The organism is Enterobacter sp. UCD-UG_FMILLET (genome assembly GCF_000762975.1).
Taxonomy (GTDB): Bacteria; Pseudomonadota; Gammaproteobacteria; order Enterobacterales; family Enterobacteriaceae; genus Enterobacter; species Enterobacter dykesii.
This window is the reverse complement of sequence record NZ_JRJC01000001.1, coordinates 57,672-102,023: the sequence shown is the minus strand read 5'-3', so window position 1 is coordinate 102,023 and position 44,352 is coordinate 57,672. Positions and strand designations below refer to the sequence as shown.

Sequence of the window (44,352 nt, the reverse complement as noted above, 5' to 3'; positions counted from 1 at the left end):
TAAGTTTGATGCTCGTGAATTAAACTTCGTAATGAATTACGTATGTTCACTCAGAGACTTGGTATTCATTTATTGTCCGAAGACATTAAGAATCCATGTCACTTTGAGTGCCCACACAGATTGTCTGATAAATTGTTAAAGAGCAGTGCCGCTTCGCTTTTCGCTGCGGCGCGGGGTGTGCATATTACGCTTTCCCGCTTCAGAGTCAAGTAATTAATTTCGCTTTTCTCTGCTGACCCGGCGGCGTGTGTGCCGTTGTTCCGTGTCAGTGGAGGCGCATTATAGGGAGTTATTCCGACGTGACAAGAGGAAATTTAAAAAAAGTTTCCATCCGCGTTTTTTTTCACCAATAGAGGTGAAATCAAGCTACAAATTGTTCTATTTGATGTATCTGCAACCACAATCACATTCGAGGTGGCATAATTATCAGCATGAATCTTTAAGGAATAAAAGCGATGCCATTAAGCGCACAACAGCTGGCCGCCCAAAAAAACCTGTCGTACGTGCTGGCAGAAAAGCTGGCTCAGCGGATTTTAGCGGGTAAATATGCCCCGGGTAGCATCCTGCCGGGAGAAATGGAGCTGGGTGAGCAGTTTGGGGTGAGCCGTACCGCCGTGCGCGAAGCGGTGAAAACCCTAACGGCAAAAGGTATGGTGCTTCCACGCCCTCGCATTGGCACACGCGTGATGCCACAGAGTAACTGGAATTTCCTCGATCAGGAGCTGCTCTCCTGGTGGATGACGGAAGATAACTTTCACCAGGTCGTCGATCACTTTCTGGTGATGCGCAGCAGCCTTGAACCTCAGGCATGTCTGCTTGCCGCCACGCTAGGAACTGCAGAGCAGAAAGCGCAGCTTAACGCATTGATGGAAGAGATGGTGTTCCTGAAAAAACACTTCAACCGCGAACGCTGGGTTGAGGTCGATATGGCCTGGCATGAACACATCTATATGATGAGCGCCAATCCGTTTCTCACCTCTTTTGCCTCTTTATTTCATTCGGTGTATCACACCTACTTTACCTCTATTACACAAAACGAAGTGGTAAAACTGGATTTGCACCAGGCGATTGTTGATGCCATCCAGGAAAGCGACGGGCAGCGAGCCCTGAGTGCGTGTCAGGCACTGCTGGCCGCGCCAACCCAACAGCAGGTAAACAAATGACAAACAAAAAAGCGCGCAGCATGGCCGGATTGCCGTGGATTGCAGCCATGGCGTTTTTTATGCAGGCACTGGATGCCACCATCCTCAACACAGCGCTTCCTGCTATTGCGCAAAGCCTTAACCGCTCCCCGCTGGCGATGCAGTCCGCTATCATCAGCTACACCCTGACAGTCGCAATGTTAATTCCGGTCAGCGGCTGGCTGGCCGACCGCTTTGGCACCCGCAGAGTTTTCATGCTGGCCGTAACGCTCTTTACGCTCGGATCGCTGGCCTGTGCGCTCTCCTCATCCTTAACGGAGCTGGTTATCTTCCGCGTATTGCAGGGCATTGGCGGCGCGATGATGATGCCGGTGGCGCGTCTTGCCTTGCTGCGAGCCTACCCCAGGAGCGAACTGCTTCCCGTACTCAACTTCGTCACCATGCCGGGCCTGGTTGGCCCGATTCTTGGCCCGGTACTCGGTGGCGTGTTTGTCACCTGGGCTAGCTGGCACTGGATCTTCCTGATTAATATTCCAATTGGCGTTGCGGGGCTACTGTATGCCCGCAAATATATGCCGAACTTCACCACGCCAAGGCGCAGCTTCGATATGGGCGGCTTTTTCCTGTTTGGCCTGAGCCTGGTGTTATTCTCCAGCGGGATGGAGCTGTTTGGCGAGAAGATCGTCGCGACGTGGTTAGCGCTCTCCGTCATCCTCGGCGGTATTCTGTTATTCCTTCTTTATATACGTCACGCGCGCCGTCATCCGACACCGCTGATCTCCCTGGGGCTCTTTAACACCCGAACGTTTTCCGTAGGGATTGCAGGGAACATTGCGTCTCGTCTGGGGACGGGTTGCGTACCGTTCCTGATGCCATTGATGCTGCAGGTGGGTTTCGGCTACCCGGCCCTGATTGCCGGGTGCATGATGGCGCCCACGGCAATGGGCTCGATTCTGGCAAAATCAACCGTGACACAGGTGCTGCGCTGGTTTGGCTATCGCAAAACGCTGGTTGGCGTGACGGTCTTTATCGGCCTGATGATTGCGCAGTTCTCGCTGCAATCCGCCGCGCTACCCGTCTGGATGCTGATCCTGCCGCTGTTTGTGTTGGGCATGGCGATGTCAACGCAGTTCACGTCGATGAACACCATCACCCTCGCCGACCTGACTGACGAGAACGCCAGCAGCGGCAACAGCGTGCTGGCCGTCACACAACAATTATCGATAAGTCTGGGCGTTGCCGTGAGTGCAGCGGTGCTGAGGTTTTATGAGGGTTTTGACAGCGCGAATACCGTTGAGCAGTTCCACTATACCTTTATTACCATGGGCGCACTTACCGTGGTATCGGCGCTGGTCTTTATGCTGTTAAAACCGAAAGACGGCCGAAACCTAATTAAAGAGCGTCACAAAGAGAAAGCTAAACCGAACCGCGTTCCATCAGAACAGGAGTAAGCTGCAGGCGTTGCTGTTGCAGCGTGGGCTGCGCCATACGATGGATCAACACATCGATGGCCAGCTCGCCCAGTTCATCTTTTGGCTGATGGATCGTGGTCAGCGGCGGCGTCATGTAGCTGGCCAGTTCGATATCGTCATAGCCAATCACCGCCATATCATCAGGCACGCGTAGCCCCGCCTGATATAACGCCTGATAGGCACCAAACGCCATGGCGTCGTTGCCGATAAACACCGCCTGCGGACGTTGAGGCTGCGCCAGCAGCGTCTGCATCGCTTCAAAACCACCGTGAAACTCAAAATCACCGGTGATACGGTACCCTTCCGGCACGGAAAGGCCCGCCCGCGCCATGGCGGAGAGATACCCTTCCAGACGCAAACGCGCCGGGGTTTTATCCAGCGGACCGGTAATACAGGCGATGCGGGTATAGCCTTTATCAATCAGATACTGAGTCGCCATATCGCCGCCCAGCAGGGAGTTATCCTGAATGAGATCGCTGGTTCCGTCGAACGGCGCCCAGTCCATCATCACGGTGGGAATCGAAGGATAGCGCTGGATAATCTCTTTCGAGGGCTGGTGCGTTTCGGTGCAGAGCAGCAATAGCCCGTCGACGCGTTTTTGCATCAGCGTTTCCAGGTTACGATTCATGCGCTGCTCGTCACCCTCGGTATTACACAGCACCAGGCTGTAGCCACGCTCGAAGCAGCTGCGCTCCACGCCGCGAACCAGTTCTGAATAAAAGGGGTTGGTACTGGCGGTGATCAGCATACCGATGGTGCGCGTCTGGTTGAGCTTAAGGCTGCGCGCCAGCGCAGACGGCGCATAGTTGAGTTCTTTTACCGCAGCTTCGACTTTCTCCCGAATCGCCTCGCTGACGAAGCGATCGTTGTTTATAACGTGGGAGACCGTCGAGGTAGAAACACCCGCCATGCGGGCGACATCTTTCATTGTGGCCAAGCGTTACCCCTGCTGACTTAAGAATTCATCTATCTCTTTACGCCACGGAACGGAAGGCTGGGCGCCTTTGCGCGTCACCGCAATCGCGGCAGCAGCGTGTGCGAAGCGAATAGCGTCATCCATTCTCTTGCCTTCCAGCAGCGCGGTGACCAGTGCACCGTTGAAGGTATCTCCCGCTGCGATGGTATCAATCGCTTTGACCTTAAAGCCCGGCACGCGACGGCCTTCGCCATTGACGCTTGCCCACACCCCACGGCTGCCAAGGGTGATAATCACGGTACCGATGCCCTTATCATGCAGTGCACGCGCGGCTCGCGAAGCATCGTCATCATTTTCTACGCGAATGCCCGTCAGCTTTTCGGCTTCGGTTTCGTTCGGCGTAATGATGTCCACCAGCGCCAGCAACTCGTCTGATAATACACGGGCCGGGGCCGGGTTAAGTACGACAGTGGTATGATTTTCATGCGCAATTTTCGCGGCGGCCAGCACGCTTTCAACCGGTGATTCCAGCTGCATGAGCAGGGCTTCGGCTCTGCCGATGATTGTACGTTGCGCTTCTACGCGCTCCGTCGTCAGCGCAGCGTTAGCGCCCGCATGAATACCGATGACATTCTCACCTTCAGCATTGACGAAAATCAGCGCCACGCCGGTCGATTCCCCTGCAACAACGCTGACCGGTGCGATATCAATATTGTCGCTCGCCAGCTGCTTACGTACGCGCTCGCCGGTATCGTCATCACCCGTGCAGGCGATAAACGCAATTTTCGCCCCGCTGCGACCCGCAGCGACGGCCTGGTTGGCACCTTTACCGCCAAATGCCACCTGATACTGGTTACCCGTGACGGTTTCGCCCGGTGCAGGGAACGATTCAAGGTTAAGAATGTGATCGGCATTGATACTGCCAAGGACGACGAGGTTGCCTGCGGTTTTCATGGTTGGGTTGTCCATCTGAGAGCGCCACCGGTGTTACCCGGTGGCGTATGCCACACTTTTCTTTATTGGTGTCCCTCAGGCAGCCAGCGACTGCCTGATTCGCCTTTTACTGCTTGATGACCAGCTTCAGGTCAACTGGGTATTTGGCCTGAACTTTTTCGCCCTTCAGCACTTTATCGGCAGTTTCAACGCCAGTGGCGCCAATCTGCTCAGGCAGCTGAGCGATGGTCGCAGCCAGTTTGCCATCGTTTACCGCTTTTTCACTATCCGGCGTGCCGTCAAATCCGACAACCATCACATCAGATTTACCTGCGGTCTGCAGGGCACGCAGCGCGCCCAGCGCCATTTCGTCGTTCTGCGCGAATACCGCCTGCACGTCAGGGTGTGCGGTCAGCAGGTTCTGCATAACGTTCAGACCTTTAGTACGGTCGAAGTCGGCCGGCTGGCTCGCCAGCACGTTGAATTTGTGCGCAGCCACAGCCTGCTGGAAGCCTTCACCACGCTCGCGGGCTGCGGACGTACCGGCAATCCCCTGCAGTTCGATAACTTTCGCCCCTTCGCCGGCTTTCTTCGCGATGTAATCACCCGCGATTTTGCCGCCCAGCACGTTATCAGACGCAATGTGGCTAACAACTTCGCCTTTCGTTGCCTGGCGGTCCAGAGTGATCACCGGAATTTTCGCCTGGTTTGCCATTTTAACGGCGTTACCGACGGCGTCAGAATCGGTTGGGTTGATAAGCAGAATTTTGGTGCCACGAACGGTTAAGTCCTGAACGTTAGCCAGCTCTTTCGCCGGGTTGTTCTGTGAATCCAGTACCACCAGGTTGTAGCCCAGTTTGTCCGCTTCTTTCTGCGCACCGTCCTTCAGGGAGACGAAGAACGGGTTGTTCAGGGTAGAGACAACCAGCGCGATGGTATCTTTCGCCATGGCGTTAGCACTTACGGTTGCGCTCAGCGCGACAGCGGAAACCATGGTAGCCAGTTTTTTCATGTTCATATCTAAGATGTCCTGTAGTGTCGTCAGTTACTGTTTTTTGTTGTCTACCAGTACCGCCAGCAAAATCACCACTGCCTTAACGATCATCTGGTAATAGGAGGAAACACCTAACAAATTCAAACCATTATTCAGGAAACCGAGAATCAGTGCGCCGATCAATGTCCCAACAATGCGACCTTTACCGCCCGCAAGACTCGTACCGCCCAGAACCACTGCTGCGATAGCATCCAGCTCATACCCCGTACCTGCCGTCGGCTGCGCAGAAGAGAGGCGCGCCACTTCGATGATACCTGCCAGCGATGCCAGCAGACCACACAGGGAGTAAACGATAATTTTGACTTTATTAACGCTGATCCCGGACAGGCGCGTTGCCGCTTCGTTACCGCCCAGCGCATAAATATAACGGCCCAGACGGGTGTGGTGCAGCATGTACCACGCCGCCAGGAAGACGATAGCCATTATCCAGACCGGAGTCGGAACACCCAGCGGGCGACCGATACCGAACCAGCCAAACAGATCCGCGTTATCGGTAAAGCCGGTATTAACCGGACTACCGTTGGTGTACACCATGGTCACACCGCGCAGCAGCAGCATCATTACCAGCGTGGCGATAAAGGCCTGAACGCGGCCTTTTGCCACAATCACGCCGGTTACGGCACCAATCGCCGCGCCTGCCGCCAGGGCAGCGGCCACGGCCACCAGCGCGTTGACTTCAATGCCGACAATCGAAGCGGCGATCGCGCCGGTGAGCGCCAGCAGGGAACCGACGGACAGATCGATACCCGAGGTCAAAATCACCAGCGTCATGCCGACCGCCATAATGGCGTTCACAGACGTCTGCTGCAGAATGTTGAACAGGTTATTAACGGTGAAAAAATTCGGGCTCATGGTCGACACAATCGCGATCAGCACCAGCAGGGCAATCAGCGATTTTTGTTCCATCAGCCATGCCTTTGTGAAATAGCGGCGACCAGAAACAGCCTGGGTAGTCATCTTCTTACTCCTGATTCACGCGATTAAGCTTGCCCACAGCGGCAGCCATCAGAACTTCCTGGGTGGCCTGCTCGCGAGTGAATTCACCGCCGAGATGCCCTTCATGCATGACGATAATGCGATCGCTCATGCCTAATACTTCTGGCATCTCGGAAGAGACCAGAATGATGCTCAGACCGTCGGCCTTGAACTGGTTAATCAGCTGATAAATCTCTTTCTTCGCGCCCACGTCTACGCCGCGGGTTGGCTCATCGAGAATCAGCACTTTCGGACGAGTCATCAGCCCGCGCGCAATCGCCACTTTCTGCTGATTACCGCCGGACAACAGGCCAATCGCCTGCTCCATCGACGGGGTTTTGACGTTAAAGAGACGGATAAAATCGCTGACCGCCTGCTGCTCATCTTTATGCTTCAGGCTACCGCCGCTATGACTGAAATAACGCAGCGCGGTCAGGGACATGTTCTCTTTAACCGACATCCCCAGCACCAGGCCGTCGCGTTTGCGGTCTTCGGAGATATAGACGATGCCGTTCGCCAGACCATCCTGCGGAGAGCGGGTGACCACTTCATGACCGTCAAGGGTGACATAACCGCTGGTGCGCGGCAGTGCGCCGTAGAGCACTTTCATCAGCTCGGTACGTCCCGCGCCCATCAGGCCCGCCACGCCCAGGATCTCGCCCTGGCGCAGGGTAAAGGTCACGTCGTTCACACCCGGACCGCAGAGGTTGTCCACCTTCAGGCGGATCTCACCCGGCGCTTTATCCAGATGCGGATACTGATCTTCGAGCTTGCGTCCCACCATCATTTCAATGAGCGTATCTTCGGTCAGCGTGGCGACTTCGCGCTCGGCAATAAACTGCCCGTCGCGGAAGACGGTGACGTCATCACAGATCTCGAAGATCTCTTTCATGCGGTGAGAGATATAGACAATCCCGCGCCCCTGCGACTTCAGCTCGCGGATAACGCGGAACAGGGATTCCGTTTCGGTATCGGTCAGGGCGTCGGTCGGTTCATCCATAATGATGACCTTCGACTCAAAGCTCAGCACCTTCGCGATTTCCACCATCTGCTGATCGCCAATGGACAGATCGCCCACCAGGCGGTCGCTCTTAAAGCGCAGGTTCAGCTTCGCCAGCAGCTTGTCCGCCTCGGCATACATGGTTTTCCAGTCGATTTTGCCGAACCGGTTAACAAACTCGCGGCCGAGGAAGATGTTTTCCGCAATGGTGAGCTGAGGAATGAGGTTCAGCTCCTGGTGAATAATGCCGATACCCGCTTCCTGAGAAGATTTCGGGCCAGTGAAGGTGGTCTCTTTGCCCAGCCAGACGAGTGAACCGGCATCGCGTTGATAGATACCGGTCAGCACTTTCATCATGGTGGATTTGCCGGCACCGTTTTCCCCCACCAGCGCCATCACGCGCCCGGGGTAGACGTTCAGCGCCGCGCCGGAGAGGGCTTTTACGCCCGGGAACGACTTATCGATCCCTTTGAGTTGCAGTAATGCGTCCATGATGGCCTCAGAATGTGACGCCAGCACAGAGAATGATATTCGCATACGGGGAACACTCCCCGCTGCGAATCACCGCCTGACTGTCTGCGGTTTGTTGTTTGAACTGTTCATGCGTCGTGTAACGAATTTCTATGGTGTTTCCCTGGTGTTGTTGCAGTTGCTCAATATGGCTGAGCAACGTTTCGTGGAGTTGCGGATTATGTTGTTTGATTTCCGCCGCGAGAATGGCGGTCTCAACCTGCATCTCCGCCGTCACAACTTCCAGTACCTGCATAAACGAGGGTACACCCTGCGTTAACGCCATATCGATACGGGTTGTGCTGCGCGGAACCGGTAAGCCTGCATCGCAAACCACCAGCGTATCGGTATGCCCAAGACGGGAAATAACCGATGAGATTTCTGAGTTGAGTACCGTGCCTTTCTTCATTTTCTTGCTCCACTAGCGAAACGTTTCGCTAAAAATAGTGTAGCGCCAGAAATGTTCAGAAAACCATCATGACGTAACAGATTTGTGATCGACGTCGAAACGTTTCGCTAAGTGAAATGCAGAGACAATTATTGTGGGTTGGCGAGGAGTTTGGTAGGCCGGGTAAGCGAAGCGCCACCCGGCATTTTCAGAAGGGATTAGATCTCGACCTGTGTTCCCAGCTCAATCACGCGGTTAGGCGGGATCTCAAACTGGTCAGGCGCGCGCAGGGCGTTGCGCTGCAGGATGAGGTATAGCTTGCCGCGCAGGCGCAGATACCACGGGCGTTTGCCGATGATCAGCGACTCGTGCGACATAAAGAACGACGTCTCCATCATCCGGCAGCTCAGCCCTTCCAGACCGCAGCGGTGGAACACCTCTTCCACGTTTGGCGTTTCACGCCAGCCGTAGCTCGCCACCACGCGCCAGAATGTCGGGGAGAGCTGCTCGATTTGCACACGACGCACGTTGTGAACGTAAGGCGCATCTTCGGTGCGCAGCGTCAGCAGGATCACGCGCTCGTGCAGCACTTTGTTGTGCTTGAGGTTATGCATCAGCGCGAACGGAATCACATTCAGCGCGCGAGACATATATACCGCAGTACCCGGCACGCGGACCGGCGGGGATTTCTCCAGCGAAGCGATCATCGCCTCCAGAGAATTGCCGTGCTCATGCATGCGGCGCAGCAGGCGGAAGCGCTCGCTTTTCCAGGTGGTCATGACAATGAACATCACCAGACCCAGCGTCAGCGGCAGCCAGCCACCGGAGACAATTTTATCGAGGTTCGCTGAGAACAGCGGCACGTCGATACACAGGAAGCCCACCAGAATCATCGCCACGAGGAATTTATTCCAGTGCCAGTTTCGGTAAGCCACCGTGGTGGAGAGAAGCGATGTCAGCACCATCGTACCGGTTACCGCAATACCGTACGCCGCAGCCAGGTTACTGGAGTGCTCGAAGCTGACGATAACAATAACAACCGCGAAATAGAGGAGCCAGTTAACGAACGGGATGTAGATCTGGCCCGACTCCATCTCTGAGGTATGGATGATGCGCATCGGTGACAGATACCCCAGACGCACGGCCTGGCGCGTCAGAGAGAACACGCCGGAAATCACCGCCTGGGAGGCAATGACGGTCGCCAGCGTCGCCAGGATCAGCATCGGCACCAGCGCCCAGTCGGGCGCCAGCAGGAAGAACGGGTTCTTGATCGCTTCCGGGTTTTTAAGCAGCAACGCGCCCTGACCGAAGTAGTTCAGCACCAGCGACGGCAGCACCACAATAAACCATGCCACGCGGATAGGCAGTTTCCCGAAGTGGCCCATGTCAGCATACAGCGCTTCCACACCGGTGATGGAGAGCACGACGGCCCCCAGCGCCACGAAGGAAACCACTTTGTATTCGAGGAAGAAATGCACCGCCCAGTAAGGGTTCAGCGCGTGCAGCACTTCCGGGTTCGCGATAATGCTGCGTAAACCAAGCGCCGCCAGGATCAGGAACCAGGCCAGCATAATCGGCGCGAACAGTTTGCCCACCAGCCCTGTACCGTGCTTCTGGATCATGAACAGCAGCGTCAGGACAATGATGGCCAATGGGACCACCCATGAATCGAGCTGGGGAGCGATAATCTCCAGCCCCTCTATCGCCGACAGCACCGAGATAGCCGGCGTTATCACCACTTCTCCGTAGAAGAAACTGCCGCCAATCAGGCCGATAATAACCAGCACGGAGGTCATCCTGGCCGAGGTATTGCGCCCGGCAAGAGACATCAGGGTCAGGATCCCGCCTTCACCCGCGTTGTCAGCGCGCATAACGAAGGAGAGATATTTAACGGAAACCACCAGGATCAGCAGCCAGAAGATGAGGGACAGGAAGCCAAATACGGCATCGCGCTCAACACCAAAGCCAAACTGGCCGGACAGACATTCACGAAGCGTATAAAGCGGGCTGGTGCCGATATCACCGTAGACAACCCCGATCGCCGCAAGCGTTATTGCGGGTAATGATTGCTTATTATCAGTGCTCATAGACTAGTCTTTTCGTTTAAATAACAAATGTGTTCCCGGTCCCTTGGCCCACAAAAAGCGCACAGTATGCACGATTCAATGCAAAATCGTACCCCTAAATGCAACCGCATTAATGTAGCGCAAAGAAAATTGCGCCGCACTTCAGTCTATTACCAGCCCTGACTGAAACGTCTATACTCGCTTCAATTGGCCGCCACGACGGCGAAAGGATGCAAAACTATTATGGCTCACTCACATTTATTAGCAGAAAGAATTTCCCGCCTCAGCAGCGCGCTGGAGAAAGGCCTTTTCGAGCGTAGCCACGCCATCCGCCTCTGTTTACTGGCGGCGTTGAGCGGTGAGAGCGTGTTTTTGCTGGGACCGCCGGGCATAGCCAAAAGCCTGATTGCCCGCAGGCTAAAATTTGCTTTTCAGAACGCCCGCGCCTTCGAATATCTCATGACCCGGTTTTCCACCCCAGAAGAAGTTTTTGGCCCGCTCTCCATCCAGGCATTGAAAGATGAGGGTCGCTATCAGCGTCTGACAGAAGGGTATCTTCCGGAGGCTGAGATTGTTTTTCTCGATGAGATCTGGAAAGCGGGGCCGGCTATTCTGAACACCCTGCTCACGGCGATAAACGAACGTCGGTTCCGTAACGGCGCCAGTGAGGAGAAAATCCCGATGCGCCTGCTGGTGGCCGCGTCAAACGAACTGCCTGAAGCCGACAGCAGTCTGGAAGCGCTGTATGACCGTATGCTGATCCGCCTGTGGCTGGACAAAGTACAGGATAAGTCCAACTTCCGCTCCATGCTGGTCAGCCAGCAGGATGAAAGTGAAAACCCGGTATCCGCTTCGCTGCAGGTGACGGATGATGAGTATCACCAGTGGCAGCAGGACATCGGCAAAATCAAACTGCCAGACGCCGTCTTCGAGCTGATCTATCTGCTGCGCCAGCAGCTTGATCTCATCCCTTCAGCGCCCTATGTCTCCGATCGCCGGTGGAAAAAAGCGATCCGCCTGCTGCAGGCGAGCGCCCTGTTCAGCGGCCGTGATGCCGTCGCGCCAATCGATCTGATCCTGCTGAAAGACTGCCTCTGGCACGATGCAGAAGGTATGAACCTGATGCAGCAGCAGCTTGACGTTTTGATGACCGGACACGCCTGGGGGCAGCAGGCGATGCTCAACCAGCTGGGGGCGATTGCCCAGCGGCGCATCCAGCTTCAGCAGCAGCAAAGCGATAAAACCGCGCTGAAAGTAAATCGCCTTGGGGGCATGTTCGCCCGCAAACCGCACTACGAGCTTCCCGCGGATCTGACCGCAGCAACGCTAACGTTGCTGCTCCAGCAGCCGCTTAAACTGCATGATATGCAGGTGGTGCACATTACGATTGAGCGCGAGGCGCTGGCGCAGTGGCTGGATAAGGGCGGAGAGATCCGGGGAAAACTCAACGGCATTGGTTTCGCGCAGCCGCTGAATATGGAAGTGGACAGCAGCCAGCACCTGGTGATCCGCGACGTCAGCCTCCAGGGATCGCGTCTTGCTCTTCCGGGAACCGCTTCGGATAGCGTGCCGGAAGAGATTAAGCAGCAGCTGGAAGCGCTGGATACCGAATGGCATCAGCAGCACACCCGCTTTAGCGAGCAGCAAAAATGCCTCTTTATTCATAGCGACTGGTTAGGTCGCATCGAAGCCAGCCTGCAGGACGTCAGCGCGCAGATCAAACAGGCGCGTCAATGCTAACCCTGGATACGCTTAACGTCATGCTGGCGGTCAGCGAGGAGGGGTTGATCGAAGAAGTGGTCATTACCCTTCTGGCGTCGCCGCAGCTGGCGGCCTTCTTCGAAAAATTTCCGAAGCTTAAAAAGGCGATGACGGACGATCTGCCCCGCTGGCGAGAAAATTTGCGTCAGCGGTTCAGGGAGACCGAAGTTCCGCCTGAGTTAACGGAAGAGGTGGCCTGCTATCAGCAGTGCCAGCGGCTCTCCACGTCGCAGTTTATCGTCCAGCTCCCGCAAACCCTGACGTTGCTCGATAACGTCCACTCTCCGTTTGCCAGCCAGGCCCGGGTGCTGGTCACGGATAACGCCACCTTTACACCCGCACTGCATACCCTTTTCTTACAGCGCTGGCGCCTCAGCCTGGTGGTGCAGGCCACAACGCTGAACCAGCAGCTGCTGGATGAAGAGCGTGAACAGCTGCTGAGTGAAGTTCAGGAACGTATGACGCTGAGCGGCCAGCTAGAACAGGTGCTGGTGGAGAATGAAAATGCCGCCGGACGTCTGTGGGACATGAGCGCCGGTCAGCTCCGGCGCGGGGATTATCAGCTGATCGTCAAATACGGCGATTTTCTGGCGCAGCAGCCCGAGCTGATGAAGCTTGCAGAACAGCTGGGTCGCTCAAGGGAGGCAAAGTCGGTCCCAAAGAAAGATGCCCCGATGGAAACCTTCCGCACCCTGGTGCGCGAACCGGCTACCGTGCCGGAGCAGGTCGACGGGCTCCAGCAGAGCGATGACATTTTACGCCTGCTGCCAACGGAGCTGAGCACGCTGGGGATGACGGAGCTGGAGTATGAGTTCTATCGTCGGCTGGTGGAAAAACAGCTTCTCACCTACCGACTGCACGGCGAAGCCTGGCGCGAGAAAGTCAGCCAACGGCCGGTCGTCCATCAGGATTTTGATGAACAGCCGCGCGGGCCATTCATTGTTTGCGTGGATACGTCCGGTTCGATGGGCGGGTTTAACGAGCAGTGCGCGAAGGCGTTCTGTCTGGCACTGATGCGCGTGGCGCTCGCCGATCGCCGTCGCTGCTTTATCATGCTCTTCTCCAGCGAGGTGGTGGGCTATGAGCTGACGAACCAGCAGGGTATCGAGCAGGCAATCCGCTTCCTGAGCCAGCGCTTTCGCGGCGGCACGGATCTGGCCAGCTGCTTTCGCAGCATTGTGGAGCGTATGCAGGGCGGCGACTGGTACGACGCTGACGCGGTGGTGATTTCCGATTTTATTGCCCAGCGGCTGCCGGATGACGTGGTGAATAAGGTGAAGGAGTTACAGCGAGTGCATCAGCACCGTTTTCATGCGGTGGCGATGTCAGCCCATGGAAAACCCGGCATCATGCGCATCTTCGATCATATCTGGCGCTTTGATACCGGGTTGCGTAGCCGCCTGCTCAGACGCTGGCAGCGTTAATTACAGAAGAGAACCGACGCTTTCACGTACCTGCTGCGGCCAGACGCCACACTGAACCTGACCGATATGGGGTAATTGCAGCAGCAGCATGGTCAGACGGGACTGGCCGATACCACCGCCGATCGTCTGAGGCATTTCACCGCGCAGCAGCGCCTGGTGCCACTCGAGTTTGAGACGATCTTCATCGCCGGTGACCGCCAGCTGGCGCTTCAGCGCGTCAGCATCCACGCGGATCCCCATAGAAGAGAGCTCGAAGGCGTCTTCTAGTACCGGGTTCCACACCAGAATATCGCCGTTCAGCCCGGCAAATTCGCCTTCACCCGCAGTACTCCAGTCATCATAATCCGGCGCGCGAACGTCGTGGCGTTTGCCATCAGACAGTTTGCCGCCGATTCCGATCAGGAACACAGCGCCTAATTCTTTGGCGATCGCACGCTCGCGGCCTTTAGCATCGAGATCCGGGAAGCGGCTCAGCAGCGCCTGGCTGTGAACAAAGTGGATCGTATCCGGCAGGAACGGTGCCAGACCAAACTCTTTGCTTACGGCCGCTTCGGTTGCTTTGATCCCGGCGTAGATCGCCTCAACGGTGGATTTCAGCGTGCCGACGTGACGTTCACCATCCCCCATCACGCGCTCCCAGTCCCACTGGTCAACGTAAACGGAATGAATCGGTGAAAGGCGATCTTCATCGGGACGAAGGGCTTTCATGTGCGTGTAGAGCCCTTCGCCCGCGCTGAAGTCGTGTTGTCCCAGGGTTTGACGCTTCCACTTCGCCAGGGAATGAACCACTTCGAACTGAGCGTCTGGCAGTGTTTTCACTTTCACCTGTACCGCTTTTTCGCATCCAGAGAGGTTATCCTGCGTCCCGTCACCCACGCGGCTCAGAATCGGCGCCTGAACTTCAATAAGGCCAAGCTTCTCTTCCAGCTGGCGGGAAAAATGGGATTTTACGAAACTGATCTGGCGTTGTTTTGCGATGTAAGCGGTTTTCATTATTTATACTCCTGCGTCCTGTTGATATTGATTAAGCAACAGAAATGGCATCATATTCAATAACTCATCAACAAAAAGCCACCTTCACTTTTGATTCGATAAAATTAAACGCTAGAATAGAATGATTCATTAATCTTCATAAGAAAAAGCTATGGAAAATTATCAGATCGACAATCTCGACCGCGGCATTCTGGAGGCGTTAATGGCCAATGCCCGTACCGCCTACGCCGAACTGGCAAAACAGTTTAGCGTCAGCCCGGGAACCATTCACGTCCGCGTAGAAAAGATGAAGCAGGCGGGGATCATTACCGGCGCACGCATTGACGTCAGTCCTAAACATCTCGGTTACGACGTCTGCTGCTTCATCGGCATCATTCTTAAAAGCGCCAAAGACTACCCTTCCGCTCTGGCGAAGCTGAACGCGCTGGATGAAGTCACCGAGGCGTACTACACCACCGGGCACTACAGCATCTTTATTAAAGTTATGTGCCGATCCATCGACGCCCTCCAGCAGGTACTTATCAACAAGATCCAAACAATCGATGAAATTCAGTCCACCGAGACGCTGATCTCCCTGCAAAACCCGATCATGCGTACCATCCGCCCTTGATCGGGCAAATTCATTCCCACATTTTCCACAGGTAGATCCCAGCTCGTTCACAGCGTACAATGGCCGTCTCTTTATCTGGGCGAGCGATCAATGGCGGACATTACCCTTATCAGCGGCAGCACCCTTGGTGGTGCGGAATACGTAGCGGAACACCTGGCTGAAAAGCTGGAAGATGCGGGCTTTTCTACGGAAACCCTGCACGGTCCCTTGCTTGAAGATCTCCCGACTGACGGGGTCTGGCTGCTGATCACCTCCACGCACGGCGCGGGCGATCTGCCGGATAACCTGCAACCTTTATACGACGAACTGCTGGAACAGCAGCCCGACCTGTCAAACGTCCGTTTTGGCGCGGTGGGGATCGGCAGTCGTGAATATGACACCTTTTGCGGGGCAATAGAGAAAGTTGAAGCCGCTGTCACCTCCTGCGGAGCAAAACAGCTGGGTGAAACGCTCAAGATCAACATCCTCGATCATGACATTCCGGAGGATCCAGCCGAGATCTGGCTCGCGGAATGGAAAAATTTACTCAAAAACGATTAAAGATCGCGCGAACAGATGTGGATAACTCTGGTTAAAAGCTCGTATTAACCCGTAGTTATCCAAAGAACAACTGTTGTGTCGTTTTTGCCCTGTGTATAAAGTCGCGATCTGATCCCAGCTTATACTGTCCAGGATCACCGATCATTCACAGCAAACGATCCTTTCTAACTGCATGATCTTCTTTGTGAGATCGGACTTATCCACACAGGTTCGCGATCCTAATAAGAGATCACAATAGAACAGATCTCTAAATAAAAAGATCTTCTTTTTAATAGCCCAGGATCCCAATGCTTTCTCGAAAGACTAAAGTTGAGTAGAATCCACGGCCCGGGCTTCAATCCATTTTCATACCGCTTTACGCGAGGCAGACCACCATGTTTTATCAGGATCCTTTTGACGTCATCATCATTGGCGGGGGTCACGCAGGCACTGAGGCCGCAATGGCCGCAGCGCGTATGGGTCAGCAGACCCTGCTTTTGACACACAATATCGACACGCTGGGACAAATGTCCTGTAATCCGGCGATTGGCGGCATTGGGAAAGGACACCTGGTAAAAGAAGTGGATGCACTTGGCGGCCTGATGGCGAAAGCGATCGATCGGGCTGGCATCCAGTTTAGGATACTAAACGCGAGTAAAGGTCCCGCTGTGCGTGCGACCCGTGCTCAGGCAGACCGCGTGCTTTACCGTCAGGCAGTGCGTACCGCTCTGGAGAATCAGCCGAACCTGATGATCTTCCAGCAGGCGGTTGAAGATCTTATCGTTGAGAACGATCGCGTCGTGGGCGCCGTGACCCAGATGGGCCTCAAATTCCGCGCGAAAGCCGTGGTGCTGACCGTGGGCACCTTCCTTGACGGTAAAATTCATATCGGTCTGGATAACTACAGCGGTGGCCGTGCCGGCGATCCGCCGTCTATTCCACTGTCTCGCCGTCTGCGTGAACTGCCGCTGCGCGTTAGCCGCCTGAAAACCGGCACGCCGCCGCGTATTGATGCGCGCACCATTGATTTCAGCGTGCTGGCGCAACAGCACGGTGATAACCCCATGCCGGTGTTCTCGTTCATGGGCAATGCGGCTCAGCATCCGCAGCAGGTACCGTGCTACATCACGCATACCAACGAGAAAACTCATGATGTGATCCGCAACAACCTCGATCGCAGCCCCATGTATGCCGGCGTGATCGAAGGGATCGGTCCACGCTACTGCCCGTCGATCGAAGACAAAGTGATGCGCTTTGCCGATCGTAACCAGCACCAGATCTTCCTGGAGCCGGAAGGGCTGACCTCAAACGAAATTTACCCGAACGGCATCTCCACCAGCCTGCCGTTCGATGTGCAGATGCAAATTGTTCGCTCAATGCAGGGAATGGAAAATGCGAAAATCGTCCGCCCCGGCTACGCTATTGAGTACGATTTCTTCGATCCGCGCGACCTGAAGCCAACCCTGGAAAGCAAGTTCATCCACGGTCTGTTCTTCGCGGGGCAGATTAACGGCACCACCGGCTACGAAGAAGCGGCTGCACAGGGCCTGCTTGCCGGTCTGAACGCCGCGCGCTTCTCTGCTGAGAAAGAGGGCTGGGCACCAGGCCGTTCTCAGGCGTATCTGGGCGTGCTGGTTGACGATCTCTGCACGCTGGGTACCAAAGAGCCGTACCGTATGTTTACCTCTCGCGCGGAATATCGCCTGATGCTGCGTGAAGATAACGCCGACCTGCGTCTGACCGAAATGGGCCGCGAGCTGGGTCTGGTTGATGACGAACGCTGGGCGCGCTTCAACGAAAAGCTGGAGCGCATTGAACAGGAACGTCAGCGCCTGAAAACCACCTGGGTGAATCCGCAGGCGGAAACCGCTGCCGAAGTAAACGCTCACTTAACAGCGCCGCTGTCGCGCGAGGCCAGCGGTGAAGATTTACTGCGCCGTCCTGAAGTCACCTACGAGAACCTGGTCAAACTGACCGCGTTCGCGCCGGGCCTGGAAGACGCTGAAGCGGCAGAGCAGGTTGAGATCCAGGTGAAGTACGAAGGTTACATCGCGCGTCAGCAGGATGAGATCGAAAAACAGCAGCGTAACGAAAACACGCTGCTGCCGGAAATGCTGGACTACCGCCAGGTGACGGGCCTCTCCAACGAAGTGATCGCCAAGCTGAACGATCACAAACCGGTATCGATCGGCCAGGCATCCCGTATCTCCGGCGTCACGCCTGCGGCGATTTCCATTCTGCTGGTCTGGCTGAAAAAGCAGGGCATGCTGCGCCGCAGCGCGTAATTGACATTGCTTTTGGCGGGTGGCGCTTCGCTGACCCGCCCTACTTATTCGTAGGCCCGGTAAGCGGCAGCGCCACCGGGCAAAAAAACTCTCAACAGGTATTCACCGTGCTCAACAAACTCTCTCGTCTGCTGGATCAGGCAGGTATTTCGCTCACCGATCACCAGAAAAATCAGCTGGTGGCCTATGTCGATATGCTGAACAAATGGAACAAAGCGTACAACCTGACCTCCGTACGCGACCCCAACGAGATGCTGGTACGCCATATTCTCGATAGCATCGTGGTTGCCCCGTGGCTGAAAGGTGAGCGTTTCATTGATGTGGGGACGGGACCGGGTTTACCGGGCGTTCCGCTGTCGATTGTTCGCCCTGAGAGCCACTTCACATTGCTGGACAGCCTTGGCAAGCGCGTGCGCTTTTTACGTCAGGTACAGCATGAGCTGAAGCTTGAAAACATCACGCCCGTGCAGAGCAGGGTAGAGGAGTTCCCGGCAGAGCCGCCGTTTGACGGTGTTATCAGCCGCGCGTTTGCTTCACTCAATGACATGGTGAGCTGGTGTAAGCACTTGCCTGCAGAGAACGGCCGCTTTTATGCGCTGAAAGGGCAGTTGCCAGGCGATGAGATTGAGCAGCTTCCGGACGGTTTTGCTGTTGAATCTATCGAGAAATTATACATTCCTCAGCTCGATGGGGAGCGTCATCTGGTGATAATTAAGCCAAACAATTTTTAAAAAATTAATAAAAAATGTGGAATTTGTGCTGTTCTTCGCATGTTAAAAAACAGCACAAATACAGAGGATTTACCGGCGGGCTTTTAACCTCTTTTTTACTAAGGTTTTTCTTATGATTAACCTGGCGACTTTTATTCACCGAGAAGATAGTCATCTGTGAAAATATAAGTCTGCTAAAAGTGGAAGGCAGTAACCAGAACGCAATGTTAATTATTTATTAAGAATGTCAATAAAAGGTTTTTATTGTGTACTGGGCTGTTTTGAAAATAGTTACGGCCTTTTGCGTTTAATTTCATAAAGATAAATTTGTGCGATTTGCGCCTTTGATAAATACAACCTTATCGCAAATGTGTGTTTTGTGATCTCGTGCACGCTTTATCGCCAACGTTTTCGCGCTGTTTGCAGTTTTGGTCGAAGGTTGACGCTTTCAGCGAAAGTTAAAAAATAGCGGTGGGGAAAAATATTTAAACATTTATTCACCTTTTCGCTACTTAATGTTTGAAATCACGGGTGCGCACCGTATAATTTGACCGCTTTTTGATGCTTGACTCTGAGCCTTAAAGGACGTTTTATACGACACGCGGCATACCTCGAAGGGAGCAGGAGTAAAAACGTGATGTCTGTGTCGCTCTTGAGTAGAAACGTTGCTCGTAAGCTTCTGTTCATTCAGTTTCTGGCTGTGATAGCAAGTGGACTGCTGTTTAGCCTCAAAGACCCCTTCTGGGGCATCTCCGCCGTGTGCGGGGGTTTGGCGGTTGTGCTGCCAAACGTGTTGTTTATGATTTTTGCCTGGCGTCATCAGGCGCATACACCCGCCAAAGGCCGCGTGGCCTGGTCCTTCGCCCTCGGCGAAGTGTGTAAGGTGTTGCTGACCTTTGCTCTACTGGTGATGGCGCTGGCGGTTTTGAAAGTGGTCTTCATGCCGCTGATAGCAACGTGGGTTTTGGTGCTGGTGGTACAAGTTCTGGCTCCAGCTGTAATCAATAACAAAGGGTAAAAGGCATCATGGCTTCAGAAAATATGACGCCGCAGGATTACATAGGTCACCATCTGAATAACCTTCAGCTGGACCTGCGTACATTCTCGCTGGTGGATCCACATAACCCCCCGGCCACCTTCTGGACGATCAACATCGATTCCATGTTCTTCTCGGTGGTTTTGGGTCTTCTGTTCCTGGCCATGTTCCGCGGTGTTGCTAAACGAGCGACCAGCGGTGTACCAGGGAAATTCCAGACCTTCATCGAAATGATCATCGGCTTCGTCCATGGCAGCGTCAAAGACATGTACCATGGTAAGAGCAAGCTGATTGCTCCGCTGGCCCTGACCGTGTTCGTTTGGGTCTTCCTGATGAACCTGATGGACCTGCTGCCAATCGATCTGCTGCCGTTCATCGGTGAGCACATCTTCGGCCTGCCAGCGCTGCGTGTTGTACCGTCTGCGGACGTGAACATCACCCTGTCGATGGCGCTGGGCGTATTTATCCTGATTCTTTTCTACAGCATCAAAATGAAAGGCGTAAGCGGCTTTGTGAAAGAGCTTACCTTGCAGCCGTTCAACCACTGGGCGTTTATTCCGGTCAACCTGATCCTGGAAGGCGTTAGCCTGCTGTCCAAACCTGTTTCACTGGGTCTGCGACTGTTCGGCAACATGTATGCGGGTGAGCTGATTTTCATTCTGATCGCGGGTCTTCTGCCGTGGTGGTCACAGTGGGTTCTGAATGTGCCGTGGGCCATTTTCCACATCCTGATCATTACGCTGCAAGCCTTTATCTTCATGGTTCTGACGATCGTCTATCTGTCGATGGCGTCTGAAGAGCACTGATTTTTTACCAACACTACTACGTTTTAATTGAAACAAACTGGAGACTGTCATGGAAAACCTGAATATGGATCTGCTGTACATGGCTGCCGCTGTGATGATGGGTCTGGCGGCTATCGGTGCTGCGATCGGTATCGGCATCCTCGGGGGCAAATTCCTGGAAGGCGCAGCGCGTCAACCTGATCTGATTCCTCTGCTGCGTACTCAGTTCTTTATCGTTATGGGTCTGGTGGATGCTATCCCAATGATCGCTGTAGGTCTGGGTCTGTACGTGATGTTTGCTGTCGCGTAGTAGTAGTTTTAAAACCCTAAGCCACAGAAATTAAAGAGGTATTGTGCTGTGAACATGAACGCAACAATCCTCGGCCAGGCCATCGCGTTTATTCTCTTTGTCTGGTTCTGCATGAAGTATGTATGGCCGCCTTTAATGGCTGCCATCGAAAAACGTCAGAAAGAAATTGCTGACGGTCTGGCTTCCGCAGAACGCGCTAAGAAAGATTTGGACCTTGCACAGGCCAACGCGACAGACCAGCTGAAAAAAGCGAAAGCTGAAGCTCAGGTAATCATTGAACAGGCTAACAAACGCCGTTCTCAGATCCTGGACGAAGCCAAAGCTGAAGCAGAACAGGAACGTACTAAGATCGTGACACAGGCTCAGGCAGAAATTGATGCTGAGCGTAAACGTGCTCGTGAAGAACTGCGTAAGCAGGTTGCGATTCTGGCTGTTGCTGGCGCCGAGAAGATCATCGAACGTTCCGTGGATGAAGCTGCTAACAGCGACATCGTGGACAAACTTGTCGCTGAACTGTAAGGAGGGAGGGGCTGATGTCTGAATTTGTTACGGTAGCTCGCCCCTACGCCAAAGCAGCTTTTGACTTTGCTGTCGAACACCAAAATGTCGATCGCTGGCAGGATATGCTGGCGTTTGCCGCTGAGGTGACTAAAAACGAACAAATGGCTGAGTTGCTTTCCGGTGCGTTAGCACCTGAAACTCTCGCCGCGTCGTTTATCGCCGTGTGCGGAGAGCAACTGGATGCCAACGGCCAGAACCTGATTAAGGTGATGGCAGAAAATGGTCGTCTCCGTGTGCTCCCGGATGTTCTCGAGCAGTTTGAGCACTTACGTGCCCTTAGTGAAGCAACCGCTGAAGTCGAAGTGACTTCTGCGACTGAACTGAGTAATGAACAGCTTGCGAAAATCACCGCCGCGATGGAAAAACGTCTGTCACGCAAAGTTAAGCTGAATTGCAAAATCGATAAGTCTGTAATGGCAGGCGTAATCATCCGTTCGGGTGATATGGTCATTGATGGCAGCGTACGCGGCCGTCTTGAACGCCTTGCAGACGTCTTGCAGTCTTAAGGGGACTGGAGCATGCAACTGAATTCCACCGAAATCAGCGAACTGATCAAGCAGCGCATTGCTCAGTTCAGTGTTGTGAGTGAAGCTCACAACGAAGGTACTATTGTTTCTGTAAGTGACGGTGTTATCCGCATCCACGGCCTGGCCGATTGTATGCAGGGTGAGATGATTTCCCTGCCGGGTAACCGTTACGCTATCGCACTGAACCTGGAGCGCGACTCCGTAGGTGCAGTTGTGATGGGTCCATACGCTGACCTCGCCGAAGGCATGAAGGTTAAGTGTACTGGCCGTATTCTGGAAGTGCCGGTTGGCCGTGGCCTGCTGGGTCGCGTTGTTAACACCCTGGGTGCGCCAATCGACGGTAAAGGTCCGGTTGAGCACGATGGCTTCTCCCCAATCGAAGTTATCGCACCGGGCGTTATCGACCGTCAGTCCGTAGATCAGCCTGTTCAGACAGGTTATAAGTCCGTTGATGCCATGATCCCAATCGGTCGTGGTCAGCGTGAACTGATCATCGGTGACCGTCAGACCGGTAAAACCGCGATGGCTATTGACGCCATCATCAACCAGCGTGACTCCGGCATCAAATGTGTGTACGTGGCCATCGGCCAGAAAGCGTCCACCATTTCCAACGTGGTTCGTAAACTGGAAGAGCACGGCGCACTGTCTAACACCATCGTTGTGGTAGCAACTGCGTCTGAATCCGCTGCACTGCAATACCTGGCGCCATATGCCGGTTGCGCAATGGGCGAATACTTCCGTGACCGCGGTGAAGATGCACTGATCGTATACGATGACCTGTCTAAACAGGCTGTTGCTTATCGTCAGGTTTCCCTGCTGCTCCGTCGTCCACCTGGACGTGAAGCGTTCCCTGGCGACGTATTCTACCTCCACTCTCGTCTGCTGGAGCGTGCATCCCGCGTAAACGCGGAATACGTCGAGAACTTCACTAAAGGTGAAGTGAAGGGTAAAACGGGCTCTCTGACCGCTCTGCCGATCATTGAAACCCAGGCGGGTGACGTTTCTGCGTTCGTTCCGACCAACGTAATCTCCATTACCGATGGTCAGATCTTCCTGGAAACCAACCTGTTTAACTCCGGTATTCGTCCGGCGGTTAACCCGGGTATCTCCGTATCCCGTGTTGGTGGTGCTGCTCAGACCAAGATCATCAAGAAACTGTCCGGTGGTATCCGTACCGCGCTGGCACAGTATCGTGAACTGGCTGCGTTCTCTCAGTTCGCATCCGATCTGGACGAAGCAACCCGTAAACAGCTGAGCCACGGTCAGAAAGTGACCGAACTGCTGAAGCAGAAACAGTACGCACCAATGTCTGTTGCTCAGCAGGGCCTGGTACTGTTCGCGGCTGAACGCGGTTACCTCGAAGATGTGGAACTGGCGAAAATCGGTAGCTTCGAAGCCGCTCTGCTGGCTTACGTCGACCGTGATCACGCTCCGCTGATGCAAGAGATCAACCAGACCGGTGGCTATAACGACGAAATCGAAGGCAAGCTGAAAGCTATCCTCGATTCCTTCAAAGCAACCCAATCCTGGTAATCGTCCGGCGGCTTGTCTCAGGACAAGCCGCCTGGCATTGAGGAGAAGCTCATGGCCGGCGCAAAAGAGATACGTAGTAAGATCGCAAGCGTCCAGAACACGCAAAAGATCACTAAAGCGATGGAGATGGTCGCCGCTTCCAAAATGCGTAAATCGCAGGATCGCATGGCGGCCAGCCGTCCTTATGCAGAAACCATGCGCAAAGTGATTGGTCACCTTGCAAACGGTAATCTGGAATATAAGCACCCTTACCTGGAAGAACGCGACGTTAAGCGCGTGGGCTACCTGGTGGTGTCGACCGACCGTGGTCTGTGTGGCGGCTTGAACATTAACCTGTTCAAAAAACTGCTGGCGGATATGAAAGCATGGTCTGAAAAAGGCGTTCAGTGCGATATCGCAATGATCGGCTCTAAAGGCGTCTCTTTCTTTAACTCCGTTGGTGGCAACATTGTCGCTCAGGTGACCGGTATGGGTGATAACCCGTCCCTGTCCGAACTGATCGGCCCGGTTAAAGTGATGTTGCAGGCCTATGATGAAGGCCGTCTGGACAGACTGTACGTTGTCAGCAACAAATTCATTAACACCATGTCTCAGGTTCCAACGCTCACTCAGATGCTGCCGTTACCGGCATCAGAAGATGACGAGCTGAAGCAAAAAGCCTGGGATTACCTGTATGAACCCGATCCGAAACCGCTGCTGGATACCTTGCTGCGTCGTTACGTTGAATCTCAGGTTTATCAGGGCGTTGTAGAAAACCTGGCCAGCGAGCAGGCCGCACGAATGGTGGCGATGAAAGCCGCGACCGATAATGGCGGCAGCCTGATTAAAGAGCTGCAGTTGGTTTACAACAAAGCTCGTCAGGCCAGCATTACTCAGGAACTCACCGAGATCGTCTCGGGGGCCGCCGCGGTTTAACCAGGTTTACGAATTACGTAGAGGATTCAAGATGGCTACTGGAAAGATTGTCCAGGTAATCGGCGCCGTGGTGGACGTCGAGTTCCCTCAGGACGCCGTACCACGCGTGTACGACGCGCTTGAGGTACAGAATGGTAACGAGAGCCTGGTGCTGGAAGTTCAGCAGCAGCTCGGCGGCGGTATCGTGCGTACCATCGCGATGGGTTCTTCCGACGGTCTGCGTCGTGGTCTGGAAGTTAAAGACCTTGAGCACCCGATCGAAGTCCCGGTAGGTAAAGCAACACTGGGTCGTATCATGAACGTATTGGGTCAGCCAATCGACATGAAAGGCGACATCGGTGAAGAAGAGCGTTGGGCTATCCACCGCGCGGCACCTTCCTACGAAGAGCTGTCCAGCTCTCAGGAACTGCTGGAAACCGGTATCAAAGTTATCGACCTGATGTGTCCGTTCGCGAAGGGCGGTAAAGTCGGTCTGTTCGGCGGTGCGGGTGTTGGTAAAACCGTAAACATGATGGAGCTGATCCGTAACATCGCGATCGAGCACTCCGGTTACTCCGTGTTTGCGGGCGTAGGTGAACGTACTCGTGAGGGTAACGACTTCTACCACGAAATGACCGACTCCAACGTTCTGGACAAAGTATCCCTGGTTTACGGCCAGATGAACGAGCCACCTGGAAACCGTCTGCGCGTTGCGCTGACCGGTCTGACGATGGCTGAGAAGTTCCGTGATGAAGGCCGTGACGTTCTGCTGTTCGTTGATAACATCTATCGTTACACCCTGGCCGGTACGGAAGTATCTGCACTGCTGGGTCGTATGCCTTCAGCGGTAGGTTATCAGCCTACGCTGGCGGAAGAGATGGGTGTTCTTCAGGAACGTATCACCTCTACCAAAACCGGTTCTATCACCTCCGTTCAGGCGGTATACGTACCTGCGGATGACTTGACTGACCCATCTCCAGCAACCACCTTTGCGCACTTAGATGCAACCGTGGTACTGAGCCGTCAGATCGCGTCTCTGGGTATCTACCCGGCCGTTGACCCGCTGGACTCCACCAGCCGTCAGCTGGATCCACTGGTTGTTGGTCAGGAACACTACGACACCGCGCGTGGCGTACAGTCCCTGCTGCAGCGTTACCAGGAACTGAAAGACATCATCGCCATCCTGGGTATGGATGAACTGTCTGAAGAAGACAAACTGGTGGTAGCACGTGCGCGTAAGATCCAGCGCTTCCTGTCCCAGCCATTCTTCGTTGCGGAAGTATTCACCGGTTCTCCGGGTAAATACGTTTCCTTGAAAGACACCATCCGTGGCTTTAAAGGCATCATGGAAGGCGAATACGATCACCTGCCTGAGCAGGCGTTCTACATGGTTGGTTCCATCGACGAAGCCGTGGAAAAAGCCAAAAAACTTTAACGCCTTAATCGGAGGGTGATATGGCAATGACTTACCACCTGGACGTCGTCAGCGCAGAGCAACAAATGTTCTCTGGTCTGGTCGAAAAAATCCAGGTAACGGGTAGTGAAGGTGAACTGGGTATTTTCCCGGGTCACGCACCGCTGCTCACCGCCATTAAGCCTGGTATGATCCGCATCGTTAAACAGTTCGGTCACGAAGAGTTTATCTATCTGTCCGGCGGCATTCTTGAAGTGCAGCCTGGCAGTGTGACCGTTCTGGCCGATACCGCTATCCGTGGACAGGATCTCGACGAAGCGCGAGCCCTGGAATCGAAGCGTAAGGCTGAAGAGCACATTAGCAGCTCTCATGGTGACGTGGATTACGCTCAGGCGTCTGCGGAGCTGGCCAAAGCGATCGCGAAACTGCGCGTTATCGAGTTGACCAAAAAAGCGATGTAACACCGGCTTGAAAAGCACAAAAGCCAGTCTGGATACCAGGCTGGCTTTTTTTTTCGGCCTTAATTCATGATGAAAAAGATGTAGAATTTTGAGCATCAAACGTTTTTACTTCACACTCAAACTACCGTCAGGATGCGTATGTCAAACAGTGCGATGAGCGTGGTGATCCTTGCCGCTGGCAAAGGGACCCGCATGTATTCCGATCTGCCAAAGGTGCTCCACACGCTTGCAGGAAAGCCAATGGTGCAGCATGTCATTGATGCAGCCAACGAACTGGGTGCCAGTCAGGTCCACCTGGTCTACGGCCACGGCGGCGATCTGCTTAAAAAGACGCTGAGCGATGACAAGCTCAACTGGGTGCTTCAGGCCGAACAGCTGGGCACAGGCCATGCGATGCAGCAGGCTGCGCCTTTCTTTGCGGATGACGAAGACATTTTGATGCTCTACGGCGATGTCCCGCTGATCTCCGTTGAAACACTGACTCGCCTGCGTGAAGCCAAACCGCAGGGCGGCATCGGTTTATTAACCGTCGTGCTGGACGATCCAAGCGGTTATGGCCGCATCACCCGTGAAAACGGCAACGTCACGGGGATTGTTGAGCATAAAGATGCCAGCGACGAACAGCGCCAGATTCAGGAGATCAACACCGGTATCCTGATTGCCAACGGCGCGGATATGAAGCGCTGGCTGTCGAAGCTCAATAACAACAACGCGCAGGGTGAATACTACATCACCGATATCATTGCGATGGCGTACCACGAAGGGCGTGAAATTGCCGCCGTTCATCCGGCGCGGATCAGCGAAACGGACGGCGTAAACAACCGCCTTCAGCTCTCCCGTCTTGAGCGTATTTATCAGTCCGAGCAGGCCGAAAAACTGCTGCTGGCGGGCGTGATGCTGCGCGATCCGGCGCGTTTCGATCTGCGTGGTTCGTTATCTCACGGTCGTGACGTTGAAATTGATACTAACGTTATCCTCGAAGGTCAGGTCACGCTGGGCAATCGCGTCAAAATTGGTGCCGGCTGCGTGATTAAAAATAGCGTTATCGGTGACGACTGCGAAATTAGCCCGTACAGCGTGGTGGAAGATGCCCGTCTGGACGCGGCCTGTACCATCGGCCCGTTTGCGCGTCTGCGTCCGGGCGCTGAGCTGCTGGAAGGCGCTCACGTGGGTAACTTCGTGGAAATGAAAAAAGCGCGTCTGGGTAAAGGCTCAAAAGCCGGTCATCTAACCTATCTGGGCGACGCGGAAATTGGCAATAACGTGAATATTGGTGCAGGGACCATTACCTGTAACTATGACGGCGCGAATAAGTTTAAAACCATCATCGGTGACGACGTGTTCGTTGGCTCCGATACGCAGCTGGTGGCGCCTGTTACCGTGGGTAACGGAGTGACTATCGCCGCCGGAACAACCCTTACGCGCGATGTGGCCGAGAACGAGCTGGTGTTAAGCCGCGTTCCGCAGGTCAGCAAGCAGGGCTGGAAACGCCCGGTGAAGAAAAAGTAACAACAAGGCGGGTGGCGCTACGCTTACCCGCCCTACAATTGAGTAGGCCTGATAAGGCGTAGCCGTCATCAGGCAAACCCGGGAGAGGAGATAAATATATATCTCCCCCCACAAGCAGTACCCATAAAAATAACCCCACTCTCTACAAGGCTCGGGGCGCCCGGAAAGGGCAAATACAGGTCAGCGACAACGCAGGCATAATGCCTAAATTCGGAATCTAAAATTATGTGTGGAATTGTTGGCGCAGTTGCGCAGCGTGATATTGCTGAAATCCTTCTCGAAGGTTTACGTCGTCTGGAATACCGTGGTTACGACTCAGCCGGTCTGGCTGTCGTCGATGCAGAAGGTCATATGACCCGTCTGCGTCGTCTCGGTAAAGTGCAGATGCTGGCCCAGGCTGCGGAAGAACATCCGCTGCACGGTGGTACCGGTATTGCGCACACCCGCTGGGCGACGCACGGCGAACCGTCTGAAGGTAACGCGCACCCGCATGTGTCTGAACACATCGTGGTCGTGCACAACGGCATTATCGAAAACCACGAACCGCTGCGCGAAGAACTGAAAGCGCGCGGCTACACCTTCGTCTCTGAAACTGACACCGAAGTGATTGCTCACCTGGTGCACTGGGAGCTGGAGCAGGGCGGTACACTGCGTGATGCGGTGCTGCGCGCTATCCCTCAGCTGCGCGGTGCGTACGGTACGGTGATCATGGATTCCCGCGATCCGTCAACGCTGCTGGCCGCGCGTTCCGGTAGCCCGATGGTTATCGGTCTGGGCATGGGCGAAAACTTCATCGCTTCTGACCAGCTGGCGCTCCTGCCGGTTACCCGTCGCTTTATCTTCCTCGAAGAGGGTGATATCGCGGAAGTGACCCGTCGCAGCGTGACCGTCTTTGATACCAAAGGCGAGCAGGTGAAACGTCAGGAGATCGAATCGAATCTGCAGTACGACGCGGGCGACAAAGGCGCTTATCGTCACTACATGCAGAAAGAGATTTACGAGCAGCCAAACGCCATCAAAAACACCCTGACCGGGCGTATCAGCCACGGTGAAGTGGATCTGAGCGAGCTGGGCGCAAACGCGAACGAACTGCTCGGCAAGGTTGAGCATATTCAGATCGTGGCCTGCGGCACCTCCTACAACTCCGGTATGGTTTCTCGCTACTGGTTTGAATCCCTGGCGGGCGTGCCGTGCGATGTGGAAATCGCGTCTGAATTCCGCTATCGCAAATCTGCAGTGCGTCGTAACAGCCTGATGATCACCCTTTCCCAGTCTGGTGAAACGGCGGATACCCTGGCAGCGCTGCGTCTGTCTAAAGAGCTGGGTTACCTGGGCTCTCTGGCCATCTGTAACGTCCCTGGCTCATCGCTGGTGCGTGAGTCCGATCTGGCGCTGATGACCAAAGCGGGTACCGAAATCGGCGTGGCCTCCACCAAAGCGTTTACCACTCAGCTGACCGTTCTGCTGATGCTTGTGGCGAAGCTGGCGCGTCTGAAAGGCGAAGATGCTTCCGTTGAGCACGACATCGTTCACGGCCTGCAGGCGCTGCCGAGCCGTATTGAGCAGATGCTGTCTCAGGACAAACGCATTGAAGCCCTGGCGGAAGATTTCTCTGACAAACATCACGCCCTGTTCCTGGGTCGTGGCGATCAGTATCCGATTGCGCTGGAAGGCGCGCTGAAGCTGAAAGAGATCTCCTACATTCACGCTGAAGCCTATGCGGCTGGCGAGCTGAAGCACGGCCCGCTGGCGCTGATTGACGCGGATATGCCGGTCATCGTTGTGGCACCAAACAACGAACTGCTGGAAAAACTGAAGTCTAATATCGAAGAAGTGCGCGCGCGCGGCGGTGTTCTGTACGTCTTCGCCGACAAAGATGCCGGTTTTGTCAGCAACGACAACATGCACATTATCGAGATGCCGCATGTGGAAGAGGTGATTGCACCAATCTTCTACACCGTTCCGCTGCAGCTGCTGGCCTATCACGTTGCCCTGATCAAAGGCACCGACGTTGACCAGCCGCGTAACCTGGCGAAATCGGTTACCGTAGAATAATCCCTTCAGGCTCCACCTTCTGGTGGAGCTTTTTTATCCCACCCGGCTTGTTTTTAATCAATCCTTTCTCGTTTTTAATAATGACAATCTGTCATCTTCAGCTACTTTTTTCAGTGTCACATAAAGAAAATATTTCTGAAAACGTCTTGTCATAAAACCGGCTAAATTGATGAAAAATAAACTTTCTTTTGCGTAATTTTAAGTGAAATTTACGTTGTCATAAAACTGTCATAATTCGTACATTTATCTGTCACCTGTTTGTCCTATTTTGCTCATCGTAGCCACTAAACAACGATTTACGAAAATCTTGCAGGAGACATTATGAAAGTTATGCGTACCACTGTCGCAACTGTTGTCGCCGCGACCTTATCTCTGAGCGCGTTCTCTGTATTTGCAGAAGCAAGCCTGACTGGCGCTGGTGCAACCTTCCCTGCGCCGGTGTATGCCAAATGGGCGGATACCTACCAGAAAGAAACCGGTAACAAGGTTAACTATCAGGGTATCGGCTCCTCCGGTGGCGTTAAACAAATTACCGCGAACACTGTTGATTTCGGCGCATCAGACGCTCCGCTGTCTGATGACAAGCTGGCTCAGGAAGGCCTGTTCCAGTTCCCGACCGTGATCGGTGGTGTGGTTCTGGCCATCAACCTGCCGGGCGTGAAGTCGGGTGAGCTGGTGCTGGACGGCAAAACGCTGGGTGACATCTACCTTGGCAAAATCAAAAAATGGGATGACGAAGCGATCGCTAAACTCAACCCAGGCCTGAAGCTGCCTTCTCAAAACATCGCCGTGGTTCGCCGCGCGGATGGTTCCGGTACCTCTTTCGTGTTCACCAGCTACCTGGCAAAAGTGAACGAAGAGTGGAAATCTAAAGTCGGCTCCGGCTCTACCGTTAACTGGCCAACCGGTCTGGGCGGTAAGGGTAACGACGGTATCGCCGCGTTCGTACAGCGTCTGCCTGGCTCAATTGGTTACGTAGAGTATGCGTACGCTAAGCAGAACAACCTGTCCTACACCAAACTGGTTTCAGCCGACGGCAAACCGGTTAGCCCGACCGAAGAGAACTTTGCTAACGCGGCGAAAGGCGCTGACTGGAGCAAATCCTTCGCGCAGGATCTGACTAACCAGAAAGGCGAAGGTGCGTGGCCAATCACCTCTACCACCTTCATCCTGGTTCACAAAGAGCAGAAGAAACCTGAGCAGGGCGCCGAAGTGCTGAAGTTCTTCGACTGGGCGTACAAAAACGGCGGCAAACAGGCTAACGCTCTGGATTACGCCACCCTGCCGGACAACGTGGTTGAGCAGATTCGCGCTGCATGGAAAACCAACGTGAAAGACAGCAGCGGTAAAGCATTGTATTAATTTAGCATTCTGACGAAAATGGCGGGTGGCGCTAACGCTAACCCGCCCCTTTCGTAAACGCGTTTAACAGAAGAGTAATTTATGGCTGCAACCAAGCCTGCATTTAACCCTCCGGGTAAAAAAGGTGACATGATTTTCAGCGCGCTGGTCAAACTGGCTGCGCTGATTGTGCTATTGCTGCTGGGCGGCATTATCGTGTCTCTGATTTTCTCCTCCTGGCCGAGCATCCAGAAATTCGGTTTTTCCTTCCTGTGGACCAAAGAGTGGGATGCGCCGAACGACATCTACGGTGCCCTGGTGCCGATTTACGGCACGCTGGTGACCTCGTTCATCGCCCTGCTGATTGCGGTTCCGGTGAGCTTTGGTATTGCCCTGTTCCTGACGGAGCTGGCGCCGGGCTGGCTGCGACGCCCGCTGGGTATTGCCATCGAACTGCTGGCGGCCATTCCAAGTATCGTTTACGGCATGTGGGGTCTGTTCATCTTTGCTCCGCTATTCGCAACGTATTTCCAGGAACCGGTCGGTAACGTGCTTTCCGCCATTCCGTTTGTGGGTGCCCTGTTCTCTGGCCCGGCTTTTGGTATCGGCATTCTGGCGGCAGGTGTGATCCTCGCCATCATGATTATCCCGTACATTGCGGCGGTCATGCGCGATGTCTTCGAACAAACGCCGGTGATGATGAAAGAGTCGGCCTACGGCATCGGCTGTACCACCTGGGAAGTTATCTGGCGCATTGTCCTTCCGTTCACCAAAAATGGGGTGATCGGGGGCGTGATGCTGGGCCTGGGTCGTGCGCTGGGTGAAACCATGGCGGTGACCTTTATTATCGGTAACACCTACCAGCTCGACAGCGCGTCGCTCTTCATGCCGGGTAACAGTATTACCTCGGCGCTGGCGAATGAATTTGCGGAAGCGGAATCCGGGCTGCACGTGGCGGCGCTGATGGAGCTGGGTCTGATTCTGTTCGTTATCACCTTCATTGTTCTGGCGATTTCCAAGCTGATGATTATGCGCCTCGCTAAAAATGAGGGGGCACGCTAATGGCAACTCTCGAAATGCAAGCTACCGCTGAACTGGCTGAATCCCGCCGCAAAATGCAGGCCAGACGCCGCATGAAAAACCGCATTGCCCTGACGCTTTCTATGGCGACAATGGCATTCGGGCTGTTCTGGTTGGTCTGGATCCTCTTCTCAACGGTCGTTCGCGGGATTGACGGGATGTCACTGTCGCTGTTCACCGAAATGACGCCGCCGCCGAACACGGCGGGCGGTGGCCTGGCGAATGCCCTGGCGGGCAGCGGCTTACTGATCCTCTGGGCGACGGTCTTCGGCACGCCGCTGGGCATCATGGCGGGCATCTACCTGGCAGAATACGGTCGTAAATCCTGGCTGGCGGAAGTGATTCGCTTCATCAATGACATTCTGCTGTCAGCCCCGTCTATCGTCGTGGGTCTGTTTGTTTACACCGTGGTGGTGGCGCAAATGGAACACTTCTCCGGCTGGGCGGGTGTGATTGCCCTGGCGCTGCTACAGGTGCCGATTGTTATTCGTACCACCGAGAACATGCTGAAACTGGTGCCGGATAGCCTGCGTGAAGCGGCTTACGCGCTGGGTACGCCGAAATGGAAGATGATCTCCGCAATTACGCTGAAGGCGTCTGTTTCCGGGATCATGACCGGTATTCTGCTGGCGGTTGCGCGTATCGCGGGTGAAACGGCGCCGCTGCTGTTTACGTCTCTCTCCAATCAGTTCTGGAGCACGGACATGATGCAGCCGATCGCCAACCTGCCGGTGACGATCTTTAAATTTGCGATGAGCCCATTCGCGGAATGGCAGCAGCTGGCCTGGGCCGGGGTGCTGATCATTACCCTTTGCGTACTGTTGCTGAACATTCTGGCGCGCGTCATTTTCGCGAAGAAGAAACACGGTTAATTATTTACGGCGCGGCAGCTCGCGGCGCCGAATGAGGAAATGAGTCAATGAGTATGGTTGATACTGCCCCGGGAAAGATTCAGGTTCGTGATTTGAACTTCTACTACGGCAAATTCCATGCCCTGAAGAACATCAACCTGGATATTGCGAAGAACCAGGTCACGGCATTTATCGGTCCGTCCGGCTGCGGAAAATCCACGCTGCTGCGTACCTTTAACAAAATGTATTCGCTCTATCCGGAGCAGCGCGCTGAAGGTGAAATCATCCTGGACGGTGAAAACATTCTAACCCAGGCGCAGGATATCGCCCTGCTGCGCGCCAAAGTGGGGATGGTGTTCCAGAAACCCACGCCTTTCCCGATGTCCATTTATGACAACATCGCCTTTGGCGTTCGCCTGTTTGAAAAACTCTCCCGTGCCGATATGGACGAGCGCGTGCAGTGGGCTTTGACCAAGGCCGCATTATGGAACGAAACCAAAGATAAGTTGCACCAGAGCGGTTACTCTCTCTCCGGCGGGCAGCAGCAGCGTTTGTGCATTGCGCGCGGTATTGCTATTCGCCCGGAAGTGTTGCTGCTGGATGAGCCGTGTTCAGCGCTGGACCCGATCTCAACCGGTCGTATTGAAGAGCTGATCACCGAGCTGAAGCAGGATTACACCGTGGTTATCGTGACCCATAACATGCAGCAGGCTGCGCGTTGTTCCGATCACACGGCGTTTATGTACCTGGGCGAGTTGATTGAGTTCAGCGATACGGACGCGCTGTTCACCAGGCCCGCGAAGAAACAAACCGAAGATTATATTACTGGCCGCTACGGTTGATTTGCCTTAGTGCATGTGGAGAAACCATGGACAACCTCAATCTTAATAAACACATTTCCGGCCAGTTCAACGCAGAGCTGGAAAGCATTCGCACCCAGGTAATGACCATGGGCGGCATGGTCGAGCAGCAGCTTTCTGATGCGATTACGGCAATGCACAACCAGGACAGCGAGCTGGCGAAGCGCGTCATTGAAGGCGACAAAAACGTCAACATGATGGAAGTCGCCATCGACGAGGCCTGCGTGCGCATTATCGCGAAGCGTCAGCCGACGGCGAGCGACCTGCGTCTGGTGATGGCGATCATCAAAACCATCGCCGAGCTGGAGCGTATTGGTGACGTTGCGGATAAAATCTGCCGCACCGCGCTGGAGAAGTTCTCTCAGCAGCACCAGCCGCTGCTGGTGAGCCTGGAGTCGCTGGGCCGCCACACCGTGCAGATGCTGCACGACGTGCTGGATGCTTTTGCGCGTATGGACCTGGACGAAGCGGTGCGTATCTACCGTGAAGACAAAAAGGTCGATCAGGAGTATGAAGGCATCGTGCGTCAGCTGATGACCTACATGATGGAAGATTCCCGTACGATCCCAAGCGTACTGACTGCCCTCTTCTGCGCGCGCTCCATCGAGCGTATCGGCGACCGCTGCCAGAACATTTGCGAATACATTTTCTACTTCGTGAAAGGTCAGGACTTCCGTCACGTGGGCGGCGACGAGCTGGACAAGCTGCTCGCGGGTAAAGACCCGAAAGAATGATGTTTGTGGCGGGTGGCGCTCGCGCTTACCCGCCCTACGTTAGCTTAACGCGTAATATCCCACCCGCGCGCCTTCCACAGCGCTGGCAGCTGCGCCAGATCGGTAAAGGTCGTCACGTTCGGATGATCGATCGGCTTGTTGTGCGGGTCGGCGCAGAAGTAAAACACCTCCATCCCCGCATCAATTCCCGACTGCGCGCCCGCAGACGAGTCATCCACCAGAATGCAGTTCTCTACGTTGACGTTCATCGCTTTTGCCGCATGGAACATCAGCGCCGGGTCCGGCTTCCAGCGCTGGATATCGTAGCCGCTGAACAGTTTTTCCGGGAAATGGTGCAACATCTCAAGCTTGCCCAGCGAGTGCTGCATTTTGCTGACCGGACCGTTAGAGACGACGCAGATGGGCACCGTCATCGCGTCCAGCAACGCGTTAGCCCCGGAGATAACCTCCAGCTCGGAGTCGAACAGGCGTGCGACCTCGGCGCGGTACACCGGTTCCAGATCGGCTTTCGCCAGATCCACACCGTGTTCTTCGTTAATGATGTCGATGATCTCGTAGAGCTTCACGCCCTTAAAGCGTTTAAACACCTCTTCGAGTTCCAGCGTAATGCCAAATTCCTGGAACATAGTGACATACGCGCGGGAACAAATGACCTCACTGTCGACCAGCGTACCGTCACAGTCGAAAAATACCGCTTCAATTCCGGACATGCCTTTCCCTTTTAACAAGTTTAACGTTTACGTACGGCATTTCGCCGGGACGCAATCGTTGCCGTATAAGCAAAATCAATGAAAAAAGTATCACGTAACCGCCACTATTGTCGCATTTTGGTATAGGATAGCGACGAATTTTCCCTCCTTGTTCGGAAATTGATGATGAGTCAACAACACACTACCCAGACATCTGGTCAGGGTCTGCTTGAGCGCGTTTTTAAACTGCGCGAGCATGGCACAACGGCACGCACCGAAGTGATCGCTGGTTTCACCACCTTCCTGACGATGGTCTATATCGTTTTTGTGAATCCTCAAATTCTGGGCGTCGCTGGCATGGATACCAGCGCCGTTTTCGTGACAACCTGTCTGATCGCGGCCCTTGGCAGCATCCTGATGGGTGTGTTCGCTAACCTGCCTGTTGCGCTGGCACCGGCGATGGGCCTGAATGCGTTCTTCGCGTTCGTGGTGGTTCAGGCTATGGGTCTGCCGTGGCAGGTCGGCATGGGCGCGATCTTCTGGGGCGCGGTTGGCCTGCTGCTGCTGACTATTTTCCGCGTACGTTACTGGATGATTGCAAACATTCCCGTGAGCCTGCGCGTGGGCATCACCAGCGGTATCGGTCTGTTCATCGGTATGATGGGGCTGAAAAACGCCGGCGTTATCGTGGCGAACCCGGACACGCTGGTGAGCATCGGCCACCTGACCTCTCATAACGTGCTGCTGGGCGTGCTGGGCTTCTTTATCATCGCGATCCTGGCTTCCCGTAATATTCACGCAGCGGTGCTGGTGTCCATCGTGGTCACCACCCTGCTGGGCTGGATGCTGGGTGACGTTCACTATAACGGTATCGTCTCCGCGCCACCGAGCGTCTCTACCGTGATTGGTCACGTCGATCTGGCGGGTTCCCTGAACCTGGGCCTGGCGGGCGTGATTTTCTCCTTCATGCTGGTTAACCTGTTTGATTCCTCCGGCACGCTGATTGGCGTGACCGACAAAGCGGGCCTGGCGGATGAGAAAGGCAAATTCCCGCGCATGAAGCAGGCGCTGTTTGTGGACAGCGTCTCCTCTGTGACCGGTGCTTTCATCGGAACCTCGTCCGTTACCGCGTACATTGAATCTTCTTCCGGCGTGTCCGTGGGTGGCCGTACCGGCCTGACGGCGGTGGTCGTGGGTATTCTGTTCCTGCTGGTGATCTTCCTCTCTCCGCTGGCGGGTATGGTTCCTCCGTATGCGGCAGCCGGTGCGCTGATCTATGTGGGGGTGCTGATGACCTCCAGCCTGTCACGCGTGAAGTGGGATGATTTAACCGAAGCGGTGCCGGCGTTTATTACCGCCGTGATGATGCCGTTCAGCTTCTCGATTACCGAAGGTATCGCGCTGGGCTTTATCTCTTACTGCGTAATGAAGATCGGTACCGGCCGCTTCCGCGACCTCAGTCCGTGCGTCATCGTTGTGGCGCTGCTGTTTGTGCTGAAGATTGTGTTTATTGACGCCAAATAAACATGTTTGTTCCCTCTCCCCGTGGGAGAGGGTCAGGGTGAGGGCATCAGGCCGCAGTAAGCTTATGCCTTCACCCGCTTAATATAATCCCCAAACGCCGTCAGCTGGCCAGACAGATGATCGCGCGTGCTCTGATCCACCACTTCACCCGTTTGCGGGTCGACCTTGTTCTGAATCACACCACCCATAAATTCCGGCTTGTTCATGACCATCGCATCCAGGAACACCAGGATCTGGCGCAGATGATACTGGCAGCGCGCGCCGCCAATGGCGCCCATTGAACTGGTCTGGATCAGCACCGGTTTGCCTGACAGCGGCTGCTCAGGCAAACGGGACAGCCAGTCGATGGCATTCTTCAGACCACCCGGAACCGAATAGTTGTACTCCGGCGTGACGATGACCACGCCGTCGGCCTGGCGGATCTGCTCTGCCAGCGCCTCAACGCTTTGCGGGAAACCCTCTTCCTGCTGTACGTCAGCGTCATACAGCGGAATATCGCCAATAGACGGCAGGGCGCTAATTTCCATTCCTGCCGGTGCCAGCTGTGGCAGCGTGCGGGCAACCATCCCGTTAAATGAACCTTTGCGCAGGCTTCCCAGTAACGTAACTACTTTCAACGTATCAGACATGATTACTCCTGTTTCATCATGATGACCCTGATTGGATCAGCTAAGGGTGAATGCTTTTTCTGCCGGTAAACTGATTAAACGCATCAGGCGTGCGGCGGACTCGTTGGCGCGCTCGGGCACATCAGGAAGGCTACGCCATCCCTGTTGGCTGTCAAATTCCCAGATTTTCATGCGTTCGATGGCGGGGGTAACCGCAATGGACCAAATGAGCACATCCTCTGCGTCACTGAGCGCCTCTACCAGCGTGGCCTGGGCGGCGCGCAGACGTCCGGAGCCTGGAAGCAGTTGCAGCATGCTGGCGTCGTCTGAGGCGCATCCACAGAGCTTGCGAATGCTCTGGCGCAGGGTAATGAGCTGGGCTCGAGCTTCGACAGGGTCGTTCTGGTTGCGTACCCACAGCTTCTCATTGCTGGAGAGCGGGTAGTCTTCATGCGCATTACCGCCATGGAAGCTGCGCGTTGCGCGCTGAAGTTCCATATCGAGCCCACAATCCCCTTCGGTGGTCAGCGCGACGCCAATGATATTGCCCGCGTAGGCAATCGAAAAACGAGGGAGATCCGGGTCGGCAAAGACCGGGCGGCCTTCGGGTTGGGTAATGATGTCCGGCAGCTCGCTGGTGCCGTACAGCATAAACATCAGTTCTGCGAGAAGCGCCCGGGAAGCTAAAAACCGCGTTCTGCGGTGTTCCGGGAGAGTGAGTGCTTCACTGTGACAGGCTGAAGAAATTCTTGCCGATACGAGACGTCCTTCCGTAAGTATCCCTCTTGCAAAGTGCGTAGCCATTTTTCGCTCCTTGATAATGGTCGTAATCGGTTAAACGGTTACATGATTATCGCTTAACTTGACTCCTGTTTTAATCAGTAAATGGGAGTAAGAGAAGCCTTAGGACCGAACTTTACATTTTCTTAGGCAAAAATTGGATCGCTGGCACCGTACAGCGCCTTGATGGTTTCCCGCAGCCAGAGGATTTTCGGATTATGGCTGTTCCGTTTATGCCAGATCAGCGTGAAGGGAACGGTAAGCTTTTCAGCCTGCGCTTCGTCAATGGGAATGGGCAGCGCGATCAGCTTCCGCTGGTGGAGTTGATTGTAGTGATGGCAGTAGTGCGGAGCCGTGGCGATATAGTTATGGCCGGGCTGCGCCGCCATAAACATCGACTGCTCAAAGCCCGGCACGCTCATGGCAATATTTCTCTCCCGACCCATCTCCTTTAGCACTTCGTCCAGCGCCCAGGTGTCGCTGCGTTCCCAGAAGATGCTGATGTGCGGGTAGCGCAGAAAGGTCTCGAGGTTCCATTCATGCTGTAACGCGGGATGATCCTCACGCAGATACACGCACGGACGGTCGCTGAACAGGATCTCATAGTCGATGAACCACGGCATTAGCTTCAGCAATTCACGCGATCGCGGGTGCGTTTCGCGTCCGGTGAATCCCAGATCCACCTCTCCACGCGTAATGGCGTCCAGCGAGTCGTAATCCCAGTGACGCATCTTCACCGTAGCCTGCGGATAGCGCTGGTTCACCTGCTCCAGCAGGGCGTTAAAGCGGATCAGCATCAACGGCGTTTCGGCGGCCAGCAAGAACGTTAGCCCGCCCGGGGAATCATGGTGGAATTTATCGAGGATCTGGTTGCCGATTTGCATCCAGTCGGCCAGATCCTGCTCCAGGCTTACCGTCAGCGGGGTTGGCAGCAGCCCTAACGGCGTTTTGACAAACAGCGGGTCTTCGAACCAGTCGCGCAGCTTGGCCAGCGATTTACTCACCGCAGACGGCGTCACGTTCATCCGTTTCGCGGCTTTGGTGACGCTGCGCTCCTGCAGCAAAAGCTGCAGGCACAGCAACAGGTTAAGATCGAGACTGCTGATGGGCTTCTTCATAATGCGCCGCGGGCTGGATGACCATAAGTAAGGTGATGCACAGTATGCTACAGCCAATCAGAACCCCGATCAGCATATTCAGCGCGTTAAGCCCGATGACCGCCGCCAGCCAAATCCACAGCGACGAGCCGCAGACCTGCGCAATGCCCAGCACCGAGCTTGCCACGCCTGCCCGCAGCGAGAAGGGGCCAAGCGCCTGACTCATAGCCACGCCAAAGCCAACCGAGAACCCGGCGCAAATGAGGGTAATACCCGCCAGCATTACCGCATGTGAGCTGGTGGTTGCCAGGATCGCGCCAGCCGTGAGGAATAAAACCTGTGAGGTCAGCATCAACGCGCGCTGGCTGAAAACATTTAGCGCAAATGGGGTAGAGAACGAGACCGCCATACTGACCATGGCGGTTAATGCCATCACCGTTGAATACTCACCGCGATCGAAGCCCATGGTCTCCATCAGTAAAACCGGGGAAACGTTTACATAGGTCAGGATCACCGCCACGCTTAACGTGGTCACGGCCAGACGACTGAGGAAAAAGCGGTTAAGCAGCTTCTCGGCTGGGTGAATGGTTGCGGTATGACCGGTATTCTGCGAGCCCGGGTGGGTCTCTTTCAGCACGCCGATGGACAGGATAAACACCAGCGCGCCCATCGCCGCCATGGTCCAGAACAGGCTCTGCCACGGGAATTTTAGCATGATCAGATATCCCACGACCGGGGCCAGCACCGGGATAATGCAGGTAATACCGTTCAGCATCGAAAGCACCTTAGCGCGACGCTGGGCGCTGAGGGTGTCGCGCAAAATGGCAAAAGCGACGACGTAGCAGCCACCGGCTCCAATGCCCTGAATAAACCGTCCGGCCAGGAATAAGGTGCTGCTTTGCGCCTGTGAGCAGAGAAGGGAGGCTAGGGCAAAGATGATGGCACCCGTTATGGCGACGGGCTGACGGCCAGCCTTATCCGCGATCTTCCCGGCAAAGACCATCGACGATGCCATCCCCGCAAGATAGGCCGAAAACGCGATGTGCAGCTGCGCCTCGCTGGCGCCCAGATCGCGGGCGATGTGCGGCAATCCCACCAGATACATATCAATGCCGGACGGATAAAGCAGAACTAATGCGAAACTACAAAACAGAAAACGCGCCATAAACCCCCCATAGATGCAGGCATGCAGGATAGGGGGTGAAAAGAGATTAGGCGAGTTGCCATTTGGACAATGGTGATTTCCCGGGAGGAAATCACCATCAGCGATCGGGCCTTACTTACCGATACAGAAGCTCGAGAAGATCCGTCCCAGCAGATCGTCCGACGTAAACTCCCCGGTGATCTCGCTCAGATTCTGCTGCGCCAGACGCAGCTCTTCCGCCAGCAGTTCGCCCGCCCACGCGCCGATCAGCTGCGCTTTACCCTGAACGAGGTGGTTCGCCGCCTCTTCCAGCGCCTGCAGATGACGACGACGCGCGAGGAAGCCGCCTTCCATGCTGGTATCAAAGCCCATGCTCTGCTTGAGATGGTTACGCAGGTCGTCAACGCCTTCACCAGTACGCGCCGACAGGCGAATCAGTGAGTGACCATTCACATCGCTGATGCCCAGCGTTTCGCCGGTGACGTCCGCTTTGTTACGCACCACGGTGATGGGCAGTTTCGCCGGCAGACGGGCGATAAAGTCTGGCCAGATGTCCGCCGGGTCAACGGCGTCGGTCGTGGTGCCGTCCACCATAAACAGCACGCGGTCAGCCTGCTCGATCTCCTGCCAGGCGCGTTCGATACCGATGCGTTCCACTTCATCGCTGGCATCGCGCAGGCCGGCGGTATCAATGATATGCAGCGGCATCCCGTCGATGTGGATATGCTCGCGCAGCACGTCGCGGGTGGTGCCGGCAATGTCGGTCACGATTGCCGCTTCACGGCCCGCCAGGGCGTTCAGCAGGCTCGATTTTCCGGCGTTAGGACGTCCGGCAATCACCACCTTCATCCCTTCACGCAGCAGGCTGCCCTGGCGCGCTTCGGCGCGCACGGCGTCGAGATCGGCCATTACCTGGTTGAGCTGCGCTTCGATTTTACCGTCAGAGAGGAAGTCGATCTCCTCATCCGGGAAGTCGATAGCCGCTTCGACGTAGATCCTGAGGTGAGTAAGTGCTTCCACAAGATGATTCACGCGCGCGGAGAATACCCCCTGCAGAGAGTTCAGGGCGGAGCGGGCCGCCTGTTCAGAGCTGGCGTCGATCAGGTCAGCAATCGCCTCGGCCTGCGCCAGGTCGAGCTTGTCGTTGAGGAAGGCACGCTCGGAGAACTCGCCAGGCTTCGCAATACGCAGGCCTGGGAGGGTCAGAATACGTTTTAACAGCAGGTCGAGGATGACCGGGCCGCCGTGGCCCTGCAGCTCGAGCACATCTTCGCCGGTAAAGGAGTTCGGGCCTGGGAACCACAGCGCAATGCCCTGGTCCAGCGGCGTGCCGTCGGTATCTTTAAACGGCAGGTAATCAGCGTAGCGCGGCTTTGGCAGTTTACCCAGCACCGCTTCGGCCACCTCGCGCGCCTTCAGGCCGGAGATGCGCAGAATGCCTACACCACCGCGTCCCGGTGGGGTTGCCTGGGCGACGATAGTGTCGTTATGGCTCATGGTTGGTCTCGTTCAATACAAATAAAAAAGGCGGTCAATCGACCGCCCTTATTTTAGCGTTAACTTACCGAATCAGGACTTTTTCTTTTCGCGGCTATGCAGGCCACGTTTTTCCAGACCACGGTAAATCAGCTGCTGCTGGATGATGGTCACCAGGTTGCTGACGATATAGTACAGCACCAGACCTGACGGGAACCACAGGAAGAACACGGTGAAGATGACCGGCATAAAGGTCATGATCTTCTGCTGCATCGGGTCGGTCACGGTGGTCGGCGACATCTTCTGGATGAAGAACATCGTCACGCCCATCAGGATCGGCAGGATGTAGTACGGGTCCTGTGCAGACAGGTCATGGATCCACAGTGCGAACGGCGCGTGGCGCAGTTCAACGGAACCCATCAGCATGTAGTACAGCGCAAGGAAGATTGGCATCTGAATCAGCAGCGGGAAGCAACCACCCAGTGGGTTTACTTTCTCTGCTTTATACAGGGCCATCATTTCCTGGCTCTGACGCTGTTTGTCATCGCCCAGACGCTCACGCATTGCCTGAATCTTCGGCTGCAGCATGCGCATCTTCGCCATGGAGGTGTACTGCGCTTTGGTCAGCGGGTACATGATGCCACGAACGATGAAGGTGATAACGATGATGGAGAAGCCCCAGTTACCCAGGAAGCTGTGGATGAACTTCAGCAGCTTAAACAGCGGCTGAGAGATGAACCACAACCAACCGTAATCCACGGTCAGATCCAGGTGCGGCGCAACAGCGGCCATTTTGTCCTGAATTTCCGGGCCAACCCACAGGGTGCTTGCCATCTTACCGGTTTGACCCGGCTGTACCAGAACCGGCTGAGACTTGTAGCCGATGGCGGCAATACCGTTGCCCAGGTTCGCGGTGTAGAAGTTATTCGTACCGTCGTTATTCGGGATCCACGCGGTCGCGAAATACTGCTGCAGCATGGCCACCCAACCGCCTTTGGAACTAACGTTCAGGTTTTCGTTATCCGCAATGGTGTCGAATTTGTATTTCTCATACTTCGCGTCTGGCGTGGAGTACGCCGCGCCACGGAAGGTGTGCAGCGCAAAGTTGCTGCTTCCGGTGTCACGGTGAGACGGCAGATTGATGGACTGCTTCAGCTGGCCAAAGGTCGACAGCTCCAGCGGTTTCGCACTGGCGTTCTGTACGCTGTAGCCCACGTTCACCGCATACTCACCGCGTTTCAGGGTGAAGGTTTTGGTGAAGGTGTTGCCTGCGGCGTCGGTATACGTCATCGGGATCGCGAGTTCGTTCTGACCATCAGCCAGCACAAAGGTGTCGCTCTCGACGTTATACAGTGGACGCGCACCGTTAGCCGGGTTATCCGGGCCATCACGACCGGTCAGGCCGCTCTGCGCCTGGTAGATAAACTCAGGCGTGGTTTCCAGTAACTGGAACGGTTCGTTAGACTTCAGCTCTTTCGGGTAGGTCAACAGCAGCGCCTGCTCAACATCACCACCACGGGTGTTGATTGTCAGCTCAAGCACATCGGTCTTAACCGTAATCTGTTTCCCCTGGCCACTGGCCGGTACGCCCTGGTCGGCGGCGCTACCCGCTGCGGTGGTCGTAGTCTGCGTGGTCTGCTGCTGGGGTTGAGGATTTTTATCCTGCTCCCATGCCTGCCAGATCATGAAAGACACGAACAACAAAGCGATGATAAGAAGATTGCGTTGCGAATCCATCGTTAGTGTTCTCTGGTATCAAAGGGTCCTGGGGGGACGGGGTCGTCTCCACCTGGGTGTAAAGGGTGGCATTTTAATACGCGTTTCACCGTCAACCAACTGCCTTTTATCACTCCAAACCTGCGCAATGCCTCAATTCCGTAGCTTGAGCATGTTGGTGTGAAACGGCAGTGCGGCCCGAGTAGCGGACTAATCAGGCGTTGATAGACCCGAATGAGGGCTATCAGGACCCGTGAGCCAGGCGACAGTGGCGGCGCCATAATTTTTCCAACGCTTCCGAGAGAGCACGGTTATCGAGGTCGGCAACCCCTTTCTTCGCCACCACCACGAAATCCATTGAAGGCAGTTCGTGCTGACGTAAACGGAAGCTTTCACGCGTCAGACGTTTAATCCGATTGCGTTCATGCGCACGCTTAACATTTTTCTTGGCGACTGTGAGACCGATGCGGGGATGCCCCAGCGAATTTTGGCGGCCGAGGATGGTGATTTGCGGCGTGCCAGCCCGTAGTGGCTGCTGGAAGACGAAAGTGAAATGAGCGGGAGTTAACAAACGTAACTCCCTGGGAAATGCTAGCTTAACCACTCAGG

The 44,352-nt window shown here is 55.0% G+C and carries 42 protein-coding genes; 25 read left to right on the top strand and 17 right to left on the bottom strand.

Going from position 1 to position 44,352, the window contains the following annotated elements:
- Nucleotides 1–455: 455 nt before the first annotated feature.
- The gene (locus LA04_RS00445) at nucleotides 456–1,163 is read left to right on the top strand and encodes a FadR/GntR family transcriptional regulator (RefSeq protein ID WP_047650048.1); all 708 of its coding nucleotides are present in this window, start codon (nucleotides 456–458) and stop codon (nucleotides 1,161–1,163) included.
- Nucleotides 1,160–2,593 (top strand): multidrug transporter subunit MdtD, encoded by a 1,434-nt coding sequence (mdtD, locus tag LA04_RS00440; protein ID WP_029741905.1) that lies wholly within the window; start codon nucleotides 1,160–1,162, stop codon nucleotides 2,591–2,593. The genes LA04_RS00445 and mdtD overlap by 4 nt, the downstream gene beginning before the upstream one ends.
- Here the strand turns inward: mdtD and rbsR are convergent.
- From rbsR to kup, 7 genes are all read right to left on the bottom strand, one after another.
- Nucleotides 2,559–3,551, bottom strand: coding sequence for a ribose operon transcriptional repressor RbsR (gene rbsR, locus LA04_RS00435; RefSeq protein WP_028017751.1), 993 nt, complete (start codon nucleotides 3,549–3,551; stop codon nucleotides 2,559–2,561). The two genes, mdtD and rbsR, sit on opposite strands and share 35 nt — an antisense overlap.
- Before the next feature lie 3 nt (nucleotides 3,552–3,554).
- Nucleotides 3,555–4,484 (bottom strand): ribokinase, encoded by a 930-nt coding sequence (gene rbsK, locus LA04_RS00430; RefSeq protein ID WP_047650049.1) that lies wholly within the window; start codon nucleotides 4,482–4,484, stop codon nucleotides 3,555–3,557.
- Nucleotides 4,485–4,590: 106 nt separating this feature from the next.
- Nucleotides 4,591–5,481 (bottom strand): ribose ABC transporter substrate-binding protein RbsB, encoded by an 891-nt coding sequence (gene rbsB / locus LA04_RS00425; protein WP_047650046.1) that lies wholly within the window; start codon nucleotides 5,479–5,481, stop codon nucleotides 4,591–4,593.
- Between the two features lie 27 nt (nucleotides 5,482–5,508).
- Entirely contained in the window at nucleotides 5,509–6,474 is a 966-nt protein-coding gene (gene rbsC / locus LA04_RS00420; protein WP_006808742.1) for a ribose ABC transporter permease, read from the bottom strand.
- Between the two features lie 4 nt (nucleotides 6,475–6,478).
- Nucleotides 6,479–7,984 (bottom strand): ribose ABC transporter ATP-binding protein RbsA, encoded by a 1,506-nt coding sequence (gene rbsA / locus LA04_RS00415; RefSeq protein ID WP_032662095.1) that lies wholly within the window; start codon nucleotides 7,982–7,984, stop codon nucleotides 6,479–6,481.
- A 7-nt stretch (nucleotides 7,985–7,991) separates the two neighbouring features.
- Nucleotides 7,992–8,411: a D-ribose pyranase gene (gene rbsD, locus LA04_RS00410; protein ID WP_045631285.1), complete on the bottom strand. Its 420-nt coding sequence runs from the start codon at nucleotides 8,409–8,411 to the stop codon at nucleotides 7,992–7,994.
- A gap of 197 nt (nucleotides 8,412–8,608) precedes the next feature.
- Nucleotides 8,609–10,477, bottom strand: coding sequence for a low affinity potassium transporter Kup (gene kup / locus LA04_RS00405; RefSeq protein WP_023309781.1), 1,869 nt, complete (start codon nucleotides 10,475–10,477; stop codon nucleotides 8,609–8,611).
- A 222-nt stretch (nucleotides 10,478–10,699) separates the two neighbouring features.
- Here kup and ravA point away from each other — a divergent pair, with 222 nt between their 5' ends.
- Both ravA and viaA read left to right on the top strand, forming a co-directional pair.
- Entirely contained in the window at nucleotides 10,700–12,196 is a 1,497-nt protein-coding gene (ravA, locus tag LA04_RS00400; RefSeq protein ID WP_047650044.1) for an ATPase RavA, read from the top strand.
- The gene (gene viaA, locus LA04_RS00395) at nucleotides 12,190–13,641 is read left to right on the top strand and encodes an ATPase RavA stimulator ViaA (RefSeq protein ID WP_047650042.1); all 1,452 of its coding nucleotides are present in this window, start codon (nucleotides 12,190–12,192) and stop codon (nucleotides 13,639–13,641) included. The genes ravA and viaA overlap by 7 nt, the downstream gene beginning before the upstream one ends.
- Here the strand turns inward: viaA and asnA are convergent, their stop codons facing one another.
- Nucleotides 13,642–14,634, bottom strand: coding sequence for an aspartate--ammonia ligase (gene asnA / locus LA04_RS00390; protein WP_045888253.1), 993 nt, complete (start codon nucleotides 14,632–14,634; stop codon nucleotides 13,642–13,644).
- A gap of 151 nt (nucleotides 14,635–14,785) precedes the next feature.
- Here asnA and asnC point away from each other — a divergent pair, with 151 nt between their 5' ends.
- The 20 genes from asnC (at nucleotide 14,786) to phoU (ending at nucleotide 34,709) form a co-directional block, all read left to right on the top strand.
- Complete coding sequence (asnC, locus tag LA04_RS00385; RefSeq protein ID WP_047650040.1) at nucleotides 14,786–15,244, top strand: transcriptional regulator AsnC; 459 nt, start codon at nucleotides 14,786–14,788, stop codon at nucleotides 15,242–15,244.
- Nucleotides 15,245–15,334: 90 nt separating this feature from the next.
- Nucleotides 15,335–15,784, top strand: coding sequence for an FMN-binding protein MioC (gene mioC / locus LA04_RS00380; RefSeq protein ID WP_023309786.1), 450 nt, complete (start codon nucleotides 15,335–15,337; stop codon nucleotides 15,782–15,784).
- A gap of 374 nt (nucleotides 15,785–16,158) precedes the next feature.
- Nucleotides 16,159–18,048, top strand: a complete 1,890-nt coding sequence (mnmG, locus tag LA04_RS00375; protein WP_024907889.1) for a tRNA uridine-5-carboxymethylaminomethyl(34) synthesis enzyme MnmG — start codon at nucleotides 16,159–16,161, stop codon at nucleotides 18,046–18,048.
- A 107-nt stretch (nucleotides 18,049–18,155) separates the two neighbouring features.
- Nucleotides 18,156–18,779: a 16S rRNA (guanine(527)-N(7))-methyltransferase RsmG gene (rsmG, locus tag LA04_RS00370; RefSeq protein WP_047650038.1), complete on the top strand. Its 624-nt coding sequence runs from the start codon at nucleotides 18,156–18,158 to the stop codon at nucleotides 18,777–18,779.
- 616 nt (nucleotides 18,780–19,395) lie between these two features.
- Entirely contained in the window at nucleotides 19,396–19,776 is a 381-nt protein-coding gene (gene atpI, locus LA04_RS00365; protein WP_008500194.1) for a F0F1 ATP synthase subunit I, read from the top strand.
- An 8-nt stretch (nucleotides 19,777–19,784) separates the two neighbouring features.
- Entirely contained in the window at nucleotides 19,785–20,600 is an 816-nt protein-coding gene (gene atpB, locus LA04_RS00360; protein WP_008500193.1) for a F0F1 ATP synthase subunit A, read from the top strand.
- 49 nt (nucleotides 20,601–20,649) lie between these two features.
- Nucleotides 20,650–20,889 carry a F0F1 ATP synthase subunit C gene (gene atpE / locus LA04_RS00355; protein WP_000429386.1) on the top strand — a complete coding sequence of 80 codons (240 nt, stop codon included), beginning with the start codon at nucleotides 20,650–20,652 and terminating at the stop codon, nucleotides 20,887–20,889.
- A 48-nt stretch (nucleotides 20,890–20,937) separates the two neighbouring features.
- A complete protein-coding gene (gene atpF, locus LA04_RS00350) occupies nucleotides 20,938–21,408 on the top strand; it encodes a F0F1 ATP synthase subunit B (RefSeq protein ID WP_014072436.1) in 471 nt (156 codons plus the stop codon).
- Between the two features lie 14 nt (nucleotides 21,409–21,422).
- Nucleotides 21,423–21,956 carry a F0F1 ATP synthase subunit delta gene (gene atpH, locus LA04_RS00345; protein ID WP_023309790.1) on the top strand — a complete coding sequence of 178 codons (534 nt, stop codon included), beginning with the start codon at nucleotides 21,423–21,425 and terminating at the stop codon, nucleotides 21,954–21,956.
- Between the two features lie 12 nt (nucleotides 21,957–21,968).
- Nucleotides 21,969–23,510, top strand: a complete 1,542-nt coding sequence (atpA, locus tag LA04_RS00340) for a F0F1 ATP synthase subunit alpha (protein ID WP_006808751.1) — start codon at nucleotides 21,969–21,971, stop codon at nucleotides 23,508–23,510.
- Nucleotides 23,511–23,561: 51 nt separating this feature from the next.
- The gene (gene atpG / locus LA04_RS00335) at nucleotides 23,562–24,425 is read left to right on the top strand and encodes a F0F1 ATP synthase subunit gamma (RefSeq protein ID WP_008500191.1); all 864 of its coding nucleotides are present in this window, start codon (nucleotides 23,562–23,564) and stop codon (nucleotides 24,423–24,425) included.
- 31 nt (nucleotides 24,426–24,456) lie between these two features.
- Nucleotides 24,457–25,839: a F0F1 ATP synthase subunit beta gene (gene atpD, locus LA04_RS00330; RefSeq protein ID WP_006177559.1), complete on the top strand. Its 1,383-nt coding sequence runs from the start codon at nucleotides 24,457–24,459 to the stop codon at nucleotides 25,837–25,839.
- 20 nt (nucleotides 25,840–25,859) lie between these two features.
- Entirely contained in the window at nucleotides 25,860–26,279 is a 420-nt protein-coding gene (locus tag LA04_RS00325) for a F0F1 ATP synthase subunit epsilon (RefSeq protein ID WP_006177560.1), read from the top strand.
- 138 nt (nucleotides 26,280–26,417) lie between these two features.
- A complete protein-coding gene (gene glmU / locus LA04_RS00320; RefSeq protein WP_047650036.1) occupies nucleotides 26,418–27,788 on the top strand; it encodes a bifunctional UDP-N-acetylglucosamine diphosphorylase/glucosamine-1-phosphate N-acetyltransferase GlmU in 1,371 nt (456 codons plus the stop codon).
- Nucleotides 27,789–28,013: 225 nt separating this feature from the next.
- Nucleotides 28,014–29,843 (top strand): glutamine--fructose-6-phosphate transaminase (isomerizing), encoded by a 1,830-nt coding sequence (gene glmS / locus LA04_RS00315; RefSeq protein WP_023309792.1) that lies wholly within the window; start codon nucleotides 28,014–28,016, stop codon nucleotides 29,841–29,843.
- Between the two features lie 321 nt (nucleotides 29,844–30,164).
- On the top strand, nucleotides 30,165–31,205 hold the full coding sequence (gene pstS, locus LA04_RS00310; RefSeq protein WP_008500186.1) for a phosphate ABC transporter substrate-binding protein PstS: 1,041 nt from the start codon (nucleotides 30,165–30,167) through the stop codon (nucleotides 31,203–31,205).
- Nucleotides 31,206–31,286: 81 nt separating this feature from the next.
- Nucleotides 31,287–32,246 (top strand): phosphate ABC transporter permease PstC, encoded by a 960-nt coding sequence (gene pstC, locus LA04_RS00305; RefSeq protein WP_028017768.1) that lies wholly within the window; start codon nucleotides 31,287–31,289, stop codon nucleotides 32,244–32,246.
- On the top strand, nucleotides 32,246–33,136 hold the full coding sequence (pstA, locus tag LA04_RS00300; protein ID WP_024907882.1) for a phosphate ABC transporter permease PstA: 891 nt from the start codon (nucleotides 32,246–32,248) through the stop codon (nucleotides 33,134–33,136). Before pstC ends, pstA begins: the two co-directional genes overlap by 1 nt.
- A gap of 47 nt (nucleotides 33,137–33,183) precedes the next feature.
- On the top strand, nucleotides 33,184–33,957 hold the full coding sequence (gene pstB, locus LA04_RS00295) for a phosphate ABC transporter ATP-binding protein PstB (protein WP_010426574.1): 774 nt from the start codon (nucleotides 33,184–33,186) through the stop codon (nucleotides 33,955–33,957).
- Between the two features lie 26 nt (nucleotides 33,958–33,983).
- Entirely contained in the window at nucleotides 33,984–34,709 is a 726-nt protein-coding gene (phoU, locus tag LA04_RS00290) for a phosphate signaling complex protein PhoU (protein WP_008500182.1), read from the top strand.
- Nucleotides 34,710–34,753: 44 nt separating this feature from the next.
- Here phoU and yieH read toward each other — a convergent pair whose 3' ends face one another.
- Nucleotides 34,754–35,419, bottom strand: coding sequence for a 6-phosphogluconate phosphatase (gene yieH / locus LA04_RS00285; protein ID WP_047650035.1), 666 nt, complete (start codon nucleotides 35,417–35,419; stop codon nucleotides 34,754–34,756).
- Between the two features lie 165 nt (nucleotides 35,420–35,584).
- Here yieH and adeP point away from each other — a divergent pair, with 165 nt between their 5' ends.
- On the top strand, nucleotides 35,585–36,922 hold the full coding sequence (adeP, locus tag LA04_RS00280) for an adenine permease AdeP (RefSeq protein WP_023309797.1): 1,338 nt from the start codon (nucleotides 35,585–35,587) through the stop codon (nucleotides 36,920–36,922).
- Between the two features lie 62 nt (nucleotides 36,923–36,984).
- Here adeP and LA04_RS00275 read toward each other — a convergent pair whose 3' ends face one another.
- From LA04_RS00275 to rnpA, 8 genes are all read right to left on the bottom strand, one after another.
- Nucleotides 36,985–37,551, bottom strand: coding sequence for an NADPH-dependent FMN reductase (locus tag LA04_RS00275; RefSeq protein WP_014833835.1), 567 nt, complete (start codon nucleotides 37,549–37,551; stop codon nucleotides 36,985–36,987).
- A 36-nt stretch (nucleotides 37,552–37,587) separates the two neighbouring features.
- The gene (locus LA04_RS00270) at nucleotides 37,588–38,334 is read right to left on the bottom strand and encodes a 4'-phosphopantetheinyl transferase family protein (protein WP_047650033.1); all 747 of its coding nucleotides are present in this window, start codon (nucleotides 38,332–38,334) and stop codon (nucleotides 37,588–37,590) included.
- A 122-nt stretch (nucleotides 38,335–38,456) separates the two neighbouring features.
- Complete coding sequence (gene yidZ / locus LA04_RS00265; protein WP_047650032.1) at nucleotides 38,457–39,428, bottom strand: HTH-type transcriptional regulator YidZ; 972 nt, start codon at nucleotides 39,426–39,428, stop codon at nucleotides 38,457–38,459.
- Nucleotides 39,397–40,572 carry an MFS transporter gene (locus LA04_RS00260; RefSeq protein ID WP_047650031.1) on the bottom strand — a complete coding sequence of 392 codons (1,176 nt, stop codon included), beginning with the start codon at nucleotides 40,570–40,572 and terminating at the stop codon, nucleotides 39,397–39,399. Before LA04_RS00260 ends, yidZ begins: the two co-directional genes overlap by 32 nt.
- A 111-nt stretch (nucleotides 40,573–40,683) precedes the next feature.
- A complete protein-coding gene (gene mnmE, locus LA04_RS00255; RefSeq protein ID WP_047650030.1) occupies nucleotides 40,684–42,048 on the bottom strand; it encodes a tRNA uridine-5-carboxymethylaminomethyl(34) synthesis GTPase MnmE in 1,365 nt (454 codons plus the stop codon).
- Nucleotides 42,049–42,120: 72 nt separating this feature from the next.
- Nucleotides 42,121–43,764, bottom strand: a complete 1,644-nt coding sequence (yidC, locus tag LA04_RS00250; RefSeq protein WP_047650028.1) for a membrane protein insertase YidC — start codon at nucleotides 43,762–43,764, stop codon at nucleotides 42,121–42,123.
- A gap of 2 nt (nucleotides 43,765–43,766) precedes the next feature.
- Nucleotides 43,767–44,024: a membrane protein insertion efficiency factor YidD gene (gene yidD / locus LA04_RS23180; protein WP_001307474.1), complete on the bottom strand. Its 258-nt coding sequence runs from the start codon at nucleotides 44,022–44,024 to the stop codon at nucleotides 43,767–43,769.
- Entirely contained in the window at nucleotides 43,988–44,347 is a 360-nt protein-coding gene (rnpA, locus tag LA04_RS00245; protein WP_032640303.1) for a ribonuclease P protein component, read from the bottom strand. Before rnpA ends, yidD begins: the two co-directional genes overlap by 37 nt.
- Between the last annotated feature and the right edge of the window lie 5 nt (nucleotides 44,348–44,352).

Coding starts and splice junctions, on each gene's coding strand:
- LA04_RS00445 (WP_047650048.1), top strand. CDS start 456: ATGCCATTAAGCGCACAACAGCTGGCCGCCCAAAAAAACCTGTCGTAC.
- mdtD (WP_029741905.1), top strand. CDS start 1,160: ATGACAAACAAAAAAGCGCGCAGCATGGCCGGATTGCCGTGGATTGCA.
- rbsK (WP_047650049.1), bottom strand. CDS start 4,484: ATGAAAACCGCAGGCAACCTCGTCGTCCTTGGCAGTATCAATGCCGAT.
- rbsB (WP_047650046.1), bottom strand. CDS start 5,481: ATGAACATGAAAAAACTGGCTACCATGGTTTCCGCTGTCGCGCTGAGC.
- rbsC (WP_006808742.1), bottom strand. CDS start 6,474: ATGACTACCCAGGCTGTTTCTGGTCGCCGCTATTTCACAAAGGCATGG.
- rbsA (WP_032662095.1), bottom strand. CDS start 7,984: ATGGACGCATTACTGCAACTCAAAGGGATCGATAAGTCGTTCCCGGGC.
- rbsD (WP_045631285.1), bottom strand. CDS start 8,411: ATGAAGAAAGGCACGGTACTCAACTCAGAAATCTCATCGGTTATTTCC.
- kup (WP_023309781.1), bottom strand. CDS start 10,477: ATGAGCACTGATAATAAGCAATCATTACCCGCAATAACGCTTGCGGCG.
- ravA (WP_047650044.1), top strand. CDS start 10,700: ATGGCTCACTCACATTTATTAGCAGAAAGAATTTCCCGCCTCAGCAGC.
- viaA (WP_047650042.1), top strand. CDS start 12,190: ATGCTAACCCTGGATACGCTTAACGTCATGCTGGCGGTCAGCGAGGAG.
- asnA (WP_045888253.1), bottom strand. CDS start 14,634: ATGAAAACCGCTTACATCGCAAAACAACGCCAGATCAGTTTCGTAAAA.
- asnC (WP_047650040.1), top strand. CDS start 14,786: ATGGAAAATTATCAGATCGACAATCTCGACCGCGGCATTCTGGAGGCG.
- mioC (WP_023309786.1), top strand. CDS start 15,335: ATGGCGGACATTACCCTTATCAGCGGCAGCACCCTTGGTGGTGCGGAA.
- mnmG (WP_024907889.1), top strand. CDS start 16,159: ATGTTTTATCAGGATCCTTTTGACGTCATCATCATTGGCGGGGGTCAC.
- atpI (WP_008500194.1), top strand. CDS start 19,396: ATGTCTGTGTCGCTCTTGAGTAGAAACGTTGCTCGTAAGCTTCTGTTC.
- atpB (WP_008500193.1), top strand. CDS start 19,785: ATGGCTTCAGAAAATATGACGCCGCAGGATTACATAGGTCACCATCTG.
- atpE (WP_000429386.1), top strand. CDS start 20,650: ATGGAAAACCTGAATATGGATCTGCTGTACATGGCTGCCGCTGTGATG.
- atpH (WP_023309790.1), top strand. CDS start 21,423: ATGTCTGAATTTGTTACGGTAGCTCGCCCCTACGCCAAAGCAGCTTTT.
- atpA (WP_006808751.1), top strand. CDS start 21,969: ATGCAACTGAATTCCACCGAAATCAGCGAACTGATCAAGCAGCGCATT.
- atpG (WP_008500191.1), top strand. CDS start 23,562: ATGGCCGGCGCAAAAGAGATACGTAGTAAGATCGCAAGCGTCCAGAAC.
- atpD (WP_006177559.1), top strand. CDS start 24,457: ATGGCTACTGGAAAGATTGTCCAGGTAATCGGCGCCGTGGTGGACGTC.
- LA04_RS00325 (WP_006177560.1), top strand. CDS start 25,860: ATGGCAATGACTTACCACCTGGACGTCGTCAGCGCAGAGCAACAAATG.
- glmU (WP_047650036.1), top strand. CDS start 26,418: ATGTCAAACAGTGCGATGAGCGTGGTGATCCTTGCCGCTGGCAAAGGG.
- glmS (WP_023309792.1), top strand. CDS start 28,014: ATGTGTGGAATTGTTGGCGCAGTTGCGCAGCGTGATATTGCTGAAATC.
- pstS (WP_008500186.1), top strand. CDS start 30,165: ATGAAAGTTATGCGTACCACTGTCGCAACTGTTGTCGCCGCGACCTTA.
- pstC (WP_028017768.1), top strand. CDS start 31,287: ATGGCTGCAACCAAGCCTGCATTTAACCCTCCGGGTAAAAAAGGTGAC.
- pstA (WP_024907882.1), top strand. CDS start 32,246: ATGGCAACTCTCGAAATGCAAGCTACCGCTGAACTGGCTGAATCCCGC.
- pstB (WP_010426574.1), top strand. CDS start 33,184: ATGAGTATGGTTGATACTGCCCCGGGAAAGATTCAGGTTCGTGATTTG.
- phoU (WP_008500182.1), top strand. CDS start 33,984: ATGGACAACCTCAATCTTAATAAACACATTTCCGGCCAGTTCAACGCA.
- yieH (WP_047650035.1), bottom strand. CDS start 35,419: ATGTCCGGAATTGAAGCGGTATTTTTCGACTGTGACGGTACGCTGGTC.
- adeP (WP_023309797.1), top strand. CDS start 35,585: ATGAGTCAACAACACACTACCCAGACATCTGGTCAGGGTCTGCTTGAG.
- LA04_RS00275 (WP_014833835.1), bottom strand. CDS start 37,551: ATGTCTGATACGTTGAAAGTAGTTACGTTACTGGGAAGCCTGCGCAAA.
- LA04_RS00270 (WP_047650033.1), bottom strand. CDS start 38,334: ATGGCTACGCACTTTGCAAGAGGGATACTTACGGAAGGACGTCTCGTA.
- yidZ (WP_047650032.1), bottom strand. CDS start 39,428: ATGAAGAAGCCCATCAGCAGTCTCGATCTTAACCTGTTGCTGTGCCTG.
- LA04_RS00260 (WP_047650031.1), bottom strand. CDS start 40,572: ATGGCGCGTTTTCTGTTTTGTAGTTTCGCATTAGTTCTGCTTTATCCG.
- mnmE (WP_047650030.1), bottom strand. CDS start 42,048: ATGAGCCATAACGACACTATCGTCGCCCAGGCAACCCCACCGGGACGC.
- yidC (WP_047650028.1), bottom strand. CDS start 43,764: ATGGATTCGCAACGCAATCTTCTTATCATCGCTTTGTTGTTCGTGTCT.
- yidD (WP_001307474.1), bottom strand. CDS start 44,024: ATGGCGCCGCCACTGTCGCCTGGCTCACGGGTCCTGATAGCCCTCATT.